This window comes from Pseudomonas cichorii, assembly GCF_003700275.1.
Lineage (GTDB): Bacteria > Pseudomonadota > Gammaproteobacteria > Pseudomonadales > Pseudomonadaceae > Aquipseudomonas > Aquipseudomonas cichorii_B.
Genome location: NZ_RBRE01000033.1, coordinates 1 through 57671, shown reverse-complemented (window position 1 = coordinate 57671; position 57671 = coordinate 1). Strand labels below are relative to the sequence as shown.

Here is a 57671-nt window from a genome sequence, read left to right as displayed (position 1 = left end):
ATATCTATCCCAATTTTTACTCATTTTTATTAATCACTGATCGGGCATAGGGTGTCCCTGCGTCATCGGGCCACATACGCAGTTACAAAAAGTCAGTAACTACACTGCGTCATGCGGCCTTGCGCCGACCGGCCGTGCCGGTTCGATAGTCCTTATGGTCGAGGAAATGCCAGTGATAACAAAAATCCTGATCGCCAACCGTGGAGAGATCGCCGTTCGGATCGTGCGTGCATGCGCCGAGATGGGCATCCGCTCGGTAGCGATCTTTTCGGACGCCGACCGTCATGCATTGCATGTCAAACGTGCCGACGAAGCCTATAGCATTGGCGCTGAACCTCTAGCCGGTTACCTGAACCCGCGCAAGCTGGTGAACCTGGCGGTGGAAACCGGATGCGATGCATTGCATCCCGGTTACGGCTTCCTCTCGGAAAACGCCGAGCTGGCGGAAATCTGTGCCGAGCGCGGCGTGAAATTCATCGGCCCGTCTGCCGAGGTCATCCGCCGCATGGGCGACAAGACCGAAGCGCGGCGCAGCATGATCAAGGCCGGCGTACCGGTCACGCCGGGCACCGAAGGCAACGTTGCGGACATTCATGAGGCGTTGCTGGAAGGCGACCGCATCGGGTACCCGGTGATGCTCAAGGCGACTTCCGGTGGTGGTGGGCGTGGCATTCGCCGCTGCAACAGTCGCGAAGAGCTGGAGCAGGCGTTTCCGCGAGTGATTTCCGAAGCCACCAAGGCGTTCGGTTCGGCAGAAGTCTTCCTGGAAAAGTGCATCGTCAATCCCAAGCACATCGAGGCGCAGATTCTCGGCGACAGCTTTGGCAATGTGGTGCATCTGTTCGAGCGTGACTGTTCCATCCAGCGCCGCAACCAGAAGCTGATCGAAATCGCCCCCAGCCCGCAACTGACGCCTGAGCAGCGCGCCTATATCGGCGACCTGTCGGTGCGTGCCGCCAAGGCGGTGGGTTACGAGAATGCCGGGACTGTGGAGTTCCTGCTCGCCGATGGCGAGGTGTACTTCATGGAGATGAATACCCGGGTGCAGGTGGAGCACACCATCACCGAAGAAATCACCGGCATCGATATCGTTCGCGAGCAGATCCGCATCGCGTCCGGCCTTGCGCTGTCGATCAAGCAGGAAGACATCATTCACCGCGGTTTCGCCCTGCAATTCCGGATCAATGCCGAGGATCCGAAGAACAACTTCCTGCCCAGTTTCGGCAAGATCACCCGTTATTACGCGCCCGGCGGGCCTGGGGTGCGCACCGATACGGCGATTTACACCGGCTACACGATCCCGCCGTACTACGACTCGATGTGCCTGAAACTGATTGTCTGGGCGCTGACCTGGGAAGAGGCGATGGACCGCGGCCTGCGTGCGCTGGATGACATGCGGCTGCAGGGCGTGAAGACCACGGCTGCCTATTATCAGGAAATCCTGCGCAACCCCGAGTTCCGCAGTGGCCGGTTCAATACCAGCTTCGTTGAAAGCCATCCTGAACTGACCAACTACTCGATCAAGCGCAAACCTGAAGAGCTGGCCCTGGCCATCGCTGCCGCCATCGCTGCCCACGCGGGCTTATGAAAGTTTCAGCGGCAAGCTGCAAGCGCAAAGCTACAAGTAAAAGCAGACTCGCTTTTTACTTGCCGCTTGTAGCTTGAAGCTTGCTGCTATGAGGAGATAAAAAATGCCGAAGAAGATCTTTGTCACCGACACAATCCTGCGTGATGCACATCAGTCGCTTCTGGCCACTCGCATGCGTACCGAAGACATGCTGCCGATCTGCGACAAGCTCGACAAGGTTGGCTACTGGTCGCTGGAAATGTGGGGCGGCGCGACCTTCGATGCCTGCGTGCGTTTTCTCAAGGAAGACCCGTGGGAGCGCCTGCGCCAGTTGCGTGCGGCCTTGCCCAATACCCGCCTGCAAATGCTGCTGCGTGGCCAGAACCTGCTGGGTTATCGCCATTACAGTGATGACGTGGTGCAGGCCTTCGTCGCCAAGGCGGCGGAAAACGGGATCGACGTCTTCCGTATCTTCGATGCCATGAACGATGTGCGTAACCTGCGCGTCGCCATCGAAGCGGTGAAAAAGGCTGGCAAACATGCTCAGGGCACCATTGCCTACACCACCAGCCCGGTACACACCATCGACGCATTCGTGGAGCAGGCCCGGCAGATGGAAGCCATGGGTTGCGACTCGGTGGCGATCAAGGACATGGCTGGCTTGCTGACGCCTTACGCCACTGGCGAACTGGTCAAGGCCCTGAAGGCCGAGCAGTCGCTGCCGGTGTTTATCCATTCCCATGACACCGCCGGCCTGGCGGCCATGTGTCAGCTCAAGGCGGTCGAAAACGGTGCCGATCATATCGACACGGCAATCTCCAGCTTCGCCTGGGGCACCAGCCATCCTGGGACCGAATCCATGGTCGCGGCGCTCAAGGGCAGCGAGTTCGACACTGGCCTGGATCTGGAGCTGTTGCAGGAAATCGGCCTGTACTTCTATGCCGTGCGCAAGAAGTACCACCAGTTCGAGAGCGAATTCACCGCCGTGGACACCCGCGTGCAGGTCAATCAGGTGCCGGGCGGGATGATTTCCAACCTGGCCAACCAGCTCAAGGAGCAGGGCGCACTCAGCCGCATGAGCGAAGTGCTGGCCGAGATCCCGCGGGTGCGCAAGGACCTGGGTTATCCACCGCTGGTGACCCCGACTTCACAGATCGTCGGCACTCAGGCGTTCTTCAACGTCCTGGCCGGCGAGCGTTACAAGACCATCACCAATGAAGTGAAGCTGTACCTGCAAGGCGGCTATGGCAAGGCGCCGGGTGATGTGGATGAAAAGCTGCGTCGCCAGGCCATCGGCAACGAGGAACTGATCGATGTGCGCCCGGCTGATCTGCTCAAGCCGGAAATGACCAAGCTGCGGGCTGACGTCGGCGACCTCGCGCAATCCGAAGAAGACGTGCTGACCTTCGCCATGTTCCCGGACATCGGGCGCAAGTTCCTTGAGGAGCGTGCGGCGGGCACCCTGAAACCTGAAGAACTGTTGCCGATCCCGGAAGCGGGCAGCGTCAGCCGGGCGAGCGGAGAAGGGGTGCCGACCGAGTTCGTGATCGACGTGCACGGCGAAACCTATCGGGTGGATATCACCGGTGTCGGGGTCAAGGCCGAGGGCAAGCGTCACTTCTATCTGTCCATCGATGGCATGCCGGAAGAAGTGGTGTTCGAGCCGCTCAACGAGTTCGTCGGCGGCGGCGCCAGCAAACGCCAGCAAGCCCATGCACCAGGTCATGTCAGCACCACCATGCCTGGCAACATCGTCGATGTGCTGGTCAAGGAAGGCGATACGGTCAAGGCCGGTCAGGCTGTGCTGATTACCGAAGCGATGAAGATGGAAACCGAAGTCCAGGCGTCCATCGCCGGCAAGGTGGTCGCCATTCATGTTGCCAAGGGCGACCGGGTCAACCCGGGCGAGATTCTGGTCGAGATCGAATAAATATTCGGCCCCGGTAGGAGCGAACTCATTCGCGAGGGGCCGGTTCATCCAGTGAAAGATGTAGCGTCTTGAGCGCCGTCTTCCCGGATAAATCCGGTGCCACCGGTTTCTGGTCTGCTGAACGATTTTCCTCGGGGGAGCACATGTGGCTCCCCTTTTTTATGGCTGGCAGATCAGCCGCGAAACGCCTCCAGTGTCTTCAGCTGTTGCCCGTCCCGGAAGTTATCCACAGCCAGCCAGCTCTCGAAAGCCTTTTGCAGTGCTGGCCATTCACTGTCCAGAATGGAATACCACGCGGTGTCCCGGTTCACGCCCTTGACCACCATATGCTGGCGGAAGACGCCTTCCTGGCTGAAACCAAAGCGATCTGCAGCGCGCCTGGAGCGGGCATTGTTGGCGTTGCACTTCCATTCCAGTCGACGGTTGCCCAGGGCAAAGGCCTCCCGCGCCAGCAAATAGATCGCCTCGGTGCCTTTGGGTGTGCGTTGCATGGCCGCGCCGAAGGTCACATGGCCTATCTCGATCCGGCCGTGGGCGGCGACGATGGACATCAGGCTGATCACACCTTGAGTCGCGCCGGTAGCCTGATCGACCACGCTGTAGAACCATGGATCGGTGTCTGCTGCATGCCGCGCCAGCCAGGCATCGAAATCCTGCCGCTCGCTGAAAGGGCCGTAAGGCAGGTAATCCCATAGTTTCCGATCGGCATCCGGCCCTTGAAGAACTAGCCACAGATCATTGCCGTGGCGAGCCGGGTCGAGTTTTTCCAGGCGGATGAAACGGCCATCCAGAGTCTTGTCGCCGGGAAGTGTTGCATGTTGCCAGTGCAGCGAGGTGTCGGACATGAGCAGACTTCCAGCCTCAAAGGGCCTTGCGAAATTGAATGTAGCCGCCGCGCTCGGCGATACGCTCATAGAGCTGAATGGCCGTTGCATTGGTTTCGTGGGTCAGCCAGTGCACCTTGTCACAATCGTCGGCCCTGGCAGTAGCGTAGACATGCTCGATCAGTTGCCTGCCAATGCCGCTGCCGCGCTGTTCGGCAGTCACGATCAGGTCCTGCAGGTAACAGGCGTTCCTGATACTCCAGTTGGAGCGATGGTAGATGAAATGCACCATGCCCACCGCCTTGCCATCCTGCCAGGCCAATGCCGCATGGGTAGGCTCGCTCGGGTCGAGGATGCGCTGCCAGGTCACCTCGCTGACGCCTTCGGCCAGTGCGGTCTTGTAGAACCGCAGGTAGGCCTGCCACAACGGCAGCCATGCGCCGTGATCGTCGGCAGTCACGGGACGGATTTGAACAGTGGTCATGGGGTTCTCCTTCAGCTCATCAAGCGAGCGATTGCCTGGTCTTGCGGATCATGGCTGGCAGCCAGGCCCTCGCGTACGCCTGCAATATCCTCGGCGCTGCGGTTCTGGCTGAGTTTGCGTTTGCCCTGCAGTCTTCCGATGGGCAGGGCGAAACCGACAATCGCGCCCAGCATCTTTTCGATGTAATCGGCCGGTGCGTCGCTCACGGACCACGGCCGGGCACGGCGTGATTCATGTTTGTCGGTCAGGCTGGCCACCAGTTGCAGCAGGCGCTGGGGATCGGTGAACACCTGCGCCTGGCCATAAGCGTGAACCGCCTGGTAATTCCAGGTCGGTACGACTTTCTCGTGCTCGGCCTTGCTCGGGTAGAAGGACGGGCTCACATAGGCATCGCCGCCGGGAAAGATCACCATGGCTTCGGTCTGGTTGGCGAGTTCGCGCCATTGCGGGTTGGCCTTGGCCAGATGCCCGTAAAGCGTGCCTTCAGTGCCCTGGTCCCGACGTAGCAGCAGCGGCAGATGAGAGGCCTGCAAGCCGTGTTCACCTTGGGTGACGAGAATCGCCAGACGGCTCTGTTCGATCCATTCATGCAACTCCTGAGTGTCGGTCTCGCTGAAAGCTTTGGGTGTGTACATGGCAATTCCCTTGGTGAATGGGTAAATCCTAGGCAAGCTAATGGTTCCTTGTAAGAGCCATTACCGAGAGATTTCAGAGGACCAATTTCATGCACTCAGGCTCACCCGCTTTTCCGCTGGACCTGGCCGGTATCGTTCTGGATCGACGTCGAGGTTTGAGTCGGCAGCTTTATCAGGCCTTGCGTCAGCGGATTCTCGAAGGCGGGCTGGGCAGCGGCACACGTTTGCCAGCGAGTCGTGACCTGGCCGAGTCCTTGTCGATTTCCCGCAACAGCGTAATGCGCGCCTACGACCAGCTTTATGCCGAAGGCTTTATCGAGGGGCGCATAGGTGATGGGACTTATGTCGCCCAGTTACCCGATCAGTTGCCGGATAAAACAGTGAAGCTTGAAAATCCGTCGGCCAGAAAATTATCCACTGAACTATCCACAGGCTTATCAACAAGGTTACGCACAGGTTTATCCACATTTCCTGCTGAAAATGTTCTAAATGCGACAAATCAAGTTATCCACAGCACGGCGCTGGATCTCGTTCAAAAGCACCACTTGAATACCCCGCTCAAGGGCGCGCCCTGCGCATTTCGGGTGGGGGTTCCGGCTTTCGATCTTTTCCCTTTTGCCATATGGGGCAAGCTGCATGCGGCTTTTTGGCGCAAGCCGGATCTTGCCCGGCTAGGGTATGGCGAGGCAGCGGGAGAGTGGCGACTTAGAGAGCTGATTGCCTTGTACCTGCGTTCTTCTCGCGGGTTGCACTGCTCGGCTGAACAAATAGTGATCACCAGTGGCGCACAGCAGGCAATAAGCCTTTGTGCACAGTTGCTGCTTGAGGCCGGAGACGGGGTAGCAGTGGAAAATCCGGGCTATCGTGCGGCGGGCCATGCCTTTGCCGTTGCGGGTGCGCGCTTGCAGGGTATTGCTGTGGATGAAGACGGCATGCGCTGTGCGGAGCTTGAGCAGGCTGGCTGCAAACTGGCCTATGTCACGCCATCGCATCAATATCCCACCGGTGTGGTCATGAGCCTGGCTCGCCGCCTGGAATTACTGGCCTGGGCGCAAAACAGCCAGGGCTGGATTATCGAAGACGATTATGACGGTGAGTACCGGTACAGCGGCGCGCCATTGGCACCTTTGGCGGCGTTGGACAGGGATGGCCGGGTTTTATATATCGGGACGTTCAGCAAAGTGGTTTTCCCGGCGTTACGCCTGGGTTATCTGGTCTTGCCGCAAAGTCTGGTCAAGCCGTTCAGCCAGCGCCGCGGTGTGGACATGCGTCACTCCGAAGCCAGCACCCAGGCGGTGATGGCGCAATTCATTGCCGATGGACACTTTCAGCGGCATGTCCGGCGCATGCGCCGGGCGGCCTTGAGTCGTCGCAATGCCCTGCTGGCAGGCTGGCCTGAGAGTGTTCCGGGCTGCAGCGCGATGCCCCGAGTCGTTGCCGGCCTGCATGTCACCGTGCGCGTCGACAGCCTGGCGCGTGAGCGTGAGTTGATCGAAAAAGCCGCCGGTGTCGATGTCGAAATCAGTCCGTTGAGTCATTTCTGGCTGCCGGAATCCGCCGAGCCTGTGGATAACCGTGCCGGCCTGGTGCTGGGTTTTGCCGGCGTGCCGGAAGCCGCGATTGCCGAAGCGCTGGACCGGTTGCGCAAGGTCTGGTGAGTTGGCCCCGCACGGGCAAACGGGGGACATCGGCAGGAGAGAATTCATGCTCGAAAAGCCTGATCCGATCCCACCTCAATACACCCCGAAACGAACCATCTGCCGCAAACGTATTCAAACCCCAGGCAGTAGGTCGGGAATTTTGCAGTCCGACATTCTTATCGGTGAGGTGATTCTTGCGGCAGGCGATCATTCAGAAGTGCCAGTTTCTGAGCAAGACAATTGGTTATGTGGGGTGGTCGCTTTTCTGGCTGCTGATCTGGGACGTTATTGTTACGGTCGACTTCATGTTGTACCTGGAGCGCAAGATCACGCTGCCCTCCATGCCGTTGACTCTGCTGGGCTCGTCCCTGGTGGTGTTGATCAGCTTTCGTAACTCCAGCGCCTATAACCGCTGGTGGGAAGCCCGAACCTTGTGGGGGGCAATGGTCAACAGCTCGCGCAGCTTCGCCCGGCAGGCATTGACGCTGATCGATGACGAGAACGGCATCAACCCGGCCAAGGCGGTGTTGCTGCGTCGCCATGTGGCCTACGTGAAAGCCCTGACGGCGCATTTGAAGGGTGATGTCACTCAGGCAGATATCCAGGCCTTGATTCCCCGGGCAGAGTTCGAGCGCCGCCAGGACACCAATAATTTTCCCAACGACCTGCTCAATGCCAGCGCTGCGCTGATCGCCAAGGAATACAAGGCTGGCCGTCTGGACAGCATTCGCCTGGCCCGTCTCGAATCGACCATGGTGGATATTTCCAACTGCCAGGGCGGCATGGAGCGGATTGCCAATACGCCGCTGCCTTATCCTTATGTGGCATTCCCGCGGTTGTTCATCACCCTGTTCTGTCTGATCGTGCCCATCGGTCTGGTGGAAACCCTGGGCTGGTTCACGCCACTGGCGTCGACCGTGGTGGGCTTCATGCTGTTGGCCATCGAGAAGATCGGTACCGATCTGCAGAGCCCGTTTCGTGCCAGCGAACACGAGATTCAGATGACCGCACTGTGCGAGAACATCGAGCGCAACCTGGATTCGATGCTCAGAGACGCAGAGGTGGAAAGCAAGGGTTAGGCAATCAGGAATAAGCAGGTGCCCGGTCATGAAAAACTGACAGGGCGTTCTGTCAGTTCTATCAGGTCACAGGTGCACCGCTCCGGCATAGGCTAGCGATAACTCTTTCCGGGAGTATCGCCATGAAGCGCTTGAGACTCGGTGTGCTGTCCATCCTGATACTGATGGCGCAAGCCGCCAGTGCCGATGATCTTCGTGGCAATACGCCTCAAGGCACGCGCACCGACGGCAATGATGAAATCGTGTTGCAGGGGTTTCACTGGAACTCCAGCCGTTCGAGCCCCGACAGTTGGTACAGCGTACTGAAAAGCATGGCACCACAGATTCAGGCCGATGGCTTTACCTCGGTGTGGATGCCCGTGCCATGGCGCGACATCTCGCGCTGGAGCGATCCGGGCACTGGCGCTTCGGGTGGTGGCGAAGGGTATTTCTGGCAGGACTTCGACAAGAACAGCGCTTATGGCAGCGATGCGCAATTGCGTCAGGCTGTCGATGCGTTGAGCGCGGGCAACATCAAGGTCATTTATGACGTGGTGCCCAACCATATGGATCGACAGCATGTCGGGCCAGCGCTCAAGGAGCCGCTCGGCGACAAGGCAAACTGGCGCGACGGTTGCGCACAGTGTGACGATGGCGATCCGTTCATGGGCGGTGAAGCCGACCTCAACACCCAGAGCGCGGTGGTCTACAACCTCTTCAAGAATGAGTTTCTGAACCTGCGCGACCATTATTCCGCCGACGGCCTGCGTTTCGATTTTGTGAAAGGCTACAGCGCGACAACTGTGGATAACTGGATGAAGGCGTTCGGCGACCAGCATTTCTGTGTGGGCGAACTCTGGAAAGCGCCGAACGAATATCCCGCCAATGACTGGCGACATAACGCCACCTGGCAGGACGGTCTGAAAGTCTGGTCCGATCAGTCGCATTGCACAGTCTTCGACTTCGCCCTCAAGGAGCGCATGCAAAACGCCGGGCTGGCCGAATGGCGTTATGGGCTCAATGGCAATCCCGATCCGGCATGGCGTGCGGCGGCAGTCACTTTTGTCGATAACCATGACACCGGTTATTCGCCGGGAGCCAACGGTGGCCAGCATCACTGGTCGCTGCCAGAGCCTCTGCGCGATCAGGCCTATGCCTACATTCTCAGCAGTCCCGGCACGCCGACGGTCTATTGGCCGGACATGTATGACTGGCCGCGCGGGCAGTTGCTGCGCCAGTTGATCCAGATCCGTCGCAGTGCCGGGATCAAGGCCGACTCCCCGATCAGCTTTCTGGATAATTATTCCGGTCTGGTTGCCGAAGTCACCGGCTCGCAACAGATGCTGCTGGTGGCGCTGGGTTCCAACCTGAAAAGCGAGAGCGTGCCGGGCAGTTTCAGCCAGGCACTGGTGGCGGGCGACAATGGGGCGATACGCATCTGGCGCGCCAAAGGGGTCGATGTGCAGTTTCGCTGTGCCAAGGGCGAGACCCAGGTAGGCGATGCTGTGTATGTGTGGGATCAGGCTTTGAGCTGGGCGAGTGGAACCCGGCGCGAGCGGTGCGCCTGAGCGATCTGAGTCAGTATCCCGACTGGCAGGGCCAGATCCGGCTTGCCGAAAATACCCGTTATGAATGGAAATGCATCGTGCGCAGCGAGAGTGAGCCGAGCAAGGTCATCAAATGGCAGGAGGGGGCGAATACGGGGGTTGTTGCGCAGGAGAAAGCGAGTAGTACTGCAAGCTTCTAGGGGTTGTCGAAGCGTCAGGACCGACCGGGGTCGATCCTGATTCTTCATGTGCGGGGAACGGCTTAACGCAGCTCGCCACACAGATCCAGCTCAACCAGACGCCGGACTTCTGCAGTTTCCAGACCGGCACCGAGCAGCGCGTGCAACTTGCCGAACGCTGCTTCACGGGTCATGCCGCCGCCGGACAATACGCCCACGCTACGCAGGCGACTGCCTGCTTCGTAGACATCCAGCTCGACACCACCTTCATGGCATTGCGTGATCGCGACCACGCAAGTGCCCTGTTGTTGTGCACGCTCCAGACTGGCCAGAAACGCCGGGTTATCGCTCGGGCCGGTGCCGCTGCCGTAGCATTCCAGCACCAGACCTTTGATGCCGCTGGCGATCAGGCCGTCGACCTGTGCTGCACCGATACCGGGGAACAGGGGCAAGGCCGCGACATTTGCCAGGGCCCTGGGCTGGCGATAATCCAGCGCCTCGGGCAATGACGACGCAGCCTGACCACCCCGCGAACGTTGCAGCGGGGCGAACGGATGACGACCGAAGCTGCGGATTTTCGCGCAGCGGGTCGGCGCCAGCAGTTCGCCGTGGAAATACAGATGAACCCCCGATGCCAGCCCCGAGCCCAGTGCGAGCAAGGCGCCGTTGACGTTTTCCCAGGCATCGCTGTCGGGTACGCCGGCTGGCAACATGGAGCCGGTGAAGACCACCGGTGCATCGAGCCCCAGCAACTGGAAGCTCATTGCGGCCGCGCTGTAGGCGAGGGTGTCGGTGCCGTGCAAGACCAGCACCGAGTCGCAGCCATCCACATCAACGGCTTCGATCACCGCTTCACGCAGACGCAACCAGTAATCGGGCGTCATGTTGGCGCTGTCGATCAGGGGTGACATCTCGCGAAACCGCCATTGCGGCACCACCAGTTCAGGCAGGTCGGCCAGTTGCCCGGCCATTCTTGCCTCGAAACCGGAGGCTGGAGCCAGGCCATTGGCGCTGGCTTGCATGCCGATGGTGCCGCCGGTGTAGAGAACCATGACTCGCTGAGCGGGTTGATGGGCATCATGAGTCATGGTTCTCTCCTGCGGCGTTGCGATGGTTAGTTGGCTTGTGAAGCGGGCTTGCCGGCTGCGTCTGCATTGACCTCAGACTGTTGAGTCGGGTTGGCAGGCCAGGCATTGCGGTCCAGATCCAGATCCGGGAACTTGCTGGAATCGAAGACCGGAGTCTTGATGCCGGCCTTACGCTGTGCATCGTAGTCACGCAGGATGCGCATGGCGACCTTGAACAGCATGGCCAGGGCGATCAGGTTGACGAAGGCCAGCAGGGTCATGGCAATGTCGGCGAAGGCGAACACGGTCTTGAGGTCAACCACGGCACCCCAGAAGATCAGGGCCAGAACCACGATACGGAAGCCGACGATGGCCTGGATCTTCTCGCCTACCAGGAAGCGCAGGCTGTTTTCGCCCAGGTAGTAGTTGTAGAGGATCGAGGTGAACACGAACAGTGCCAGGGCAACGCTGATGAAGACCCGGCCCCAGTCGCCGACAACGGCTGCGAGGGAGTTCTGGGCCAGCACGATACCGTTGCCGCTGTAGCCGACGTCATAGATACCGGACAGCAGGATCAGCAAGGCAGTACAGGTGCAGATCAGGAACGTGTCGAGGAATACGCTGAATGCCTGGACCACGCCTTGTGCAACCGGGTGATCGACCTGTGCAACGGCAGCCACGTTCGGGGCGCTGCCCAGACCGGCTTCGTTGGCGAATACGCCGCGTTTCACACCCATCACGATTGCGCTGCCGATCAGACCGCCAAACACGGGATCAAGGCCGAATGCACTCTTGACGATGGTGACCAGCATGCCAGGAACATGTTCGATCTGAATGGCGATGACGTAGATGGTGACCGCGATGTAGGCCAGGGTCTTGACCGGTACCAGCAGGTCGGAAATGGCTGCGATACGCTTGATGCCGCCGATGAACGCCAGGCCCAGCAGTACGACCAGGCAGATGCCGGTGGTCATCTGGTCTACGCCGAAGGCGCTGTTGAGCGAGTCGGTCACGGCATGGGATTGCAGGCCGTTGAAGGACAGGCCGAAGGTCATGATCAGCAATACCGCCATGACCATGCCCAACCAGCGTTTGCCGAGGCCATGCTGGATGTAGAACGATGGACCGCCGCGGAACTGGCCTTCGGAGTCCTTGCGTTTGTAGAGCTGAGCGAGGGAACACTCGATGAAGCTGCTGGACATACCGACCAGTGCAGTTACCCACATCCAGAACACGGCACCTGGACCGCCCAGTGTCACGGCAAGGCCGACACCTGCGATGTTGCCTGCTCCGACGCGGCCTGCAAGGCTGAGCATCAAGGCCTGAAACGAACTCAGTTGACCTGCACTGCTGCGCAAGCTGTCGCGAAAAACCGCGAACATGTGGAAGAAGTGCCGAAACTGAACGAAACGGGAGCGGATCGTGAAGTAACTACCAAGGCCAACGATAAGGACGATGAGGACCTTACCCGAGAGGAAGTCGTTAATCATTTCCAACATTTTTGTTATTCCTCGCTACTTTTGAGGGGGCGCACTATACCGGTGCAAAGTTTTTACGTCTGTAGCCGCTTTCTTGTGTAACTGAATTTTCATGTGCGGTGCGAAACGACTGCTTTTGCCAGGCTCTGCAAAAGCTGGGTATTCAGGTGCCGAATGTCCTTTTGTCGGCTGGGGTCAAACAGGCAAAAAAAAGGGTCTGGAGAATCACTCCCAGACCCCCAAAAGGTGAGGGGTGTCTAAGCCCTCAACCTGGTGAGCGTGTTGCGTAAAGCATTTTCGGTCAGGCCTTCAACGGCGCCAGGCGCGGAGCAATCATGTTCTCCGGGCGCAGGATGTCGTCGAGCATCGCGTCATCGAGCAAGCCTTCTTCGCGAACCAGTTCCAGAACACCGCGGCCACTTTCCAGGGCGATGCGGGCGATACGGGTCGAGTTTTCGTAGCCGATGTAAGGGTTCAGTGCGGTGACCAGGCCAATCGAGTGCTCGACCAGTTCACGGCAACGCTGTTCATTGGCGGTGATGCCGACGATGCAATGCTCGCGCAGCATGTCCATGGCGCGTTGCAGCAGGCGGATCGAGTCGAAGATCTTGTAGGCGATCAGCGGCTCCATGACGTTGAGCTGCAACTGGCCACCTTCGGCTGCCATGGTCAGTGCCAGGTCGTTGCCGATGATTTCAAAGGCGACCTGGTTGACGGCTTCCGGAATCACCGGGTTGACCTTGCCGGGCATGATCGAGCTGCCTGGCTGACGCGCTGGCAGGTTGATTTCGTTGATGCCGGTGCGTGGACCGCTGGACAGCAGGCGCAGGTCGTTGCAGATCTTCGACAGTTTGACGGCGGTACGCTTGAGCATGCCGGAGAACAGGACGAAGGCACCCATGTCGGACGTCGCTTCGATCAGGTCGGCGGCTGGAACCAGCGGGTGGCCGCTGATGACTGCAAGGCGTTCGACAGCCAGCTTCTGGTAGCCAGGGTCGGCGTTGATGCCGGTACCGATCGCGGTACCACCCAGGTTCACTTCGGTCAGCAGTTCCGGAGCCAGAGTGCGCAGGCGGTTCAGGTCTTCGGTCAGCGTGGTGGCGAAGGCGCGGAATTCCTGGCCCAGGGTCATCGGCACGGCGTCCTGCAACTGGGTACGACCCATTTTCAGAACGTGGCTGAATTCTTCACCTTTGGCCGCGAACGCCTGGATCAGGCTTGCAAGGCTGGCGAGCATGGCGTCATGACCGAGCAGCAGACCCAGACGGATTGCCGTCGGGTAGGCATCGTTGGTCGATTGAGCCATGTTCACATCGTTGTTCGGGTGCAGGTGCTTGTATTCGCCTTTCTCGAAGCCCATGGCTTCAAGTGCGATGTTGGCGATTACTTCGTTGGCATTCATGTTGGTTGAAGTGCCAGCGCCACCCTGAATCATGTCGACCACGAACTGATCGTGGAAGTCGCCGCGGATCAGGCGTGCACAGGCTTCGCTGATCGCTGCGTACTTGGCATCGTTGAGGTGCCCGAGGGTGTGGTTTGCATCAGCTGCGGCCTGCTTGACCATGGCCAGGCCAACGACCAGTTTCGGATAGTGCGAAAGCGGTACGCCGGAGAGGTGAAAGTTATTCACTGCTCGCAGGGTCTGAATACCGTAGTAGGCGTGAGCAGGTACTTCGAGAACACCAAGCAGGTCTTTTTCGATGCGCAGTGATGCAGGCGAGGACATGATAGAGATCGTCTCAAATAAGGCACAAAAATGCCGGAACGCCGCGAATGTTGGGGTTTGAGCTTGAAATTGACCAATGCTGTTAAACGCTGCCCTATGCAATAACGGCATAATGTGAATGTGACGTGGGTTTCTCTTTGTGCGTAAACGAGACAAAATGTCGCACTTGTATTTGTTTTTGTCGCAGAGGCGACGTTATCTGGCAAATTGCGCCACGAATGAATCGGCTCGCACGGGCTGCAATCGAATGATCCTGTCCTGTTTAAGGGGGGCATGCGGTTCTGCCCGAACGGGATTTGTGGCCGCCAATGTTGCAGTCTTCACTGTGGGAGAGGCTTGCCCGCGACGGGGCAAGACGGATTTACATAGTCTGTAGAGGTCCGGGAGGGACTTGATGAATCTGGAAAGCAAATGGCTGGAAGACTTCAGTGCCCTGGCCGCCACCCGCAGCTTTTCCCAGGCGGCCGAGCGCCGCTTCGTCACCCAGCCGGCATTCAGTCGGCGTATCCGCAGTCTGGAATCGGCCCTTGGCCTGACGCTGGTCAACCGTTCGCGCACGCCGGTCGAGCTGACGGCTGCCGGCCAACTGTTTCTGGTGACCGCGCGTACGGTCGTCGAGCAACTGGGCGAAGTGGTGCGCCATCTGCATCATCTTGAAGGCGGGCAGGGTGAAGTCATACAGGTCGCGGCAGCGCACTCCCTGGCGCTCGGTTTCTTTCCGCGCTGGATCGCCCAGTTACGCAATGAAGGCTTGAACATTGCGACCCGGCTGGTGGCGACCAACGTCGGCGATGCGGTGCATGCCCTGCGTGAAGGTGGTTGCGACCTGATGCTGGCGTTCTATGATCCGGATGCGGCCTTGCAGATGGATGCGGAAATCTTCCCATCGCTGCATCTGGGGCAAACCGAAATGCTGCCGGTCTGCGCCGCAGATGCCAATGGTCAGCCATTGTTCGATATGGAAGGCGAAAACAGCGTGCCGTTGCTGGCCTACAGTGCCGGTGCTTTTCTGGGGCGTTCGGTGAACCTGTTGCTGCGTCAGCGCAACCTGCGTTTCACCACTGTTTATGAAACGGCCATGGCCGACAGCCTGAAAGGCATGGCACTCGAAGGCCTGGGCATTGCCTGGGTACCGCATCTGAGCGTGCGCGCCGAACTGGAGCGTGGCGAACTGGTGGTGTGCGGCGGCCCGCACTGGCATGTCCCGCTGGAAATTCGTCTGTATCGCTGCGCATTGGTGCGCAAGGCCAATGTGCGGTTGTTGTGGCGCAAACTTGAAGGCGGCGCGGCCCAGTAATCAGTCGCGCCGAAGTCCGGTTCAAGGGTAGTTGTCCAGGTGACGGGTAATGACCTGTTTGTTCTTGTCACTATAGATATAACAGTTGGCCCGGATGGGTTCCCGACTGGGCGTTATATTGGTTTCACACCACCAGCCATTTCTGAACAGAATCTCTGAGTGTTCATGATCGCCACCCAGCATATGGCCTATTTCGTGAGCGGCGGCCGTATAAGTCTGTATGGAGGCTACCGCTGTGTAATACCCGATGCTGGTATAGCCATAGGTGTCTGCGTTGATCTTGTGCCGTGTCAACAGCAGGTATTTGCTTGTCTGGTTTCTCGGCAGGTTCTTTTCCTCCATGTAACGGTCGACAAACCTTGTCCATTCCTCATGGCCCTTGTTCAGATCAAGGGTCTTGTAGCTGAAGCCTTTCAGGGTCGGGTGGTTCTCGATGATTTCGAGATAGACCCGGCGACCGGTAAAGCTTTCAAGGTCTTTTATCATCCATGAAAAGTAGTCGGCGCGGATGTTGGTTCGCTCGGCGGCGGGAATGTCTTCGTGCATGAAGATATAAAAGAACAGCGGGCGTTTTTCCTTGGCCTCGCTGTTGGAAAGCGGGAGTAAAACGCACAGCAGTGATACCAGGAAAGTAGCGCAAAGGGTTTTCAAATCGTTTTTCATATACATCAGTCCATGGGTTGTTACTGCGACTGCACATCCTGTGGTCGCTGGTTCAGGGTTACGGTTATTGAGCTGTCTTTATGAGGCTCAATGATCTAATAGAAAAACCTGATGGGTTGTTAGTTGGTTATTACTTCAGGCGAAGTCGGGTCTGGAGATATGGCCCGTAGGATTTTCTCCGGCAGATCTGTCGCTAGACGGGACGTTTTGCGCGCTCCCGACAGGCTCTGCATACAGATGGTCGTCAGGGGGGCTGTCATCCTTGCGCTTTGAGGTATACTGCGCGGCCTTTGGCCGGTTGAATCGGCCATTATTCCTACAACAAGCCACGCCGGCCCTCCCGCGTGGCTTGTTGTTTTTTGACGCGCCTGCGGGCGCCCGATGAGAGGCACGACGATGAGCGCACTGGTTGGCGTGATCATGGGCTCCAAGTCCGATTGGTCCACCCTTAGCCACACCGCCGATATGCTGGAAAAGCTCGGCATTCCTTATGAAGTCAAGGTGGTGTCTGCCCACCGGACGCCGGATCTGCTTTTCCAGTACGCTGAAGAGGCTGAAGGCCGGGGTATCGAAGTCATCATCGCCGGTGCCGGCGGTGCGGCTCACCTGCCAGGCATGTGCGCGGCCAAGACGCACCTGCCGGTACTGGGCGTCCCGGTGCAGTCCTCGATGCTGTCGGGCGTCGACTCCCTGCTGTCCATCGTGCAGATGCCAGCGGGTATTCCGGTTGCCACGCTGGCCATCGGCAAGGCGGGCGCGATCAACGCCGCGCTGTTGTCCGCCAGTATCCTGGGCGCCAAACACCCTCAATTCCATGCAGTGCTGAAGAAATTTCGCACTGAGCAGACAGACAGCGTGCTGGACAATCCAGACCCGCGCCACGCCTGAGGTTTTTCCATGAAGATCGGTGTAATCGGTGGCGGCCAGCTGGGCCGCATGTTGGCTCTGGCAGGTACGCCGCTGGGTATGAACTTTGCCTTTCTCGACCCTGCACCGGATGCCTGTGCTGCCGCGCTGGGCGAGCACTTGCGAGCCGATTACGGCGATCTGGATCACCTGCGTCAGCTGGCCGATGAAGTCGATCTGGTGACGTTCGAGTTTGAAAGCGTACCGGCCGAAACCGTGGCGTTCCTGTCGCAGTTCGTCCCGGTCTATCCGAGCGCCGAGGCATTGCGCATCGCTCGTGATCGCTGGTTCGAGAAAAGCATGTTCAAGGACCTGGACATTCCGACGCCCGCGTTCGCGGATATCCAGTCGCAAGCTGACCTGGACGCTGCTGTCGCCAGCATCGGCCTGCCTGCCGTGCTGAAAACCCGCACCCTGGGTTACGACGGCAAGGGCCAGAAAGTCCTGCGCAGTGCTGCCGACGTCGTCGGTACCTTTGCCGAGCTGGGCGGCGTGCCTTGCCTGCTGGAAGGCTTCGTGCCGTTCACCGGCGAGGTTTCGTTGATCGCCGTGCGTGCCCGCGATGGTGAAACCCGTTTCTATCCGCTGGTGCACAACACCCACGAAAACGGCATCCTGCGCATTTCCATCGCCAGCACCGATCACCCGTTGCAGGCACTGGCCGAAGATTACGTCGGTCGGGTCCTCAAGCAGCTCGATTATGTCGGCGTACTGGCCTTCGAGTTCTTTGAAGTCGATGGCGGCCTGAAAGCCAATGAAATCGCTCCGCGAGTGCACAACTCCGGCCACTGGACCACCGAAGGCGCCGAATGCAGCCAGTTCGAGAACCACCTGCGGGCGGTTGCGGGCTTGCCATTGGGTTCCACGGCCAAGGTCGGTGAGAGCGCGATGCTCAACTTCATCGGTGAAGTACCGGCTGTGGAAAAGGTCATCGCCATCGATGACTGCCATCTGCATCACTACGGCAAGGCCTTCAAGGTCGGGCGCAAGGTCGGTCACGCCAACGTGCGCAGCGCCGATCGTGCAACGCTGGACCGCCAAGTCAAGCTGGTCGAAGCGCTGATCAAACGCTGAATGAAACAGCGTCTTTGCGGTTGATGCCGCGAAGACGCCATTCTGCCGATTTCCGGCTCGCTCCCTGAAGTTTCAAGGTGTCCGGAACCAATCCTCCCCCTGTGTTCTCAGATAGCAGTAAGCCAACGCTGCAATCAGGCTTTGGCGCGTCCAATAAACACAGAGGGAAATGACATGGGCATTATCGGAACCATCTTCATCGGCTTGATCGTTGGCCTGCTGGCACGTTTTCTCAAGCCGGGCGATGACAGCATGGGCTGGATCATGACCATTCTGCTGGGTATCGGCGGTTCTCTCGCCGCGACCTATGGCGGTCAGGCGCTGGGTATCTATCAGGCGGGCGAGGGCGCTGGCTTCCTCGGAGCATTGGTCGGTGCGATTATCCTGCTGTTCATCTACGGCATGATTAAAAAGAAGAGCTGATCTTTCATCTGGCCCTCTGCTTTAGCGGTTCGCAGAGGGCTAGAATGCGCGGCGTCCTTCCTACATTTGCCGAGCTTGATGATGCGTCGTTTTCTGTTGATGACCCTGTTACTGGTATCCGGGCTTGTGCATGCCGAGATTCCCGAGACCGACTGGCTTGAACTCATGCCCAAGTCGGACCAGAAAGCGCTCGAAGCCATGCCCGAGATCGATCACAACTCTCCCGAAGCCATGGGCACCTTCGACAGCAAGGGTGGCTTGAAGCAGAGCAAAGGCCTGCCTGCCGTGATGTATTCGGCCAAGACGGTCGCTGCAATGGACGGCAAGACCATCCGCCTTGGCGGTTATCCGGTTCCGCTGGAAACCGACGCCAAAGGCCACAGCACTTTATTCTTCCTTGTGCCTTATCCGGGCGCCTGTATTCACGTCCCGCCACCGCCGCCCAATCAACTGGTGCTGGTTCGTTACCCCAAAGGCCTGAAACTGGATGATATCTACACACCCTTGTGGGTAGTGGGTACGCTGAAGGTCGAGAAGATCAGTAACGATCTGGCCGATGCGGCCTATGCAATGGAGGCCTCAAAAGTCCGAGTGGTTGTCGACTCGGACCTTTGAGAGTTGGCGCGTTTTGGGGGCGGCGCTGCTTAAAGCGCTTCGCTCCAGATACTGATCCCCAGAACATGCATGTCCTGCGGGGCCAGGGTCACGATATCGTCCAGCACGTTGGCGGTTTCGACACAGACCATGCGCTGCCAGCCATCGTCGGCCATGTCCGGGAGTTTGCTGGTCTTTTCGATCCACGGGTTCCACAGCACTGCTGATTGCGAACCGCTGGTCTGGATATGAATCCGCCGTTGCCACTGTGGATCGACAATGCTCAGCAGCGGTGGGGTGTCCTGATAGATGCGGTCGGTTTCGCCGCTGAATGTCAGGTTGCCGCTCTGCTGGCGTGGTTCCCAGTTTTCCAGGGTTTCGATATAGCGCAGGCCATCGAGCCCTTCGATATTGATCTGGCGTACATCGCTGACCGCGAAGTAGGTGTGCAGCGCCTGACTGAAGCTGACCGCTTCGCTCCCGCAGTTATAGCTGACCAGACTGACATTCAGGGCATGGTCCAGGCGGATGCTGAGTTTCAGGGCAACGTTGTGCGGCCAGCCGGGCAAGTGGCCTTCGGCCTGGGGCAGGACAAATTCCACCAGCAGCGCATCGCCATCTTCACCAATTCCCAGCAGTTCCCAGTCGAGGGTACGCACTTCGCCGTGGGCGTTGGCGGGCTCGTCGCTCTGGCGCATCGCCTGTACGCTTTGCGGGTTGCGCTGCAGATTGCCAAACCATGGCCAGCAAACCGGAATACCGGCACGAATCGGCTTGCCTTGCTTGAATTGCGCACTGTCGTTCAGCCAGATCAACGGTTCCTGCCCGGCGATCTGGTAGCTGAGGATGTGCGCACCCTGCTGGGCAACCAGCAGTTCTGCGTCACCATGACGGATACGCCAGCAATTCAGCTCGTCGTACTTAACGGATTCAACCTGGGGTGTTGGCATGCGAAGTTCTCACTCAAGGACCGTGACAGAAATAGACTGCTCTAGGATCGATGAGTTTACCTAACCGGCCAATCTTTGCCCGAGCGACAATTTACCGTCGTGCCGGAACCGAGCGCGTCCGGCCGCTTGCGTCGATGGCCACGAAGACGAAAACCGCTTCGGTCACCTTGCGCCATTCGCTGCTCAGCGGGTCGTCGCTCCAGACTTCGACCATCATCTTGATCGAGGTACGGCCCACTTCCAGGGTCCGGGTATAGAAGGAAAGCTGTTCGCCAACCGCTACCGGAACCAGGAACGCCATGCGGTCAATCGCAACGGTCGCGACGCGGCCACCGGCGATCTTGCTGGCCATGGCAGTGCCTGCCAGGTCCATCTGGGAAACCAGCCAGCCGCCGAAAATATCGCCGAAACCATTGGTTTCACGGGGAAGGGCGGTGATTTGCAAGGCAAGGTCGCCTTGTGGGGTTGGATCTTCTTGTTCGAGCTCAATCATGCCTGGGGTGCCTCTGACCCATGACTCTCATTGTTTTTTACTGCGGTTGACAGGTGCCATTCAAAACTACCCAGGTGAACATATTGTGTTCGACCGGCGTCTGGCCCTTAAAGGGAAACTCTGCGAAAGCCGCTTGCTACAGCGGTTTTTGCACAGATTCCGATTGTGCTCGACGATCCGCGAGTATATCGGGCGTTGCCTCATACGACGACCATTGGACTTTCTTTTTACCGGCCGCTGCTTCTTGCTAGGTGTTTTTTGAAACAATTTGCTATCTTGCCTGACCTCTACAGGTGACAAGACTGCCTGTACACGCAATTTTGGTGCCTATCTGCACAATTGCCCCGGACAATCGCTTCTGCACGCCACCCCGCCGCAGCCAGCGTAGCTGTCGTTCGCTCATTCAAAGAAACGCCCAAAGAGAAGCCTTGTCATGTCATCCGTACCTTTAGATTCTTCACAGTCGGCGCGGCCTTTGACCCGCAGCGATTACAAGACCTTGTCGCTTTCAGCCCTGGGTGGGGCGCTGGAGTTCTACGACTTCATCATTTTCGTGTTCTTCGCGGCGGTGGTCGGCAAGCTGTTCTTCCCGGCGGACATGCCCGAATGGCTGCGCATGATGCAGACTTTCGGTATTTTTGCTGCCGGTTATCTGGCCAGGCCGCTGGGCGGCATCATCATGGCGCACTTCGGTGACCTGCTGGGCCGCAAGAAGATGTTCACCCTGAGCATTTTCATGATGGCCGTGCCGACCCTGATCATGGGTCTGCTGCCCACCTATGCGCAGATCGGCATGTGGGCTCCGATCCTGCTGTTGCTGATGCGCGTCATTCAAGGCGCAGCCATCGGCGGTGAAGTGCCGGGCGCCTGGGTATTTGTGTCCGAGCACGTTCCGGCCCGCTATATCGGTTATGCCTGCGGCACGCTGACGGCCGGTCTGACGGCGGGCATTCTGATCGGCTCGCTGGTCGCGACCGTGATCAACAGCCTGTACACCCCGGTTGAAGTGTCGGATTACGCCTGGCGGATTCCCTTCCTGCTGGGCGGTGTGTTCGGCCTGATGTCGGTTTACCTGCGTCGCCTGCTGCACGAAACCCCGGTATTCGCCGAGCTGCAACAGCGCAAGGCGCTGGCCGAAGAGCTGCCGCTCAAGGGCGTATTGCGTGATCACCGCGGTGCCGTGGTGCTGTCGATGCTGCTGACCTGGCTGCTGTCGGCCGGAATCATCGTCGTGATCCTGATGACTCCAACCCTGCTGCAAACCAAGTACGGCTTCCCGGCGGCGACCGCCTTGCAGGCCAACAGCCTGGCTATCGTTCTCCTGAGCTTTGGCTGCATTGTCGCTGGCGCACTGTCGGACCGGATCGGCGCAGGGCTGGTCCTGTTGCTGGGCTGCGCTGGTCTGTTGGCGAGTTCCTGGACCTTCTATCACGTGCTGGCCGACCATCCGGACTGGCTGTTCCCGCTGTATGCCGTGACCGGGTTGTTTGTCGGCACCATCGGCGCGGTGCCGTACGTGATGGTCAAGGCATTCCCGCCAGTGGTGCGTTTCTCGGGCCTGTCGTTCTCGTATAACGTGGCCTATGCGATTTTCGGTGGCCTGACGCCGATGGTCGTGACCTTCATGCTCAAGAGCAGCCCGATGGCACCGGCCTGGTATGTGGCGGCGCTGAGCGGCGTGGGTATGGCGCTGGGTATCTATTTGATCGCCAGAAAGCGCTGATCGCTTCTTCTTGAAGCATCCTCTCTGTATGAGGCATCGATAAAGGCTGTCATCCCGCAAGGGAGGCGGCCTTTTCATCTTATTGTCACAATCAATTCATAGAGTATTCATACGGCCCACCAATGACGGCAGGTCACGGATCTTCTCTATACCCTGCAGGAGCGCAAGGCATGACATTCAAGAGCTTGATGACCGCACTGACATTCGTTGCCGCCGGCGTTGCGGCAGCCAATTCCTTTGCTGCTGTTGACCCTTCGATCAAGCCTTACGTCAAGACCACAGGTGTATCCGGAAACCTGTCCAGTGTCGGCTCCGATACTCTGGCGAACCTGATGACCTTGTGGGCCGAGGCCTACAAGAAAGAATACCCGAGCGTGAATATCCAGATTCAGGCTGCCGGTTCGTCGACTGCGCCGCCTGCCCTGACTGAAGGCACTGCCAACCTCGGGCCGATGAGCCGCAAGATGAAAGATGGCGAGCTCTCGGCGTTCGAGCAGAAGCACGGCTACAAGCCGACCGCGATTCCGGTCGCCGTGGATGCCCTGGCGGTCTTCGTGCACAAGGACAACCCGGTCAAGGGCCTGACCATGCAGCAAGTGGACGCGATCTTCTCCGTGACCCGGCTGTGTGGCGCCAAGGCCGATGCCAGGACCTGGGGCGATGTCGGTGTGACCGGCGATCTGGCGAGCAAGCCGATCCAGCTGTTTGGCCGTAACTCGGTATCCGGCACTTATGGCTATTTCAAGGAAGAAGCGCTGTGCAAAGGTGACTTCAAGGCCAACGTCAACGAGCAGCCGGGTTCGGCTTCGGTGGTCAGCGCCATCAGCAGTTCGTTGAACGGTATCGGTTACTCGGGTATCGGCTACAAGACTTCCAGCGTCAAGACCGTGCCTCTGGCCAAGAAGGAAGGCGCGGAGTTTGTCGAGGACAATGAAGCCAATGCCTTGAACGGCACTTATCCGCTGTCGCGCTTCCTCTATGTCTATGTGAACAAGGCCCCGAACAAGCCGCTGGCCCCTCTGGAAGCCGAGTTTCTGAAGCTGGTGCTGTCGCGCCAGGGTCAGGAAGTGGTGATGAAGGACGGTTACATTCCACTGCCGTCGCGGGTGGTGGAAAAGGCTCTGGCCGATCTGGGCCTGCAAGGTAATTCGGGTGTTGCTTCCAAATAACTGCAACACGAACCAGGGCTGAAGGACTGGCCTTTACATCAATTGAACAGTCCGCTGCCGGTTTTCCTGGGTGGCGGGCTTTTTTACGTCACCTTACTGTAATGTTTTTGTCATACAAGGCCGTTACGGTGTGCGCGCATGAATGATTTGGCTAGATCGAGAATGAATCAGAGTTCACCTCCAGAGCGCATTGACTTCAATACGCCCGAGATGCTGCGCAAACGCCGTCTTCGTGCCTTCAAGGATCGTCTGACCCGTTGGTACGTCGCCATCGGCGGCCTTGCCGTGCTTGCAGCGATCACCCTGATCTTCTTTTACCTCGCCTATGTAGTCGCGCCTCTCTTCCAGGGCGCGAAACTGAGCGTCAAGACGCCCCTGAGCGCCAGCTGGATGCAGGACGCCGGCAAGCCGCTGATGATCTCCATCGAAGAACAGAACCAGATCGGCATGCGGATTTCCGACAAGGGTGAAGTGATCTTCTTCGACATCAAGGCCGGCAACGAGCTGCAGCGCCTGCAATTGCCGCTGCCCGCTGGTGTGAGCGTGGCATCCATCGGCAAGGATCAACCCGGCGCACCACTGGTTGCCCTTGGTTTGTCCAATGGCCAGGTGCTGATTTTCAGGCACGCCTACCAGACCACTTACCCGGACAACCAGAAGACCATCACCCCGAGTCTCGCCTGGCCTTACGGCGAAACACCGCTGGTGCTGGATGATCAGGGCCGCGCCGTGGAGTACGTCACGGTCAGCGCCAATGGCGACAACCTGAAAGTCGCAGGCTCTACAGGCACGCAATTGCATGTGCTGGCGCTTGAGCAGACCGAAAACCTGATGACCGGCGAGATGACCCGCGAGCAGAGCCGCATCGAGCTGCCGCAGTTGTCCGCTGCCGTCAAAGCCATTTATATCGATCCACGCCAGCAATGGCTGTATGTAATCAACGGCCGCGCTCAAGCCGATGTGTTCAGCCTGCGCGACCGGACCCTCAACGGGCGTTACAAGCTGCTGGAAGACGGCAACGCAGAAATCACCGCCAGCACCCAGTTGGTCGGCGGTATTTCGTTGATCATCGGTAACTCGAAGGGCGGCATGAGCCAGTGGTTCATGGCCCGTGATACCGATGGCGAGCAACGCCTCATGCGCGTTCGCGATTTCCGCATGAGCAGCGCGCCGATCGTGCAGATCAAGACCGAGCAGCGCCGCAAGGGCTTCATCGCTCTGGATGCCTCGGGCAAGCTCGGCGTGTTCCACAGCACGGCACACCGTACCCTGTTGGTCGAACAGGTGGTGGACGGGCCGGGAATCGTGGCGTTGTCCCCACGGGCCAATCAGGTGCTGGTCGAAAGTTCGGGCAAGCTGTTGCCCATCGCGCTGGATAACCCGCACCCGGAAGTGTCCTGGAGTTCGTTGTGGGGCAAGGTCTGGTACGAGAACTACGATGAGCCCAAGTACGTCTGGCAGTCCACAGCCTCGAACAGCGACTTCGAGCCCAAGCTGAGCCTCGCACCGCTGACCTACGGCACGCTCAAGGCCGCGTTCTACGCCATGATTCTGGCTGCGCCGCTGGCCATTGCTGCGGCGATCTACACCGCCTACTTCATGGCTCCGGGCATGCGCCGCAAGGTCAAGCCGGTCATTGAACTGATGGAAGCGATGCCGACGGTCATCCTCGGCTTCTTCGCCGGTCTGTTCCTGGCGCCGTACCTGGAAGGTCATTTGCCCGGCATCTTCAGCCTGCTGCTGTTGACGCCCATCGGGATCCTGCTGGCGGGCTTCCTGTGGACCCGCCTGCCCGAGTCGATCCGGCTGCGCGTGCCCGATGGCTGGGAAAGCGCGATTCTGCTGCCGGTCGTGCTGCTGGTGGGCTGGTTCTCCCTGAGCATGAGCCCGCATCTGGAAAACTGGTTTTTCGATGGCGACATGCGCACATGGATCAGCAATGACCTGGGCATCACTTACGATCAGCGCAATGCGCTGGTGGTGGGCATCGCCATGGGCTTTGCGGTGATTCCCAATATCTATTCGATTGCCGAGGATGCCGTATTCAGTGTGCCGCGCAGCCTGACCCTCGGCTCGCTGGCGCTCGGCGCGACGCCGTGGCAGACCCTGACTCGCGTAGTGATCCTGACCGCCAGCCCCGGCATCTTTTCGGCGCTGATGATCGGCATGGGACGCGCCGTGGGTGAAACCATGATTGTGCTGATGGCCACCGGCAACACGCCGATCATGGACATGAATATGTTCGAGGGCATGCGCACCCTTGCGGCCAACGTGGCCGTGGAAATGCCGGAATCCGAAGTGGGGGGCAGCCATTACCGGGTGCTGTTCCTGGCGGCGCTGGTGCTGCTGGTGTTCACCTTTGTCATGAACACCCTGGCAGAGCTGATTCGTCAGCGTCTGCGCAAGAAATACTCGTCGCTGTAAGGAAGGCAGAACTTAGTGAAACGGGACTCTCTCAAGAGCTGGTTCAAAAGCGGCGCCCCTGGCGTCTGGCTGAGTGCGGGCGCTGTTTCCATCGCGGTCATCATGACCATCGGGCTGCTGGCGGTGATTGCCGTGCGTGGCCTCGGACACTTCTGGCCTGCGGATCTGGTATCTGCGCAATACGACGTACCCGGTCAGGCGCGTCATGTGCTGATCGGTGAGCTGGTCGAGCAGGAGCAGGTCCCGCGTGCACGCCTGAAAGGTGCGGGTTTGCCGGTGCCGGATAGCGGGCCTGAGTTCATGACCCGCGAGCTGTTCAAGGTCGGCAACCGTGACGTCAATCCCAGCGATTTCACCTGGGTGGTCGGCGAATGGCTGACCGAGCGGAGCCGACCTGCAGAGCTGATGACCCTGGAGCGCCGCGAGTGGGGCAATTTCTATGGCTATCTGGTCAACGTCAAGGAAAACGGCACCGTTGTGGCCCAAGGCGAAGCGGCCTGGCCGACGCTGCAGGAGCGCATCAAGCGGGTCGAGAAGCTGGCCGACGAGCTTTACAGCCTGGAAAAGAAGGATATCGGCGCCATCAACTACGGTATCGAGCGTCTGCGCCTGCAGGCTCGCAAGCTGGAACTGGAAGGCCGCCTCGATGCGACAGCGCAGGCAGACATGGCGGTCGAGCGGGCTGAACTGGATGCCCGCTATAAAGAGATCGAAGGGCGTCTTGGCAGCCTGCATCAGGCTTTCGACCGCGACAGCCTGACCGCCCGCGATGCCAACGGCAAGGAAGTCGAAATCAGCCTGGGCAAGGTGGTGCATGCCTATCAGCCCAATGCCATGGGCACCTTCACCAAGCTCGGTTTCTACGGCAAGAAACTCTGGGAGTTCCTCAGTGAGGACCCGCGTGAGGCCAACACCGAAGGCGGCATTTTCCCGGCCATTTTCGGCACGGTGATGATGACCCTGATCATGGCGGTGATCGTGACCCCGTTCGGCGTACTGGCGGCGGTCTATCTGCGTGAATACGCACGGCAAGGCACGGTCACGCGGCTGATCCGGATTGCCGTGAACAATCTGGCCGGGGTTCCGGCCATCGTCTACGGCGTGTTTGGCCTGGGCTTTTTTGTCTATGTGCTGGGCGGCTCTCTGGACCACCTGTTCTTTCCCGAAGCGCTGCCGGCACCCACTTTCGGAACGCCGGGCCTGCTCTGGGCTTCTTTGACTCTGGCACTGCTGGCGGTGCCGGTCGTGATCGTTGCCACCGAAGAAGGGCTGGCGCGTATTCCCCTGAGCCTGCGCGAAGGTTCGCTGGCGCTGGGCGCGACCAAGGCCGAAACCCTGTGGAAAATCGTTTTGCCCATGGCCAGCCCGGCAATGATGACCGGCCTGATCCTGGCCGTGGCCCGTGCCGCAGGCGAGGTGGCGCCATTGATGCTGGTGGGTGTGGTCAAGCTGGCGCCTTCGTTGCCGCTGGACGGTAACTATCCTTATCTGCACCTTGACCAGAAGATCATGCATCTGGGGTTCCATATTTATGACGTCGGCTTCCAGAGCCCGAATGTCGAAGCCGCACGCCCACTGGTGTATGCCACCGCGTTGCTGCTGGTGCTGGTGATCGCCTTGCTCAACCTGTCGGCGGTCGCCATCCGTAACCATTTGCGCGAGAAGTACAAGGCGCTCGACAACTGATCCTAAAGTGCTGCCCGCAACGACAAGGGCAGTTCGATGATGCGAGAAGCTCGCACAGGAGCAATCCATGCAACACGAAGGCTCAACCCACGGCGTCAACCTGTCGGCCCTGGGGCGCAACAAGTCAGGGCTGCATCTGGCCGATGAAACCGTGGCGATCGAAGTTCCGGGCCTGAACCTGTTCTACGGCGATAAACAGGCGCTGTTCGACGTCAGCCTGAATATCCCCAAACAGAAGGTGACTTCGTTCATCGGTCCGTCCGGTTGTGGCAAGTCGACGCTGCTGCGCACCTTCAACCGGATGAACGATCTGGTCGATGGTTGCCGCGTGGAAGGCGCCATCAACCTCTATGGGCATAACATCTACAGCAAGGGCGAAGAGGTTGCAGAGCTGCGCCGTCGCGTCGGCATGGTGTTCCAGAAGCCCAACCCGTTCCCCAAGACGATCTACGAGAACGTGGTCTACGGACTGCGCATTCAAGGGATCAACAAGAAGCGCGTGCTCGATGAGGCTGTCGAGTGGGCACTCAAAGGTGCAGCCTTGTGGGATGAGGTCAAGGATCGACTGCATGAGTCGGCCCTTGGTCTGTCCGGTGGTCAGCAGCAGCGTCTGGTGATTGCCCGCACTATCGCCGTGGAGCCGGAAGTCCTGCTGCTCGACGAACCCTGTTCGGCGCTCGACCCGATTTCGACGCTGAAAGTTGAAGAGCTGATCTACGAACTGAAATCCAAATACACCATTGTGATCGTTACCCACAACATGCAACAGGCGGCCCGTGTGTCGGATTACACCGCTTTCATGCACATGGGCAAACTCGTCGAGTTCGGTGATACGGATACATTGTTCACCAATCCGACCAAAAAACAGACAGAAGACTACATCACCGGTCGTTACGGCTAGGACGTGCTCCGTCAGCCCTGAACCACCGCTGCGTTTTCGCAATTAACCGGACGTTCCAAGGACACCCAGCATGATCCACAAAGACAGCCACACTCATCACATCTCACAACAGTTCAACGCCGAGCTCGAAGAGGTTCGCAGCCATTTGCTCGAAATGGGCGGTCTGGTCGAGAAGCAGGTCAACGATGCCGTTACTGCCCTGATCGAAGCCGACTCAGGCCTGGCCCAGCGGGTTCGTGAAGTCGATGACCGGATCAACCAGATGGAGCGCAATATCGACGAGGAATGCCTGCGCATTCTTGCCCGTCGCCAGCCTGCGGCTTCTGACCTGCGCCTGATCATCAGCATCTCCAAGTCGGTCATCGATCTGGAGCGTATTGGTGACGAAGCCACCAAGATCGCGCGTCGTGCCATCCAGTTGTGCGAAGAAGGCGAGTCGCCGCGTGGTTATGTCGAAGTGCGTCATATCGGCGACCAGGTACGTAACATGGTGCGCGATGCACTGGACTCGTTCGCCCGCTTCGACGCCGAGCTGGCCTTGTCCGTCGCCCAGTACGACAAAGTCATCGACCGCGAATACAAGACGGCCTTGCGTGAGCTGGCGACCTACATGATGGAAGATCCGCGCTCGATCTCCCGCGTACTGAACGTGATCTGGGTGCTGCGTTCGCTGGAACGTATCGGTGACCATGCTCGTAACATTTCCGAGCTGGTGATTTATCTGGTGCGTGGCACCGACGTGCGCCACATGGGGCTCAAGCGCATGAAAGAAGAAGTGCAGGGCATCGTGAGCGAAACCCCTAATGTTCCGGGTAAGACTGACGATAAGTAAGATTGCCTGCGAAAAAAACGCCCAGCACGCGCTGGGCGTTTTTCGTTCAGGGGATTAAGATTTGTAACAGCCCACGAACAAACGTGCTGGCGCAGTCATTCAATATGGCAGTTGGCTATCGGTCAACGCTATGCTTGCCGAAACAAAGGGCGTGTTGGCATACCGCAGTTCACCTTCAAGGTGAATACGCCCGCAGGAGCGTCGATGAGTAAAGTCAGTGTATTAGTGGTGGATGACGCGACTTTCATCCGCGACTTGGTAAAAAAAGGGCTGCGCAATTATTTTCCGGGTATTCATACCGAGGATGCAGTCAATGGGCGTAAAGCCCAGGCGTTACTGGTTCGTGAGACTTTCGATCTGATTCTCTGCGACTGGGAAATGCCGGAAATGTCGGGCCTGGAGCTGTTGGCCTGGTGCCGTGAGCAAGACAATTACCTCAAGACCGTTCCGTTCATCATGGTCACCAGCCGTGGCGACAAGGAAAACGTCGTCCAGGCCATTCAGGCGGGCGTCACCGATTTCGTCGGCAAGCCGTTCACCAATGAACAACTGCTGACCAAGGTCAAGAAAGCCCTGGCCAAGGTCGGCAAGCTTGATCAGGTCATGTCCGGTGCACCGGCGCGCATGCATTCTCCTCTCAATGACTCCTTGAGCGCATTGACCGGCGGCAAGGCTGAAGTGGTTCGTCCCGCGTCGGCTGCTGCTCCGGTATCGGGGGGCCTTGCCAAGCCTCCGCCGGTGGTTGCCAAGTCTGCCGAGCCGGCCGGACGTGGTCAGGGCCAGTTGCGCCTGCCCAACGGCAACCAGCCGTGCGTGATCAAGGCCTTGAGCCTGAAGGAAGCCTTGTTGCTGGTTCGTCGTACCGACGCGCTGCCACAGGTTCTCGACAGCGCCGTGCTGGACCTGGAGCAGGGCGAGAGCAATGAAGTTGCGCGCTTGAACGGTTACCTGCATGCCGTCGTGGCTTTTGAGCAGAAACCTGACAGCGAATGGCTGCAAGTGACTTTCCGCTTCGTTGACCAGGATGCTCAGAAAATGGATTACCTGTCGCGCCTGATCGCTCGCGGCACGGCCCAGAAGCACTTCGTCCCAGGCGCCTGACGCCTCATCCCGCTTCTTCGCGAATGAATTCGTTCCTATACCCGTAGGACCGGATTCATCCGGGAAGAGGTTTCAGATATTTCTCGCGCTATGAATACGGGTTTTCCGGTTCCGTAGGCCTGTCTTTGCCTGTTCAGTCTGTCTCGCCGCATGACAAATGCCCACGAGACTACTGGAAGAGCCGCAATGACTCCCACCGTACTTCAACCGTTGAATATCCAAAGTATCAAGACCAGCCGCCTGTTTCTCAATATCGAGCTGGCCCTGGGCGTTGCCCAATACCCCGTCTCTCCCGAGCGCTACTCAGGCACTGCACAGGTTTCATCCGCCGAGCATTTTGCAATCGTCAGGCTGGTGCTCCACCACCTGCTTGGTGCAGACACCACTCTCTCGGACATCAATCCTGTTCGCCCGGATGCGGACCAGGAACGCAAGCTGTTCCTCATCTACCAGAGCGAAAAAGCCTGGAAGCTGTACGCCGATGCAATGGGCACGCCTGTGTCCGAAGTCACGCCCTGGCTGGTGCATCAGTTCTTTGCACGCATGGCCTGGCTGGAGGGGCCGTTAACCGCCGTTCCGGCAGACTTGCGTCCGTGGATGATGCAGTTCAAGCGTGGTGCCCGCCTGATGCCGATCGGCGAGTGGATCGCACGGAGTTCCGCAGCTTCGCTGTACAACGGCATGGCTGTTGCCAGGGACGAGCAGTCGCGACCGGTGCTGAGTGTGGTGTGTGACGCCATATCGACGCTGTTGCCGCCCGGCGAATACCGCGATAAAGCCTTGTGGAGCGCCCTCGAAGAAAAGTTTTCCGCCATCGAGACATGGTGGTTGCTGGAGTTCTATCTCAAGGCGATGCCGGAGAGCGTGCAGGGTTTGCAGCTCGATTTCCTGACGCCGACCTCGGTCGCCAGTCGCGCCGGGTTTTATCGCAAGGTAGCGGTTCATGCGCTCAATCCCGAGGGCGCGCCATGGCTGGCGGACGCCATTTCCCGGGCCGCGCATGCGCCGGGCATGCGTTCGCTGTCATTGGCCAGTGAGCTTCGTTTCAGGCACGCAAGCCTGTCATTTGAGTCGGCCATGGCGCTGGCTGCGCTGCTGTTGAAGGCAGACCTGCAATCGAGTCCCGAATGGAATGATTCGCTGCCGACTTCTCTGGCGCTGAATGCGGACATCCCTCGCCTGGACACCTGGAGCACGCTGCGCAATGCCGACGAACTGTTCCAGGGGCTGGGCATCGACATATTGTGCAGGCCTGAAGGGGCTCTGCGCTGGCGGCCGTCGCAAACCTGGCATGCACTGAGCCAGACCGCCCGGTTCAGCTCCACCTTTGCCCCGCTGCTTGAACACATGAAGTGGTACTCAGGCCGCCAGGCTTCACCGCGGGTCACCCAGGCGCTGGCAGGTCGCGCCATCATCGATTACTTTCTGGGAGCAACGCCGGGTTTTGCTTTGCCACTGGAAAAGACGCTGCAGGGCGCATGGGTCTGTGAATACAGTCATGTACAACTGACTGCCAGGATTCGCGCCGACATCAAGGCCCGTCAGCCTGCTGTCTCGGCATGCACGCTGGAGATGCTGTATTACCTGCTGCTGCGCGAAGCGCTGCCCGAGCTGTTGGTGGAAGGCGTTCCCGATCATCTGCAATACGGACGCTCCCTGCAGAGCGTGGCCTTGATCCATGGCGTGGCTCTGCTTGCTGGCATGCGTGCGGGTCACGCCCTGGCTGCCGATTACGAAGAACTGATCGGCCTCAGCGCGCAATTGACCCAATCCAGTGATGCCAGTGTGCATGTCCTGTGGAGCCGAACGCTGGTCGTGCCGGCGCTGCGTTATGCCATTGCCCATGGCGTCATTGCCGGGGCATGTACCGACGATTTAGCGCAGGCAAGCGCCGCGCAGGTCAGCCAGGCCCTGGACTACCTCAAGGCACAACAGGCGCAGCATGCCGCGCAGTTGAATGAGCTGCTGGCAATCAAGCCTCCGGACCGAAGGCTTCTCGCCCGGCAAATGCTGATGGAAGCCGGCGTGGACCAAAGGCTCTGGGAGCTTTCCATCAAGCCTCACAGCTGGCCGATCCTGCAGGAGCACGGCTTTACCATTGCCGCTTCCTATTCCATCGATCGCTTGCTGGCTGTCGGCCGGCCTCAGGCCAGCGTGCTGGAACTGGTGATGATGGGCGAGGCGTATATCGCCGCCAAGCCGAGCATTCCCGAAGCTTACGCCAGCGCTTTCGAGGCCTTTCATCGTTCGTTGATCGACGCTGAAGCCCGGGTCATGGGCCGCTTGCTGTCCGAGATGCAGGTTGCAGATCGCAACGTGCTGCTGAGTTCGACCTGCGAAGTGAGCCGGATGGCGTTTGGTCAGGAGGAAGGTAGCCACGGACTCTTCATTCGCTGCCAGCCCGGCGATCATCGTGCTGACTTTCACGATCACAGTGCTGGCGAAGAGTGGTTCTATGAGTTGATCCCGGCGGGCGGGATCGTGCGCAAAGTCACCCAGCGCTTTCAGTACAAGGTCGAGCCCGATACCGGTTTCAGCGGCAATATCGTGGAAACGGTCGAGAAAAGGCGGCTTAATGCCGAAAAGGCCGCCAAGGCATTGATCACGCCGTTATTGCCCTGCGACAGCGATGCCTATCTGAAAGGGACCGCCTCGCGCTCTTCGACGGTTTATTACCGGCCACGGCAAGGAACCCTGATTCCCGCTGCCGACCTGATTTATCTCGCTGGCACCGGGGAGCAGGTCTGGCGTGAAACCTTTGTACGCATCGCTGCCGATCATTTGTTCGCCAGTTTCCTGCAGAAAAGCCGGGTCGAGCATGAGCATATGACCCCGTGGGAGCAGATCTGGGCCAGTGAGCGTGAATACGCGGATATCGCTGCGCGTCTGGTCATTCCCTTCTATGGCTGCATCACGGACCTGGCCCATGGCGAGCATTCTGTCGGCGTCATAGCCGGCTGCGCGCTGGACGTGGCTTTTGCGCTGATCCCGGCTGGACAATTCGTCGGTTCGACGGCGCGTATCGTCCTCAAGGCCGGTGAAATGAGTGTGCTGTCGCTGTTCAGCCTTACCGGCAAGGCGGTAGGCCGATTGATCATTGGTCTGGCAGAGCAGAGTGCGCTGTTTGCCGTGCGGGATATGGGCAAGCTGGTGCTCAAGATCAGTCAACCGGGTTGGGCCAGGCTACTGGAACAGGTGCCTGCGCTGAAAAAACTCTTCGCTTCCCGGGCCTTGCTGGAAAGCGGCATCAGCTTCGACAAGGGCATGTACCGGGTTGCGCAGCAGGACTGGCATCCCCGGCTTGAGGCGCTGGACAAGTGTGCGCTTGTCGATGGCAGGCCTGGCGTTCTGGTGCGCAATGTCGGTACGCCGCAGAAGGTGGATTTCAGGTTGCTCGACCCTGAAGCCGATGCGGTATTCGGCAAAGCGCTGACACCGGTGTCCCAGCTTGAGCCGCTGGAGTTTTCCACGTTGTCTGCCGCAGACGGGATTAGCCCCGGGCACTATCCGGCCCTGTTGCCACTGACAGCGAAAGCCGATGGCTTGCTTGAGTTCAGGATTTCCCGGCAGTGCGATGTGCAGGTCATTGCAAGGCGAGAGGGCGTGTTCGATATCCTGGTCGATGGCCAGGTCTACCAACTGGATGCCGGTGCGGCGGATGCGGCAATGCGCAGGCTGGCAACCAACAGGCTTTCTTCCCGCGCTGTCTGGCTGGAGGAAACCACGCTATGCAGGACCGGCCGCAATCTGGTTCCGGTCCCCTGCACGACGGCCGTGAAGCTGACCACGCGGATGCCGGAACCGGTGCGTGAAGGATCCACCTCTCCCAAGCGAACCGGTAAATATCCCAGCCATGCCATGGACGCCCGTGAGTTCACACTGGCCAGGTTGTCTGCCAGCGCCGCAGATACCGCGCAAACTGTCGATGTCTTCGTCAATGAAGGAAAGTTCTGCAAATGGGCCGAGTCACCTGAAGCGATTGCCTCGACCTCGACTCAGGCGCCGACAGGCAAAATGGTCGTGCCTCTTGCGCAGGAGGAAAGAGAGCTTTTCTCGCTACCTGAAGCGCCGGTCTACCTGCCTGAACTGGATGGAGCGCTGTCAACTGACGGCATATTCGGCGTACCGGACAATTATCCTCTCGAAGATGCCCGCTTCATTTATGCGCATGCCCCGGTTATCGACCTCAAGGCTGTGGCCCAGGGAGTCAACGATGCCCGGACCCTGCGCGGCATCCGGATGCATCTGGCCGATACCGACTGGATTTTCGTCGAGCCCGACACCGGGGTGTTCTACAAGGCCCGAACGCCCGTCGACGGTCGCCGCGAGTTGAAGTTTGCGCGGGTCAGCAACGCCGAAGAGATCAATGAATACATTCGCCTGTCGGAACAGTATCGACTGGTCCGGGAGCATCCGGATGCCGTCACCGATCAGGAAAATATCGCACGCCTGCTGTTCGATCTGCTCGATGAGTCCGAACGGGCTGCGTGGAATGTTTCATGGCGCAGCCAGATCACTACGTATGACGCTTATGCCCGTTGGTGCCTGGACAAGGGGAGTAATAATGAGCTGCTGGAATTCGCCAGCAACATTCTCGCGGGTGAAGAAATCCAGAAGCGATTCGTGGAGCTTGCCCGCCAGAGTATTCCCGACTTCAGAAAAGTGGCCCAGCGAAGCATCCCCGAGCAGCAGCATATCGTCGAAGTCCTCAACCGGCTGTTGCCGGTACCGGGCTCACGGGCCAGATGGGAAGCCTTGAGCCTGGAGAGCATCACCACGCCAAGGGCGGTCAGGAATATTCTGCGTCAGGTCAAGGGCGCCAATCTTTCCTTTGCGCAGGTCTATACCGAGTCCGGCGAGCGGGTGGTGTATTACGCCTTGTCCGGTGGCGAGAAAGCGAAAGCGCTCAACTTGCAGCTCGATACGACTGAAACCACCGAGCATGTCCTGGATGGAATCATCTTTCGCGATGCACGCGCCCGAATGGCCGGTCGCCTGCCTGATCCGCGGTTTACCAGCCTGCCGGTGGTCAGGGATGCCAGTCGTTTGGTGATCCGCGAGTTCAACCGTCACCTCGATTCGGAGCGGTTGATCGCCACGGTGCTGAAAGAGGACATGGCGTCGGTACGGCTGAGCCATATCAGGTTTTTTACCGTGCTGGACACCTGTCGATCCTGTGGTGGATTTGTCTTGCCGCGTCTGAAACTGGATTTCCCCGGGGCTGAGTTTTCCGTGACCTACATGAAGGACTACACCCTGTCGTAGTCTGTACGCACATTTATTGACGCTTTGCTTATGACCGATTGATAGCGCAATGTCCTTTTCTGAGGGCAACGCTGCTAGGCTTGGCTCTTGTCGACCATGAACCTGAATCCTGCCGATGCTTGAACGCCTGCTGATCCTGACCGCCCTGAGCCTGGCTGCGCCAATGGCCGCAGCGGTCACCATCTATAAAACCACCGATGCCGAGGGTGTGGTGTCGTTTTCGGATCGCCCGTCAGCAGGCGCGTCGGTAGTGGTGTTCCGCGACCGGATGGTCGAGCACTTCGAGAAGCAGGTGCATTTGAGCGTCAAGAAGGAAGGCGGCGTGCACAGCCTGTATGTGCGCAATGACCTGTATGCGCCCGTCGAAGTCGAACTCAAGCTTTCCGGGCTGAGCAACGTGCTGGGGGTGACGGGATCGTCGTCGACCATTCGGCGCACGGTGCCTGCGCGCAGCAACGAACGCATGATCGTGCTGAGCCCCCGGCAAGCGGGCAAGGCCATGAACTACGCCTCGATACTGACCTCCACGCTGGGTGACTCGAAGCGCACGACGCTGGCTTACAAATACCCGTTGCCCTGGATCGGCGGCCCGTTTCGCCTGACTCAGGGGCCTGGCGGCAAATACAGCCATTACGGTGCCAAGGGACGTTATGCGATGGACATCGCCATGCCCGAAGGCACGCCGATCATCGCAGCGCGGTCGGGCACCGTGGTCAAGGTCGAGAACAATCAGACCGGCAGAGGCTCGAACCCGTCAGGCAATTTCGTGCGCATCCTGCACGATGACGGCACCATGGGCGTCTATCTGCACCTGATGCGCGGTTCGGTGAGTGTCAGGGAAGGGCAGCAGGTGCATACCGGGAGTCCGCTGGCGCGTTCCGGCAATACCGGCAACAGCACCGGCCCGCATCTGCATTTCGTCATTCAGCGCAATACCGGACAGGCGCTGGAATCCATTCCCTATGAATTCGCCACGCCAATCCAGAACCTGCCCAACTTTGCGGTGGGCGGGAATTAGCTCGCCTGTTCCTGTTCAGGCAAAAATGAGCCCGCTCAATCGATCTTCAATACCTTGGCCAGGACGATCTTCGGTCCTTTCATCTTCTTGATGATGATGCGCAGGCCTTCGACTTCCATCTGCTCTTCTTCTTCCGGCACCCGTTTCAGGGTTTCGTAGATCAGGCCGGCCAGGGTTTCGGCTTCGATGTGGTCCAGGTCGATACCCAGCAGGCGTTCGACCTTGAACAGCGGGGTATCGCCGCGTACCAGCAGTTTGCCCGGCTGATAGGCCAGAATGCCGCGCTCGACCTTGCGGTGTTCGTCCTGAATGTCGCCGACCAGCACTTCCAGCACGTCTTCCATGGTCAGATAGCCGATGGCCTTGCCGTCAGCTTCTTCGACCAACGCGAAGTGCGCGCCGCCCTTGCGGAACTGTTCCAGTAGCTGCGACAGCGGCATATGCCGTGAAACGCGCTCCAGTGGGCGGATCAGCTCTGCGAGGTTGAAGGATTCCGGGATATGGTCCAGCGCTGCCAGTTCCAGCAACAGGTCCTTGATGTGCAGCAGGCCGACGAACTCGGCGCGCTCGGCATCATAGACCGGATAGCGGCTGAACTTGTGGCGACGGAACAGGGCCAGGATTTCCTTGAGCGGTGCATTGCAATCCAGAGAAACCAGGTCTTCCCGGGAGTTGGCCCAGTCGACGACTTCCAGCTCACCCATTTCCACCGCCGAAGCCAGTACGCGCATGCCCTGGTCGCTGGGGTCCTGGCCACGGCTGGAGTGCAGGATCAGTTTCAGTTCGTCGCGGCTGTAGCTGTGTTCATGGTGCGGGCCGGGTTCACCCTGGCCGGCAATGCGCAGGATGGCGTTGGCGCTGGCATTGAGCAGGTAGATGGCCGGGTACATCAGCCAGTAGAACAGGTACAGCGGAACTGCGGTCCACAGCGACAGCAGCTCCGGCTTGCGGATTGCCCAGGATTTGGGTGCCAGCTCGCCGATCACGATATGCAGGTAGGAAATGATGAAGAACGCGGTGAAGAACGACACGCCCTTGATCACTTCCGGCGAGTCCACGCCCATTGCGCTCAGCAGCGGCTCCAGCAAGTGAGCGAAGGCCGGCTCACCGACCCAGCCCAGGCCGAGGGAGGCGAGGGTGATACCCAGCTGACAGGCTGAAAGGTAGGCATCCAGCTGGCCGTGAACGGTGCGCAGGATATGCCCGCTCCAGCCGTTTTTCTTGGCGATGGCTTCAACGCGGGTCGAGCGCAGTTTGACCATGGCGAACTCTGCGGCAACGAAGAAGCCGTTGAGCAGGACCAGGAACAGTGCAAAAAGAATCATGCCGAAATCGGCGAAGAGTGAAGCCGTGGTGAAACTAGCGGAAGGGTCCATGGTGGGGTTTTGCGGAGTCCGTTGTATTCAGAAAAAGGTAATGCGGCACGGAAAATGGCGCCATGAACGAGGCAATGTAGCGGCTCGCAGCCAGCTTGCCTAGTAGTCTGCGTCGTCATCTCCGGGTTTTGACATTTGAATGGCTGCGAAATGACAGGTAAACACGCTGCCCTTGCCCGGTACGCTGTTGATTTCCAGCGTGCCGCGATGGCGCAGCAGCACGTGTTTCACGATTGCCAGGCCCAGGCCGGTGCCGCCGGTATTCGAGGCGCGACTGGTGTCGACGCGATAGAAGCGTTCGGTCAGGCGCGGCAGGTGCTTGGTCTCGATACCGATGCCCGAATCCTGCACGCTCAGGTGCGCACCCCGCTCATCGTTCCACCAGCGAATACGGATGTTGCCTTCGGCCGGGGTGTATTTCACCGCGTTGAAAATCAGGTTGGAAAACGCGCTGCGCAACTCGGTTTCGCTGCCTTTGAGCTGCATGTCGCTTTCGATATCGAGGCTGATCTGGTGGTTCTTGGCTGCTGACAGAGCCTTGGCATCGGCCTTGATGGTCTTGAGCAGCGTCACCACGGCCACCGGATGGTTGTCCGACGGGTAATCGGTCGCTTCAAGCTTGGCCAGCAGCAGCAAATCGTTGAGCAGCGTCTGCATGCGGCCGCCTTGCTGGTGCATCTGCTGCAAGGCGCGAACCCAGCGCGGATTCACCTCTTCGACGTTATCGAGCAGGGTTTCCAGGTAGCCGAAGATCACCGTCAGCGGCGTGCGCAACTCATGGGAGACGTTGGCGACGAAGTCCTTGCGCATCTGTTCCAGCTGATGGATGCGGGTGACATCGCGCACCAGCATCAGGTGTTCGTTGTTGCCGTAACGGGTTATCAGCAACTGGATGCGCAGGTGATCATTGGTGGGCGAAGGGATTTCCAGCGGTTCGCTGTAGTTGCCCAGCGCGAAGTATTCCTTGAAGCGTGGATGGCGTACCAGGTTGGTGACCGGCTGGCCGCTGTCCTGTGGCGTCTTGAGACCCAGCAGGGTTTCGGCGGCGCGGTTCCACCATTCCAGGTTGCCTTCGCTGTCGAGCATGATGACTGCGTCGCGCAGGGCGGCGGTGGATTCCTGGACACGGTCGATGACCGCCTGCAGACGTCCGCGCACGCGCTGATCGCGGCGTTGCAGGTGATAGATGCTGTCGAAGACTTCGCCCCACAGTCCATAACCATCGGGCGGCGGTTCGTCAGTCGAATGATTGCTCAGCCATTCATGCAGGCGCAGCAGTTGCTTGAGGGTCCAGGCCAGGTAAAGCCCCAGACCGATGGCCAGGCTCCAGCCGTATTCGCCGCTGATCAGGCCGACCACCAGGCAGGCGGTGACCAGCAGCAACATGTGGCGTATCAGCGTGCCGTGCCAGTTTCGGTTCAATTAAAGGTACATCCTTGACGGGTACACATTGGCCAATGCCCTGTGTCTCTACGAAAGCGGTTCTCAGCTTTTGGTAGAAAAGCGGTAACCGGTGCCGCGCACGGTTTGTACCAGATTCTCGTAAGCATCGCCCAGGGCTTTGCGCAGGCGCCGGATGTGGACGTCGACGGTACGCTCTTCGACATAGACGTTGCCTCCCCAGACTTGATCCAGCAGTTGACCGCGGGTGTAGGCGCGCTCCTGATGGGTCATGAAGAATTGCAGCAGACGGTATTCGGTAGGGCCCATTTCCGCGGGCTTGCCATCGATGGTGACGCGGTGGCTGATCGGGTCGAGCAGCAGGCCGCCCACTTCAATCGGTGCTTCGCCATCGCTCGGGCCGGCGCGGCGCAGTACCGCCTTCAGGCGCGCAACCAGTTCGCGGGGCGAGAAAGGCTTGGTGATGTAGTCGTCGGCGCCAACTTCCAGGCCCTGGATCTTGTTGTCCTCTTCACCCTTGGCGGTGAGCATGATGATCGGGATATCCCCGGTCAGCTCGTCACGCTTGAGGCGCCGCGCCAGTTCGATACCGGAGGTGCCGGGCAGCATCCAGTCCAGCAGGATGAGATCCGGTTTGCGGTCGACGATGATTGCATGGGCCTGTTGCGAGTTTTCCGCTTCCATGCAGTCATAGCCGGCCATTTCCAATGCAACGGCGATCATTTCGCGAATGGGGGCTTCGTCGTCAACGATCAGGATGCTCCTGCCAGCCATGCTTGAAACCTCTTGTCATTTAACTGTCTTGGGGCGCATTAGATAACGGAAATATTGCAGTCGTGTGACAGGTTGGAATGAGGCTAGCACGTGGCTGGCCGTCAGCGCAGTGCATAGTCCGCGACAATCCCGAGGAAGATCGCCAGCCCTGCCCAATGGTTATGCAGAAATGCCTTGAAACAGGCATCCCGGTCACGCAGGCGAGTGCTGCGGAACTCCCAGGCAAAACAGCCCGCTGCCACCAGCAGGCCTGCATAGAAGCAGGCGCCCAGCTCGAAGCGTGTGCCAGCCAGTATCAGGCAGCCCAACGCCAGCCCCTGAAGGGTCAGGATGATGACGCGGTCGGCATCGCCGAACAGCACGGCTGTGGATTTCACACCGATTTTCAGATCGTCGTCGCGGTCGACCATGGCGTAGTAGGTGTCATAAGCCACGGTCCACAGCAGGTTGGCGATGTACAGCAGCCACGCAGCGGCAGGCAGTGCGCCGGTTTCGGCGGTGAAGGCCATCGGCATGCCCCATGAAAACGCGGCGCCCAGCACCACTTGCGGGTAATAGGTATAGCGCTTCATGAACGGGTAGCAGGCTGCCAGCGCCAGGCCGCCGAACGACAGCCAGATGGTCGTCGGGTTGGTCAGCAGGACCAGCAGGAAGCTCAAGGTCACCAGAATGGCGAACAGCGCCAGCGCTTCACGTGAACTGACCTTGCCACTGACCAGCGGCCGCTGCTCGGTACGTTTTACATGACCGTCGACCTTGCGATCCGCGAAGTCATTGATGACGCAGCCGGCGGCACGCATCAGGAACACGCCGGTGACGAAAATCAGCACATTGGCCAGCGAAGGCGCGCCTTCACCGGCAATCCACAAGGCCCAGAGCGTGGGCCACAACAGCAGGTAAACGCCGATGGGCCTGTCGATGCGGGTCAGTTGAATGAAGTCCCAGGCACGAGGGTTCAGGCGATTGAGGGATTTGAGCAGCGACAGGTACATCAGGGGTGTTCCTTGTGCTTGAGCGCGTTCCAGAGAGTGGGCAGAAAAACCTCGGCAACCAGCACGCTCAGCGCGCCCCGGCTGAAGCGCGAGCGACGGGCCCACAGGCCGCTTGTCGCATCCGCCGTGGGCAACCAGGCTTCGGGATAGCGACAGACCTGCAGCGGGCCGCGTTCAAAGGCCTTGTCACTGAAGAGTAATTCACCCAGCGAGCGGGTCCCCAGTTCATCCAGGTTCAAGCCACCTTCCAGCAAGGCGCTGCGGGCGGCGACACTGCGCGCGAAGACCCACTTCTCGCCGTGGCCCCGCAAATACACTTCGCGTACCCAGCCCAGGCTGGCTTCGGGCAGTTCCAGCGCCGTGCATTCGTCGGCGCGCAAGGGCTGCCAGCCTTCGAGCAAGGGCGTGACGCTGAAGGTGTCTGCCGACAGGCAGGTCAGGCGGCGGGTCAGGGAGTCCTGATTGAACAGCCAGTCCAGAGTCAGCGGTTCCGGGGCCTCGACCAGTTGTTCGCGTTCGAGCCAGATAGGGGTAGGCAATGCTGGGTTTTGCTGGGTCACGGTAAGCCATTATCGGCAGTCATCGAGAGGCGCGAGCTTAGCATGATTGGCGTGCCTGACCGACGCCCGGCAATGCGCCCGGTAGCACAAACGGGCTTGCATCTGCGTGCCATGGCCAGTACAACCCTCGCGGGGATCTGACTCGTTGTGCAATGAGCCAGGCCCTCTAGAGCCTGTGTAGCCTGGACCGGTGGCAATCGACTGCTGCGCCAGTATTTAGCCTGATAATCGAAGGAAGCGAACCATGAAGAAATGGCAATGTATCGTCTGCGGCCTGATCTATAACGAAGCCGATGGCTGGCCCGATGACGGTATTGTGCCCGGCACTCGCTGGGAAGATGTGCCAGAGGACTGGCTGTGCCCGGATTGTGGTGTCGGCAAGATCGACTTTGAAATGATTGAAATCGCTTGATCCCGGCATTCAAGGAGAAGTAATGAGCGCACCTGTCGTCATCATCGGTACCGGTCTTGCGGGTTACAACCTCGCCCGCGAGTTTCGCAAACTGGACGGCGAAACGCCGCTGTTGCTGATTACGGCCGATGATGGCCGTTCCTATTCAAAGCCCATGCTGTCCACCGGCTTTGGCAAGAACAAGCAAGCCGATGAGCTGAGCATGGCGCAACCGGGCGCGATGGCCGAGCAGCTCAACGCGCAGGTACGCACGCATACGCGCATCAGCGGTATCGATCCCGGCCACAAGCGGCTATGGATCGGCGAAGAGGCGGTGCATTACCGCGATCTGGTGCTGGCCTGGGGCGCAGAAACCATTCGCGTGCCGGTCGAGGGCGATGCCCAGGACGTGATCTTCCCGATCAACGATCTTGAGGATTACGCCCGTTTCCGCGCCGCGGCAGCAGGCAAGCAGCGGGTGCTGATTCTGGGCGCAGGCCTGATCGGCTGTGAGTTTGCCAACGATCTGATTCTGGGCGGTTATGAGGTCGATCTGGTTGCGCCTTGCGAACAGGTGATGCCGACCCTGTTGCCTGCCGCCGCAGCGACTGCCGTGCAGGCCGGGCTTGAAGGTATTGGCGCGCGCTTCCATCTGGGCCCGGTGCTTACCCGCTTGCAGCGCAATGGCGAGGCGCTTGAAGCGCACCTGTCCGACGGCAAGGTGATCGCCTGCGATCTGGTGGTTTCGGCCATCGGTCTGCGTCCACGGATCGATCTGGCCGCTGCCGCCGGTCTGCTGACCGGGCGCGGCGTCGTGGTTGATCGTCACCTGCAGACTACCCACGCCAATATCCATGCCCTGGGTGACTGCGCTGAAGTCGATGGCCTCAACCTGCTGTACGTCATGCCCTTGATGAGTTGTGCCCGTGCCCTGGCTCAGACACTGGCCGGTACGCCGACTGCCGTCCGCTATGGCCCGATGCCGATCACGGTCAAGACGCCGGTCTGCCCTCTGGTGGTTTCTCCGCCACCGCGCGGTACGCAGGGAACCTGGAGTGTCGAAGGGCAGGGCACCGATATAAAAGCCTTGTGTCATGACGCCGAAGGCCAGTTGCTGGGCTATGCGCTGACGGGCGCTGCGGTGATGGAAAAACTGGCCCTGAACAAGACGTTACCTGCATTGTTGGCCTGAATATTCGGCGTTTTGTCGGATAGATAGCTTTTTTCGCCCTATAAACGTTACGCATGTACTGGCGCGGGCTGCATCGGCATGCCATTCTCGTTCTGGTCTGCCGCTACGTAGAGCCGTCGCGGCACCTTGTCGCTGCTTTTCCAGGCAGTACGGGACATAAAAACAAAAAACCGTAAAGAGGCTTCATACATGCGTAAACCAGATATTGCAGCCGCCATCGCTGAAAAGGCGGACCTCACCAAAGAGCAGGCCAACCGCGTCCTCAACGCCATCCTTGAAGAAATTACCGGCGCCCTGCACCGCAAGGACAGCGTGACCCTGGTTGGCTTCGGCACCTTCCTGCAACGCCATCGTGGTGCCCGCACCGGCAAGAATCCGCAAACAGGAGAGCCGGTAAAAATCAAAGCCAGCAACACTGTTGCCTTCAAGCCTGGCAAGGCTCTCAAAGACAGCGTCAATCCATAACACTCGCTGCGCGCCTTGGCGGGAGGCGCGCAGTCACCGAAACGGGCACATCCATTGAATGGAGTGCCCGTTTTCTTTTGCGCCCGAATCAGTAATGTTGCCGTATGAGTGGGTATTTATTCGCAATCTCTGCATTTGAGGTGAAGTAAGAACTTTCCTACCCTAGAGTGTTATTTGCCTTCCTGCTGCTCGGAATCTCCTGACTTTTTCCAGTGGTTCATTTCCTTAAAGTGCCGCCCCTGCTGCACCTCATTAAAAATGACCTCTGGAATGCAAGAATGAAAAAAGTATGGATGACTGCTGTCGTTGCAACCCTGATCGCCACCACCAGTGGTTGCGTGAGTTACAACGTGAGCCAGCCGGCTGCACCGCTCGAAGGTGTCGTCAAAACGGATCTCAAGGCTGACGTCAAAGTGGGCGGTGCCATCAGCGGCGAATCCTCGACCAATATTCTGTTCAACTTTCTGAGCTTCGGCGGCGACAACAAATTCGCCGATGGTGTTGCCTACGGCGGTGCCAGCAGCGGCGGCGGTCTGGGCCTGGCCCTGCCTGATCCGGTGTCCACCACCAAGGCTGCGGCGGCCTACAAGGCAGTCAAATCGTCTGGCGCCGATCTGATCGTCGCTCCACGCTATGAGGTCAATGTGCAGGATTACTTCATCTTCAAGAAGGTGAATGTGAAGGTCACCGGCAACAAAGGCAGCATCAACAGCATTCGCTGATCCGGGGCGGAAAAATGCTGCTCTCGGTGTAGAGCAGCATTTAGCGCTTCATGGTCCTATCTTCGTCGAAAAAACACGATTGTCCTACAGGATTGCCCGCAATAACCCGCTACACTGCCTCATCAATCGCTCTGACCGGGCCGACTTTTCCCTGAGGCAATGTGTATGAAGTTTCGTTTCCTGCTCTGGATGCTGGGCCTCCTGATGGCTCGGGCCAGCCGTACCAATCCTGAATTCCAGCAGCAGCTTGCCGGCAAGGACCTGACCTTTCAGTTGCAGACTGCCGATGGCAAGGTGGCTCGCCATTTCATCGTCAATGGCCAGCGCATCCGCAGTGCCGGTGGCGTGGTTGCCGAACCGGCATTTGCCATATCCTTTCGCGACGCTGCCTTCGGTTTTGCCACGATGCAGGCCAAAAACAAGCAATTGGCGTTCATGAAGGGAGTCCAGGACAAGGACATCCAGATCAAGGGCAACCCGGCCCTGGTGATGTGGTTTCAGGGCCTGACCAAATACCTGAAGCCCAGAAAGAACAAGGCCGCCTGACTCAAGGCAATTGCAGCCCGCCCGAAGCCTTGTGCAGTTCCCGCAAATGCTCACCCATCTGTTTGAGATTGGCTTCGTTGGCCGCGATCTCGCTGGCGCGCTCGGGCTCCAGCAGGGCGCGCACTTCCTTGTCGAGATCGCCAGTCAGGCGTTTCAACTGTTTCTGGCGCTGACTGCTTTCGCTTTCCAGCCGTTGCCACTCGCTGGCTTGTGGCAAGCCATAGCCGCTGGTGCCGAGCAATTCGGCCGGGCGACTGAGATAGCCGCTGTTATCGAGAATTTCCTGTAGCGTCTTCGAGGCCTGGGAAACGCTGCCGTCCTTCTGCTCCCTGGCGCCGAGATAGCGTTGCTTCACTTCGTCCTGGGCCAGCAGTAATTGCCGGCGCAGACTGGCCTGTTCCAGCAACAGCATGGCGGCGCTGGTGCGCAGGTCGGCCTTCTCGAACCACTGGCTGCGTTCTTTGGCCGACAACAGCAGCCAGTCTTCGACAGTGGTCTGCTTGATCGGCAGGTGTTTCTTCAAGACCTCGAACATCGCCTGATAGCGATCGCGATAAGAGTCGAAGCGATACCCGAGCCGCAGCGCCTCCTTGGGATCATCCAGCACACTGGTATCGGCCAGGCCCCGGCCCTTGAGCACTTCCAGCAAACCGTTCGGCAGAATGCTGTCCAGGCCGACAAGCTTGGGATTGTGGGTGCCGCTGCGCAACAGTTTGAGGTTTTCCACGGCGCAGTTGTTCGACAGGAAGTAATAGTTGCCGTCGTAACTCCAGTGCATTTCCGCCGCATGCTGGACCAGCCCTTCGATCTCCGGGCGCGACAGCTTGATCGGTACGGAGGCGAGGCTGCGCAGTTCGGTCTTGGTGTATTCGTCGATGACCTGAGCTAATGGCAATACGAACAGGCGCGATGGATAGGCGCCCATCAGGCCATCCCAGCTGGACAACTGCACATCGCCGACGAATGCCCGGTAAGACAGGACCAGATGCTGATCCAGATCCAGTCGGCAATCCGGCCCGCGTGGCCGCCCCGGCTTGCAGATCACCAGGCGCAACATGCTGTGGCCCCAGCGGCTTACCCAGTTCTGATTAGCTTCGGCCAGCAGGTAATCGACGGCATAGACCCGCTCGGGGTCGAGCTTGCCCAAGGGTTCGCGGCCGAAATCGTTGCCCGCGTTCAGATACGGAAAGAACGACGAACACTGGTCTTTCTGTGCTGGAGCCCAGCCGAAGTGTTGTTTGTAGTAGGCGTACAGCGCCGGACGACGACAGGCATAGGCCGGGTCGAGCAGGAAATACTCCATGTTCACGGCGACGAATTCGAGCGGGCTGGTGGTTTCGTAGATGTCCGGGCTACGCACGACCTGGCCGTTGTGGTCCTCGCGCTCGCCGCGTCGACCGACATATTGCTGCCAGCCTGCAAGATCCAGCAGGCGCGGATCATCGCTCAGGGTAAAGCGCCGCTCGGTTTCGCCACGGCAGCTATCGGGCAGGCCAATGTTGCCGAGTGAACTGTGCTGGCGCGAGCAGCGGAAGATCAGTGAGCGATCTTGCGCAGACCACAGCCGGGCACGGTCATAGACGTGCGTCAGTTCATGCAGGACGGTGGCGAGCATTTCCCGGCGCACGGTGCCGTGCGGGCGTCCGGTCTGGGTGGTGGCTGCCGAGCCGTCGGTCAGTGGCGCCAGCAACCGGGTATTCAGATAAAGCTGATAAGGCCCGGCAGCCTGGCCATAGGCATTGTCGGGCATATCGCCGGACCAGCGCACTTCGACACGCCGGTCCAGCTTCTCGATGAGGCCGGGCGGCAGGGCGCGCATGGCTTCATCGAGCAGGGTCTGGCTCGCATGTTGTTGGGCAGTGGTCAGGCCGTCGGTCTGCAGCTCAAGCTTCAGGTTGGCAAGAGCATGAGGTGTGACCAGCGACAATGCGCCGGCAAGCAGCCAGGCGCCAAGGCGTCTCACAGGGCTAGAATGGCTTCGGCCAGGGTGCGGTCGCTGGCATTGCGGGCTTCCGGCAGGCGGTCGCGCAGGGTATCGAAGGCAGCGTCGAGTTGAGCGCCATGAATATCACCGTCGCTGGCGACGTAGCTGGCAGCATCGTCCTTGGCCTGGATCACGACCTTGGAGTCACGGATCGAGGTGGTGGTATCCGAAGTGAAGTCGATGGAGCGACCAAAAGCGCGAACGATGATATTGCTCGTGGCCACGACGGTCTGGGCCTGGGCAATATCTGCCATTACGAGCAGGCCAAGGGTAGCGGCAATCAGCGGGGTACGCATGTAACGTCTCCAGTTACGCAAAGAGGTCGAAAGTGACTATTGGACGAGGATTGTTTCCGCCAGTTCAAGGTCGCTGGCATGAAGTTTTGACCGGGTATTTCGCAGTGTGCGCAACGCCGATTCCAGCCTGGCACCGCGAATCTCGCCGTCAGTGGCAACGAACGCCGCCGCATCATCCTGAGCGGCCATTATCAGCTTTCTATCGAAAGGAGCCGTGGTGACCTGACTGGTCACGTATCCGGTAACGACCATGCTCTGTGTGGTCGTATCGAATGCCTGGACCGGGGCGACCCAGGCAAGACTGGCGATTGGAGCAGCAAACAGAAGAGGTAGTAAACGCATAGTTTTCAATGGCTGGCAAAACGAGGGTGAAGGCTAGCGCAATGACTGGCACAGAGCTACCCCGGACGAGCCGGGGGCTTGCTTCAGATCGCCAGAATGGCCTGGGCCAGTTGGGTATCGGTCGCGCTCAGGTTCGGGTATTGCTGGCGAATGTGCTGAAACGCGCCTTCCAGTTGCGCGCCGCGGATTTCGCCGGCGCTGGCCACGAAGCTGGCGGCTTCATCACGGGCTGCACGTACGATCTTGTCGTCACGCAGTGAAGAAGAGGCGTCGGAGGTCGCTTCGCTGGAGGCCGCAACTGCGCCGACGATAGCGTCGGTGGTGACAATGAAGCTGGTAGCGTTTGCGCTGGCGGCCGCTGTCAGCAGAGTGGCTGCAGCGAGGAGGCGGAGCAGGGTCATGATGAGTTTCCAGAAGTGTGACTGAGTGGTCGCTAGCCTATCGCAGCCATGCTGAGCTTGTCATTGCGGCTGGCTCTTCGCAGGCCGGTCGTTGAGCGGAATTGATGTAACTGTACATGTCTTTTTCAATAAACTTAAAACTGTACCTGTTGGCTGGGTTCCAGACCGTTCCAGGAATATTTCCGGCCCGGAACGACAAGGCCCGTCTCAGTTGCCTGAGACGGGCCTTGTGTTAAGCAATTCGGGGTGCTGGCGAGAGACCTTGCGGGTCTGGACCAGCGGGCGCTTCAGTTAGCGCCAGAACGGCTTGCTCAGCTCTTCGTAACGCTGTGCTTCGCTGATACCTGCGTCGGCGAGAAGACGTGCATCCAGGCGAGCCAGTTGGTGGCGGCTGGAGAGGCGACGCTGCCAGAGCATCAGGTTTGCGAATACGCGCAGAGGCCATGCAGCTTGAGCGGTGTTGACGGTGCTTTCGTTGAACAGGTCGGAACTGACTGTACGTTCCATGATGTGACTTCCTTCCGCTTGTGGCGGGTTTAGAGAGTGGCTTGACTGGTGCCTATCTTCCTCTCACTCGGCCAGTATCTACAGACACAGTTCATTTGTATTGTGATGGTTCAGTTAACTGTTTATAGGCACTGTTTTGTTCGTTAATGGGGCAACTGTACCGGTCGGCACTGGATTGGTGCGTTTTGTGGTTGGTCGTGGTGAGTTTTGCGGTTTAAAGCCTGTTTTTAACCAGTACAGAAGTACAGTTTCTTTTGCTGGTCATGAAAGCTGTTGGAAAGTGAGCAAAGAAATGCCTTGCTCACTTTCAACTGTGTGACTCAGGCCGGCAACATGCGACCGGTCTCTTCGAGGTTGATGTGCCAACTCAGTGCCTCGCGCAGGATATGCGGAGTATGGCCGCCGACCTCGCAGGCCGCTGCGAAGTACTGGTTCAGAGCATTGCGGTAGGCTGGATGCACGCAGTTGTCGATGATGATCCGGGCGCGTTCGCGTGGCGCCAGGCCGCGCAGATCCGCCAGCCCCTGTTCGGTCACCAGGATGTCGACATCGTGCTCGGTATGATCGACATGGCTGACCATTGGCACCACGCTGGAAATCGAGCCACCCTTGGCGATCGACTTGGTGACAAAGATGGCCAGGTGGGCATTGCGCGAGAAGTCACCCGAGCCACCGATGCCGTTCATCATCCGCGTGCCACAGACATGGGTCGAGTTCACGTTGCCGTACAGATCGAACTCCAGTGCGGTGTTGATGCCAATGATACCCAGGCGGCGAATGACTTCCGGATGGTTGGAGATTTCCTGTGGACGCAGCACCAGTCGCGATTTGTAGCGGTTGAAGTCAGAGAACACCTGCTCGTGCTTGGCGGCCGACAGGGTCATGGAACTGCCGGAGGCGAAACTCAGTTTGCCGGCATCGAACAGATCGAAGGTCGAGTCCTGCAGGACTTCGGAATACATGGTCATGTCATGGAACGGCGAGTCCAGCAGACCATGCATCACCGCATTGGCGATGGTGCCGATCCCCGCTTGCAGCGGCATCAACTGATTGGTCAGCCGCTCTTCACGTACTTCCTTCTTGAAGAACTCCACCAGATGGTTGGCGATGGCCTGGGTTTCGGCATCCGGTGGCAGCACGGTGGACGGCGAGTCGGCCTGTTCGCTGATGACGATACCGACGATTTTCGCCGGGTCGATCTTTACCGCGCTGCCACCGATACGCGAGTCGGCTTCCAGCACCGGGATCGGCAGGCGGGTCGGGCGATAGCTGGGAATATAGATGTCGTGCAGGCCTTCCAGCTCCAGCGGCTGGGACAGGTTGATCTCCACGATGACTTGCCTGGCGAGGATCGCGAAGCTGGCCGAGTTGCCGACCGAGGTGCTCAGCACCAGATGACCTTCTTCGGTAATCGCCACGCATTCGATGACCGCCAGGTCGACGGCCTTGATCTGCCGGTTGCGCAACTGCTCCACTGTATCGGACAGATGCTGATCGATGAACATGACCGTGCCGTCGTTGATCGCCTTGCGCAGTGTACTGTCGACCTGAAAAGGCATGCGGCGCGACAGTACGCCGGCTTCGGTCAATTGCTTGTCAAGGTCGTTGCCCAGGCTGGCGCCGGTCATCAGGCTGATCTTGAGCGGCGACACTCTGGCGCGTTCGGCCAATGCATGGGGAACGGCCTTGGCTTCACCGGCACGGGTAAAACCACTCATGCCGACGGTCATGCCGTCTTCAATCAAGGCAGCGGCATCTGCTGCACTCATTACCTTGCTCATCAATGAAGGCAGGCGGATACGGTCACGGTACATGGGTTCTTGTCTCGAAGGTGGAAGCGAGGGCTCAAGTCTAGACATTCAAAAGTTTTCCGTCCCGCTACCAAGGTCGCATTGGAGGGCTCTAATCAGGGCCTTTCAAAGCAAAACACTGTTGCGCGAAATGTAAAAAAGCCCCGGGCACATTGCGCACCGAGGCTTTCCCAGACTGTGTGAGTTGCGTGGAGGCTAAGCGTTTTCCACAGCCTTAACCATGTCCTCGATCACCTTTTTGGCATCTCCGAACACCATCATGGTTTTATCCATATAGAAGAGTTCGTTGTCCAGACCGGCATAGCCGCTGGCCATAGAGCGCTTGTTGACGATGATCGTCCTGGCCTTGAAGGCTTCGAGGATCGGCATTCCGGCAATCGGTGACTTGGGGTCGTTGCGTGCGGCCGGGTTGACCACGTCGTTGGCGCCGAGAATCAGCACCACATCGGCCTGACCGAACTCGGAGTTGATGTCTTCCATCTCGAACACCTGATCGTAAGGCACTTCTGCCTCGGCCAGCAGCACGTTCATATGCCCCGGCATCCGTCCGGCAACCGGGTGGATGGCGTATTTCACGGTAACGCCGTGATGGGTCAGCTTTTCCGTAAGCTCCTTCAGCGCATGCTGCGCCCGTGCTACTGCCAAACCATAGCCCGGCACGATGATCACGCTGTCGGCGTTGGTCAGCAGGAAAGTGGCGTCGTCTGCCGAACCGGATTTGACCGGGCGGGCTTCCTGGGTGCCTTTCGAGCCGCTGGTATCCGTTGCGCCGCCGAAGCCACCGCCGATCACGTTGAAGAACGAGCGGTTCATGGCCTTGCACATGATGTAGGACAGAATCGCGCCCGAAGAGCCGACCAGCGAGCCGGCAATGATCAGCATTGAGTTGTTCAGCGAAAAACCGATGCCTGCCGCAGCCCAGCCGGAATAGCTGTTGAGCATCGACACCACTACCGGCATGTCCGCGCCGCCAATCGGGATGATCAGCAGTACGCCGATGACGAAGGCCAGCGCCAGCATGATCGCGAAGGCGGTCAGGTTGCCGGTGAACATGAAGGTCAGGCCAAAGAACAGCGTGGCCAGCCCGAGAATCAGGTTCAGCTTGTGCTGTCCGGCAAACTGTACCGGTGCGCCCTGGAACAGACGGAATTTGTACTTTCCCGACAGCTTGCCGAAGGCGATCACCGATCCGGAGAAGGTGATTGCACCGATGGCGGCCCCGAGGAACAATTCCAGGCGGTTGCCTGCCGGGATTGCATCGCCCATGTTGCGCACGATGCCCAGAGATTGCGGCTCTACCACGGCGGCAATCGCGATGAACACTGCGGCCAGGCCGATCATGCTGTGCATGAAGGCGACCAGCTCCGGCATTTTGGTCATCTCGACACGCTTGGCCATGATCGACCCCGCCGTGCCGCCGACCAGCAGGCCGACCACGATATAGCCAATGCCCGCACTGGTGCCTTCAACCGTTGAAAGCGCGGCCAGCTTGAAGACCAGGCCCACGGTGGTAATCACAGCCAGACCCATGCCCAGCATGCCGAACAGGTTGCCGCGCCGGGAAGTCGTGGGGTGCGACAAGCCTTTGAGTGCCTGGATGAAACATACCGAAGCGATCAGATAAAGCAGGGTGACCAGATTCATGCTCATTACTTCTGCACCTCGTCTTTTGCCTTGGGTGCTTTCTTCTTGAACATTTCCAGCATGCGCCGGGTGACCAGAAAGCCACCGAACACATTCACCGCTGCCAGAGCGACCGCCAGGGTGCCCATGATCTTGCCCAGCGGTGTCACTGTCAGCGCTGCGGCGAGCATGGCGCCGACGATCACGATGGCGGAAATGGCGTTGGTTACGGCCATCAGCGGAGTGTGCAGGGCAGGGGTAACGTTCCAGACCACGTGATAACCGACATAGATCGCCAGTACAAAAATGATCAGGTTATAGATACCAGGGGAGATCAACTCTTCCATTGTTCTTGTCCTCAGCCGTTCTTGCGAATGACTTGGCCGTCGCGGCACATCAGGCACGCGGCGACGATGTCGTCTTCGAGATTGATCTGCAACTGACCGTCCTTGTCGAACAGCAGCTTGATGAAGTCCAGCAGGTTGCGGGCGTACAGCGCCGAGGCGTCGGCAGCGACCAGCGCGGGCAGGTTGGTGTGGCCGACGAGGGTCACGCCATGCTCGACCACGACCTGATCGGCCACGGTCAGCGGGCAATTGCCGCCTTGCGCGGCTGCCAGGTCGATGACCACCGAGCCGGGCTTCATCTGTGCCACGGTTTCGGCGCTGAGCAATACCGGTGCCTTGCGGCCGGGAATCAATGCGGTGGTGATCACAATGTCCGACAGCCTGGCGCGCTCATGAACGGCGACAGCCTGACGCTGCATCCAGCTTGCAGGCATGGGGCGTGCATAGCCGCCCACACCTTCGGCGCATTCGCGCTCTTCATCGGTTTCGTAGGGCACGTCGATGAACTTGGCGCCCAGCGATTCGATCTGCTCCTTGACTGCAGGGCGCACGTCGGAAGCTTCCACGACTGCGCCCAGGCGTTTGGCAGTGGCAATGGCCTGCAACCCGGCAACACCGGCGCCGAGTACCAGCACCCGCGCTGCCTTCACGGTTCCGGCCGCGGTCATCAGCATCGGCATGAAGCGCGGATAGTGATGGGCCGCCAGCAGCACCGACTTGTAACCGGCGATATTGGCCTGCGAAGACAGGACGTCGAGGCTCTGCGCGCGGGATGTGCGCGGCGCGGCTTCGAGGGCGAAAGCGGTAATGCCGCGTTCGGCCAGTTGGGCAATGGTTTCGTTACTGAAAGGGTTGAGCATTCCGATGACGATCGTGCCGCTCTTGATCAGAGCCAGCTCGCTGTCGTTGGGGGCGGTGACCTTGAGGATCAACTCTGCTGCGAAGGCCTCGCTTGTCCCGCCGATGGTGGCACCCGCGGCTTCATAGGCGCTGTCCGGCACACTGGCACGAATGCCGGCTCCGCTTTGCACAGTCACTCTATGGCCTTGGCTGATCAGCTTTTTGATGGTTTCCGGGGTTGCAGCGACCCGCGTTTCACCCGTATGGGTTTCAAGAGGAACACCAATATGCACGTCAAATCTCCTGCGTGATCTCTTTTATCAATGGGCCCGCGCACTACGGCTGGTGCGTCCGGGGTAGCCGATCAGCATGCCCCCGAGGCCTTATAACCAAGGGTGGCGGAGCATTCTGCAATTGAAGTTCAGGCGCTTCAATACATTCTGTAACGAGACTATAAATTAACTACAAGTCACCATGTGACCTATTGTCGCAACAAATTGCCGATAGCCTTTATTTACAAGGCCTGTAGCGGATTCCATCCATAAAGTGTGGAAAAGAGGATTTTTTCGTGGGTTTAGCCATCAGCCTGCAAAATCAGTCAAAGCCCCCGTATAGAAAGCGCTTTGACCCTTTTTCTGGTTGCGAACGATGGTTGTCTAATGGCGACAAAAAATTATATCTGTAGGGTTTTTATAGCCTTCACTACTTAAAGCCTCAAGGCTTCAATCCCTTTCTGGCGGCAGCCTGTAGCCCTGTGCCTGGTCGATGAGCCAGTCGCGGAATGCCCGCAAGGACGCTGATTCGATTTTTCGCTCTGGAATCATCAGGTGATAGGCCTTGATGCTGGAGAGTGCATGGGTGTTGGCGATGATCAGGCGCTTTTCCCGTAACTCGCGCTGAATCAGGAAAGGCGGAATCAGGGCAATCCCCATCTCGTGCATGGCGGCCTGCGCAAGCATGGAGAATAGCTCGTATCGAGGGCCTGTCAGGTCACGGGCGACATTCAGGTCTTGCGCGTTGAACCATTGGCGCCAGGCGTAGGGGCGCGTGGTCTGTTGCAGCAGTGGCATCTCGGCGATGCGCCTGGCATCCAGGGTGTCCCGGCCCTGCATGAGAGCCGGGCTGCATACCGGCATGGGATTCTCGCCCATCAGCCGATGCGCCTCGGTGCCGGGCCAGTCGGCATCACCAAAGTAGATCGCGGCATCGAAATTCGTATCGGCGAACAGAAAGGGGCGAGTGCGGTTGGTGAGGTTGACCGTGACTTCCGGGTGCTGCTGTTGAAAGTCCTTGAGGCGCGGCAATAGCCATTGCGTGCCGAAGGTCGGGACGACTGCCAGTTCAATCACGTTGGCGCCTTGCTGGCCCATGATCGAAAGCGTATCGCGTTCCACGGCATCCAGTTGGGCGGCCACGCGGCGGCTGTAGGAAAGGCCTGCCTCGGTCAGCTTCACACCGCGTCTCGAGCGTCGGAACAGTTCCACTCCGAGAAATTCTTCCAGGCTGCCGATCTGGCGGCAAATGGCGCTCTGGGTCAGCGAAAGTTCGTGCGCTGCCTTGGTAAAGCTTTCGTGGCGAGCCGCCGACTCGAAACTGATCAGTGCGGCGGTACTGGGGATTTTGCGCCGCATATACGCTGGCCTCACTCGTTATCGGGATAAGTTGCGATTTTGTGGGTTACGGAGTGAGAAATTAGCACAGGTTGTTGAGTAATCGTCGTTTGCCGCCTTTCCTAGGCGGGTCTAGGATCACTCCACGACATTGGCGAAAAAACGCGAGGAGTGAGTCATGGGCGACAAAGCAAGCTTCAACTGGATCGATCCACTGCTGCTGGATCAACAGCTCACTGACGAAGAGCGCATGGTCCGCCACAGCGCCGAACAGTTCGCCCAAAGCAAGCTTGCTCCAAGGGTTCTCGAAGCCTTTCGCCATGAGCGGACCGATCCCGCCATTTTTCGTGAGATGGGTGAAGTGGGATTGCTGGGGGCGACCATTCCTGAAGAGTTTGGCGGCAGCGGCCTGAATTACGTGTGCTACGGATTGATTGCCCGGGAAGTGGAGCGTGTCGATTCGGGTTATCGCTCAATGATGAGTGTGCAGTCTTCTCTGGTCATGGTGCCGATCAATGAGTTCGGTACCCAGGCGCAAAAGCAGAAGTACCTGCCGAAGCTGGCATCCGGCGAGTGGATTGGCTGTTTCGGCCTGACCGAGCCTGATCATGGCTCTGATCCGGGCGCGATGATTACCCGGGCTCGCAAGGTCGACGGCGGGTATCGTTTGACCGGCAACAAGATGTGGATCACCAACAGCCCTATCGCCGATGTGTTCGTGGTCTGGGGCAAGGATGACGAGGGCGATATTCGCGGCTTCGTGCTGGAGAAAGGCTGGGCCGGGCTGAGTGCGCCGGCGATTCACGGCAAGGTCGGCCTGCGCGCATCGATTACCGGTGAGATCGTGATGGACAACGTCTTTGTCCCCGAAGAGAACATCTTCCCGGATGTGCGTGGCCTCAAGGGCCCTTTTACCTGTCTGAACTCGGCACGCTATGGCATCTCCTGGGGCGCGCTGGGCGCGGCGGAGTTCTGCTGGCACACCGCTCGACAATACACTCTGGATCGTCAGCAGTTCGGACGTCCTCTGGCGGCCAATCAGTTGATCCAGAAAAAGCTGGCCGACATGCAGACTGAAATCACTCTGGCCCTGCAGGGCTGCCTGCGCCTGGGGCGAATGAAGGACGAAGGCAGTGCCGCAGTGGAAATCACCTCGATCATGAAGCGCAATTCTTGCGGCAAGTCGCTGGATATCGCCCGCATGGCCCGCGACATGCTGGGCGGCAATGGCATCTCCGACGAGTTCGGTATTGCCCGTCACCTGGTCAACCTGGAAGTCGTGAATACCTATGAAGGTACCCATGATGTGCATGCGTTGATTCTCGGACGTGCGCAGACCGGTCTTCAGGCCTTCTATTAAGGAGTCTGCCATGGGCGCGCTTTCGCATATTCGGGTGCTGGATCTGTCGCGGGTTCTTGCCGGGCCGTGGGCCGGGCAGATCCTTGCCGATCTTGGTGCGGACGTAATAAAGGTCGAGCGTCCTGGGTGTGGCGACGATACGCGCGCATGGGGGCCGCCATTTCTGAAGGATCCGCTGGGCGAGAATACTTCCGAAGCAGCCTATTACCTGTCCGCTAACCGCAACAAGCAATCGGTGACCATCGACTTCACCCGCCCTGAAGGGCAGAAACTGGTGCGTGAGCTGGCTGCGCGTTCCGATATCGTGATCGAGAACTTCAAGGTCGGAGGACTGGCGGCTTATGGGCTGGACTATGAAACGCTCAAGGCCATCAATCCGGGTTTGATCTACTGCTCGATTACGGGCTTTGGGCAAAGCGGGCCATACGCCAGGCGAGCGGGTTACGATTTCATGATTCAGGGGCTTGGCGGCCTGATGAGTCTTACCGGACGTCCTGAAGGCGAGGAGGGTGCCGGGCCGGTGAAGGTAGGTGTGGCCTTGACGGATATTCTGACCGGGCTTTATTCGACCAGCGCCATACTGGCGGCCTTGGCGCATCGCGATCAGAGCGGCGTAGGGCAGTACATCGATATGGCTTTGCTGGATGTGCAGGTGGCATGTCTGGCGAATCAGGCGATGAACTACCTGACGACGGGTATTGCTCCGCGTCGACTGGGTAATGCGCATCCGAATATCGTGCCTTATCAGGACTTCCCTACAGCTGATGGCGACTTCATCCTTACGGTTGGTAACGACAGCCAGTTCAGGAAGTTTGCCGAGGTGGCCGGGCAGCCGCAGTGGGCGGATGATCCGCGCTTCCTGACCAACAAGCTGCGAGTGACCCATCGGGCCGAGCTGATTCCGCTGATTCGCCAGGTGACGGTGTTCAAGACAACAGCGCAGTGGGTCGAGACGCTTGAGGCGGCAGGTGTGCCGTGCGGGCCGATCAATGATCTGGCTCAGGTGCTTGCAGATCCGCAGGTCCAGGCTCGCGGGCTGGCTATCGAGTTGCCGCATGCTCTGGGCGGTAGTGTCGCGCAGGTGGCCAGTCCGATTCGGTTGTCTGCAACCCCTGTCGAATACCGGCGCGCACCGCCCTTGCTGGGTGAGCATACCCAGGAAGTCTTGCAGGGCATTCTGGGGCTCAGTGCCGACGAGGTTGTGGCGCTGCGTGAGGCTGGCGTGCTTTAGCCTATATAGGTGCCTTGCTTATATAGAAGAAGGCGGAGCTCCTTCTATATAGAAGAGAGGCCTGTAACAGCTGATTTCAAGAAAATTGAAATTAACGGTTGACGGGCGATTTAATCTCTCTATAATTCGCCCCACTTCCGGCGCAGACGGAACTGAAAAAGCCTTGTAGATCAATAGTTTACAAGTGTTTAGTCAGGTCGGTCAGCGAAGAAGGGCTTCGGTCACAGTTGGATCGACAGCGGTAAG

The 57671-nt window shown here is 59.1% G+C and carries 51 protein-coding genes; 27 read left to right on the top strand and 24 right to left on the bottom strand.

The genetic code is table 11. The annotated features are described in order from the left end of the window. The first annotated feature begins 172 nt into the window (after positions 1–172). Positions 173–1588, top strand: a complete 1416-nt coding sequence (locus ALQ04_RS07505; protein ID WP_122315204.1) for an acetyl-CoA carboxylase biotin carboxylase subunit — start codon at positions 173–175, stop codon at positions 1586–1588. A 103-nt stretch (positions 1589–1691) separates the two neighbouring features. Next, complete coding sequence (gene oadA, locus ALQ04_RS07500) at positions 1692–3497, top strand: sodium-extruding oxaloacetate decarboxylase subunit alpha (RefSeq protein ID WP_122315127.1); 1806 nt, start codon at positions 1692–1694, stop codon at positions 3495–3497. Between the two features lie 173 nt (positions 3498–3670). Here the strand turns inward: oadA and ALQ04_RS07495 are convergent, their stop codons facing one another. The 3 genes from ALQ04_RS07495 to ALQ04_RS07485 are packed head-to-tail and all read right to left on the bottom strand — an operon-like array spanning position 3671 to position 5440. Further along, positions 3671–4342 (bottom strand): GNAT family N-acetyltransferase, encoded by a 672-nt coding sequence (locus tag ALQ04_RS07495; protein WP_122315126.1) that lies wholly within the window; start codon positions 4340–4342, stop codon positions 3671–3673. Positions 4343–4358: 16 nt separating this feature from the next. After that, entirely contained in the window at positions 4359–4805 is a 447-nt protein-coding gene (locus ALQ04_RS07490) for a GNAT family N-acetyltransferase (protein ID WP_122315125.1), read from the bottom strand. A gap of 11 nt (positions 4806–4816) precedes the next feature. Beyond that, positions 4817–5440 carry an FMN-binding negative transcriptional regulator gene (locus ALQ04_RS07485; protein WP_122315124.1) on the bottom strand — a complete coding sequence of 208 codons (624 nt, stop codon included), beginning with the start codon at positions 5438–5440 and terminating at the stop codon, positions 4817–4819. Positions 5441–5529: 89 nt separating this feature from the next. Between ALQ04_RS07485 and ALQ04_RS07480 the strand changes: the two genes are divergently transcribed. The 4 genes from ALQ04_RS07480 (at position 5530) to ALQ04_RS27190 (ending at position 9885) form a co-directional block, all read left to right on the top strand. Next, positions 5530–7098, top strand: coding sequence for a PLP-dependent aminotransferase family protein (locus ALQ04_RS07480; RefSeq protein ID WP_122315123.1), 1569 nt, complete (start codon positions 5530–5532; stop codon positions 7096–7098). Positions 7099–7274: 176 nt separating this feature from the next. Further along, positions 7275–8159: a bestrophin family protein gene (locus tag ALQ04_RS07475; protein WP_122315122.1), complete on the top strand. Its 885-nt coding sequence runs from the start codon at positions 7275–7277 to the stop codon at positions 8157–8159. Between the two features lie 122 nt (positions 8160–8281). Next, on the top strand, positions 8282–9706 hold the full coding sequence (locus tag ALQ04_RS07470; protein ID WP_259644961.1) for a glucan 1,4-alpha-maltotetraohydrolase domain-containing protein: 1425 nt from the start codon (positions 8282–8284) through the stop codon (positions 9704–9706). Continuing rightward, positions 9652–9885 carry a carbohydrate-binding module family 20 domain-containing protein gene (locus ALQ04_RS27190; RefSeq protein ID WP_310886502.1) on the top strand — a complete coding sequence of 78 codons (234 nt, stop codon included), beginning with the start codon at positions 9652–9654 and terminating at the stop codon, positions 9883–9885. Before ALQ04_RS07470 ends, ALQ04_RS27190 begins: the two co-directional genes overlap by 55 nt. Before the next feature lie 62 nt (positions 9886–9947). Here ALQ04_RS27190 and ALQ04_RS07465 read toward each other — a convergent pair whose 3' ends face one another. The 3 genes from ALQ04_RS07465 to aspA all read right to left on the bottom strand — a co-directional run bounded on the left by ALQ04_RS07465 (position 9948) and on the right by aspA (position 14135). Beyond that, positions 9948–10952 (bottom strand): asparaginase, encoded by a 1005-nt coding sequence (locus tag ALQ04_RS07465; protein WP_122315121.1) that lies wholly within the window; start codon positions 10950–10952, stop codon positions 9948–9950. Between the two features lie 26 nt (positions 10953–10978). Then, positions 10979–12430: a sodium:alanine symporter family protein gene (locus tag ALQ04_RS07460; RefSeq protein ID WP_122315120.1), complete on the bottom strand. Its 1452-nt coding sequence runs from the start codon at positions 12428–12430 to the stop codon at positions 10979–10981. Between the two features lie 280 nt (positions 12431–12710). Then, positions 12711–14135, bottom strand: coding sequence for an aspartate ammonia-lyase (gene aspA / locus ALQ04_RS07455; RefSeq protein ID WP_122315119.1), 1425 nt, complete (start codon positions 14133–14135; stop codon positions 12711–12713). 394 nt (positions 14136–14529) lie between these two features. On the opposite strand from aspA, the gene ALQ04_RS07450 reads away from it, so the two are divergent. Beyond that, positions 14530–15432: a LysR substrate-binding domain-containing protein gene (locus ALQ04_RS07450; protein WP_122315118.1), complete on the top strand. Its 903-nt coding sequence runs from the start codon at positions 14530–14532 to the stop codon at positions 15430–15432. Positions 15433–15453: 21 nt separating this feature from the next. Here the strand turns inward: ALQ04_RS07450 and ALQ04_RS07445 are convergent, their stop codons facing one another. Then, a complete protein-coding gene (locus ALQ04_RS07445) occupies positions 15454–16095 on the bottom strand; it encodes a hypothetical protein (RefSeq protein ID WP_147466572.1) in 642 nt (213 codons plus the stop codon). Between the two features lie 396 nt (positions 16096–16491). Here ALQ04_RS07445 and purE point away from each other — a divergent pair, with 396 nt between their 5' ends. The 4 genes from purE (at position 16492) to ALQ04_RS07425 (ending at position 19113) form a co-directional block, all read left to right on the top strand. Beyond that, positions 16492–16983: a 5-(carboxyamino)imidazole ribonucleotide mutase gene (gene purE, locus ALQ04_RS07440; RefSeq protein WP_025262557.1), complete on the top strand. Its 492-nt coding sequence runs from the start codon at positions 16492–16494 to the stop codon at positions 16981–16983. Between the two features lie 9 nt (positions 16984–16992). Continuing rightward, positions 16993–18075 (top strand): 5-(carboxyamino)imidazole ribonucleotide synthase, encoded by a 1083-nt coding sequence (locus ALQ04_RS07435; protein ID WP_122315116.1) that lies wholly within the window; start codon positions 16993–16995, stop codon positions 18073–18075. Between the two features lie 174 nt (positions 18076–18249). Beyond that, positions 18250–18498 carry a GlsB/YeaQ/YmgE family stress response membrane protein gene (locus ALQ04_RS07430; RefSeq protein ID WP_117167855.1) on the top strand — a complete coding sequence of 83 codons (249 nt, stop codon included), beginning with the start codon at positions 18250–18252 and terminating at the stop codon, positions 18496–18498. 81 nt (positions 18499–18579) lie between these two features. After that, positions 18580–19113 (top strand): DUF3299 domain-containing protein, encoded by a 534-nt coding sequence (locus tag ALQ04_RS07425; RefSeq protein WP_122315203.1) that lies wholly within the window; start codon positions 18580–18582, stop codon positions 19111–19113. A gap of 29 nt (positions 19114–19142) precedes the next feature. Here ALQ04_RS07425 and ALQ04_RS07420 read toward each other — a convergent pair whose 3' ends face one another. Together ALQ04_RS07420 and ALQ04_RS07415 are read right to left on the bottom strand one after the other, a co-directional pair. Then, positions 19143–20042: a D-hexose-6-phosphate mutarotase gene (locus tag ALQ04_RS07420; RefSeq protein ID WP_122315115.1), complete on the bottom strand. Its 900-nt coding sequence runs from the start codon at positions 20040–20042 to the stop codon at positions 19143–19145. A gap of 91 nt (positions 20043–20133) precedes the next feature. Continuing rightward, the gene (locus ALQ04_RS07415; RefSeq protein ID WP_122315114.1) at positions 20134–20535 is read right to left on the bottom strand and encodes an acyl-CoA thioesterase; all 402 of its coding nucleotides are present in this window, start codon (positions 20533–20535) and stop codon (positions 20134–20136) included. A 433-nt stretch (positions 20536–20968) separates the two neighbouring features. Here ALQ04_RS07415 and ALQ04_RS07410 point away from each other — a divergent pair, with 433 nt between their 5' ends. The 9 genes from ALQ04_RS07410 to ALQ04_RS07370 all read left to right on the top strand — a co-directional run bounded on the left by ALQ04_RS07410 (position 20969) and on the right by ALQ04_RS07370 (position 36654). Next, positions 20969–22258: an MFS transporter gene (locus ALQ04_RS07410; RefSeq protein WP_122315113.1), complete on the top strand. Its 1290-nt coding sequence runs from the start codon at positions 20969–20971 to the stop codon at positions 22256–22258. A 170-nt stretch (positions 22259–22428) separates the two neighbouring features. Further along, positions 22429–23427 (top strand): phosphate ABC transporter substrate-binding protein PstS family protein, encoded by a 999-nt coding sequence (locus ALQ04_RS07405; RefSeq protein WP_122315112.1) that lies wholly within the window; start codon positions 22429–22431, stop codon positions 23425–23427. Between the two features lie 390 nt (positions 23428–23817). After that, positions 23818–25851 carry an ABC transporter permease subunit gene (locus tag ALQ04_RS07400; RefSeq protein WP_183142132.1) on the top strand — a complete coding sequence of 678 codons (2034 nt, stop codon included), beginning with the start codon at positions 23818–23820 and terminating at the stop codon, positions 25849–25851. Positions 25852–25866: 15 nt separating this feature from the next. Next, positions 25867–27537 carry a phosphate ABC transporter permease PstA gene (pstA, locus tag ALQ04_RS07395; protein ID WP_122315110.1) on the top strand — a complete coding sequence of 557 codons (1671 nt, stop codon included), beginning with the start codon at positions 25867–25869 and terminating at the stop codon, positions 27535–27537. 67 nt (positions 27538–27604) lie between these two features. Continuing rightward, entirely contained in the window at positions 27605–28438 is an 834-nt protein-coding gene (pstB, locus tag ALQ04_RS07390) for a phosphate ABC transporter ATP-binding protein PstB (RefSeq protein WP_122315109.1), read from the top strand. Positions 28439–28508: 70 nt separating this feature from the next. After that, positions 28509–29270, top strand: a complete 762-nt coding sequence (gene phoU / locus ALQ04_RS07385) for a phosphate signaling complex protein PhoU (RefSeq protein ID WP_122315108.1) — start codon at positions 28509–28511, stop codon at positions 29268–29270. A gap of 204 nt (positions 29271–29474) precedes the next feature. After that, positions 29475–30371, top strand: a complete 897-nt coding sequence (locus ALQ04_RS07380; protein WP_122315107.1) for a response regulator — start codon at positions 29475–29477, stop codon at positions 30369–30371. Positions 30372–31052: 681 nt separating this feature from the next. After that, positions 31053–35636, top strand: coding sequence for a deaminase domain-containing protein (locus tag ALQ04_RS07375; protein ID WP_409077239.1), 4584 nt, complete (start codon positions 31053–31055; stop codon positions 35634–35636). A 115-nt stretch (positions 35637–35751) separates the two neighbouring features. Further along, the gene (locus ALQ04_RS07370) at positions 35752–36654 is read left to right on the top strand and encodes a M23 family metallopeptidase (protein ID WP_122315105.1); all 903 of its coding nucleotides are present in this window, start codon (positions 35752–35754) and stop codon (positions 36652–36654) included. Positions 36655–36689: 35 nt separating this feature from the next. Here the strand turns inward: ALQ04_RS07370 and ALQ04_RS07365 are convergent, their stop codons facing one another. From ALQ04_RS07365 to ALQ04_RS07345, 5 genes are all read right to left on the bottom strand, one after another. After that, positions 36690–38030: a hemolysin family protein gene (locus ALQ04_RS07365; RefSeq protein ID WP_122315104.1), complete on the bottom strand. Its 1341-nt coding sequence runs from the start codon at positions 38028–38030 to the stop codon at positions 36690–36692. Between the two features lie 99 nt (positions 38031–38129). Next, a complete protein-coding gene (gene phoR, locus ALQ04_RS07360; protein WP_259644965.1) occupies positions 38130–39416 on the bottom strand; it encodes a phosphate regulon sensor histidine kinase PhoR in 1287 nt (428 codons plus the stop codon). A gap of 99 nt (positions 39417–39515) precedes the next feature. Beyond that, a complete protein-coding gene (gene phoB, locus ALQ04_RS07355) occupies positions 39516–40205 on the bottom strand; it encodes a phosphate regulon transcriptional regulator PhoB (RefSeq protein WP_122315102.1) in 690 nt (229 codons plus the stop codon). A 101-nt stretch (positions 40206–40306) separates the two neighbouring features. Further along, entirely contained in the window at positions 40307–41197 is an 891-nt protein-coding gene (gene ubiA, locus ALQ04_RS07350) for a 4-hydroxybenzoate octaprenyltransferase (RefSeq protein ID WP_122315101.1), read from the bottom strand. Continuing rightward, positions 41197–41757, bottom strand: coding sequence for a chorismate lyase (locus tag ALQ04_RS07345; protein WP_122315100.1), 561 nt, complete (start codon positions 41755–41757; stop codon positions 41197–41199). Before ALQ04_RS07345 ends, ubiA begins: the two co-directional genes overlap by 1 nt. A gap of 244 nt (positions 41758–42001) precedes the next feature. On the opposite strand from ALQ04_RS07345, the gene ALQ04_RS07340 reads away from it, so the two are divergent. The 5 genes from ALQ04_RS07340 to ALQ04_RS07320 all read left to right on the top strand — a co-directional run bounded on the left by ALQ04_RS07340 (position 42002) and on the right by ALQ04_RS07320 (position 45073). Further along, on the top strand, positions 42002–42169 hold the full coding sequence (locus tag ALQ04_RS07340; RefSeq protein WP_122315099.1) for a rubredoxin: 168 nt from the start codon (positions 42002–42004) through the stop codon (positions 42167–42169). A 22-nt stretch (positions 42170–42191) separates the two neighbouring features. After that, positions 42192–43340, top strand: a complete 1149-nt coding sequence (locus ALQ04_RS07335) for an NAD(P)/FAD-dependent oxidoreductase (protein ID WP_122315098.1) — start codon at positions 42192–42194, stop codon at positions 43338–43340. A 189-nt stretch (positions 43341–43529) separates the two neighbouring features. Further along, positions 43530–43805 carry an HU family DNA-binding protein gene (locus ALQ04_RS07330; protein ID WP_122315097.1) on the top strand — a complete coding sequence of 92 codons (276 nt, stop codon included), beginning with the start codon at positions 43530–43532 and terminating at the stop codon, positions 43803–43805. A 278-nt stretch (positions 43806–44083) separates the two neighbouring features. Next, entirely contained in the window at positions 44084–44527 is a 444-nt protein-coding gene (locus ALQ04_RS07325) for a hypothetical protein (protein ID WP_122315096.1), read from the top strand. 165 nt (positions 44528–44692) lie between these two features. Then, positions 44693–45073: an SCP2 sterol-binding domain-containing protein gene (locus ALQ04_RS07320; protein ID WP_122315095.1), complete on the top strand. Its 381-nt coding sequence runs from the start codon at positions 44693–44695 to the stop codon at positions 45071–45073. Position 45074: 1 nt separating this feature from the next. Here the strand turns inward: ALQ04_RS07320 and ALQ04_RS07315 are convergent, their stop codons facing one another. The 10 genes from ALQ04_RS07315 to ALQ04_RS07270 form a co-directional block, all read right to left on the bottom strand. Beyond that, the gene (locus ALQ04_RS07315; protein WP_122315094.1) at positions 45075–47036 is read right to left on the bottom strand and encodes a DUF4105 domain-containing protein; all 1962 of its coding nucleotides are present in this window, start codon (positions 47034–47036) and stop codon (positions 45075–45077) included. Continuing rightward, positions 47033–47353, bottom strand: a complete 321-nt coding sequence (locus ALQ04_RS07310; protein WP_122315093.1) for a DUF2388 domain-containing protein — start codon at positions 47351–47353, stop codon at positions 47033–47035. Before ALQ04_RS07310 ends, ALQ04_RS07315 begins: the two co-directional genes overlap by 4 nt. Before the next feature lie 36 nt (positions 47354–47389). Beyond that, positions 47390–47695, bottom strand: coding sequence for a DUF2388 domain-containing protein (locus tag ALQ04_RS07305; protein WP_122315092.1), 306 nt, complete (start codon positions 47693–47695; stop codon positions 47390–47392). Between the two features lie 83 nt (positions 47696–47778). Next, positions 47779–48096 (bottom strand): DUF2388 domain-containing protein, encoded by a 318-nt coding sequence (locus ALQ04_RS07300; protein WP_122315091.1) that lies wholly within the window; start codon positions 48094–48096, stop codon positions 47779–47781. 291 nt (positions 48097–48387) lie between these two features. Continuing rightward, complete coding sequence (locus ALQ04_RS07295; protein WP_122315090.1) at positions 48388–48603, bottom strand: DUF1127 domain-containing protein; 216 nt, start codon at positions 48601–48603, stop codon at positions 48388–48390. A 320-nt stretch (positions 48604–48923) separates the two neighbouring features. Continuing rightward, entirely contained in the window at positions 48924–50417 is a 1494-nt protein-coding gene (locus tag ALQ04_RS07290) for an acetyl-CoA hydrolase/transferase family protein (RefSeq protein ID WP_122315089.1), read from the bottom strand. 192 nt (positions 50418–50609) lie between these two features. Beyond that, on the bottom strand, positions 50610–52064 hold the full coding sequence (locus tag ALQ04_RS07285; protein ID WP_122315088.1) for an NAD(P)(+) transhydrogenase (Re/Si-specific) subunit beta: 1455 nt from the start codon (positions 52062–52064) through the stop codon (positions 50610–50612). Continuing rightward, positions 52064–52384 carry an NAD(P) transhydrogenase subunit alpha gene (locus ALQ04_RS07280; RefSeq protein ID WP_122315087.1) on the bottom strand — a complete coding sequence of 107 codons (321 nt, stop codon included), beginning with the start codon at positions 52382–52384 and terminating at the stop codon, positions 52064–52066. The genes ALQ04_RS07285 and ALQ04_RS07280 overlap by 1 nt, the downstream gene beginning before the upstream one ends. 11 nt (positions 52385–52395) lie before the next feature. Beyond that, positions 52396–53517 carry a Re/Si-specific NAD(P)(+) transhydrogenase subunit alpha gene (locus ALQ04_RS07275; protein WP_122315086.1) on the bottom strand — a complete coding sequence of 374 codons (1122 nt, stop codon included), beginning with the start codon at positions 53515–53517 and terminating at the stop codon, positions 52396–52398. A 429-nt stretch (positions 53518–53946) separates the two neighbouring features. Further along, complete coding sequence (locus ALQ04_RS07270; protein WP_122315085.1) at positions 53947–54855, bottom strand: LysR family transcriptional regulator; 909 nt, start codon at positions 54853–54855, stop codon at positions 53947–53949. 157 nt (positions 54856–55012) lie between these two features. Here ALQ04_RS07270 and ALQ04_RS07265 point away from each other — a divergent pair, with 157 nt between their 5' ends. Beyond that, on the top strand, positions 55013–56194 hold the full coding sequence (locus tag ALQ04_RS07265) for an acyl-CoA dehydrogenase (RefSeq protein WP_122315084.1): 1182 nt from the start codon (positions 55013–55015) through the stop codon (positions 56192–56194). 10 nt (positions 56195–56204) lie between these two features. Continuing rightward, on the top strand, positions 56205–57425 hold the full coding sequence (locus ALQ04_RS07260) for a CaiB/BaiF CoA-transferase family protein (RefSeq protein WP_122315083.1): 1221 nt from the start codon (positions 56205–56207) through the stop codon (positions 57423–57425). Positions 57426–57671 lie beyond the last annotated feature (246 nt).

Coding starts and splice junctions, on each gene's coding strand:
- oadA (WP_122315127.1), top strand. CDS start 1,692: ATGCCGAAGAAGATCTTTGTCACCGACACAATCCTGCGTGATGCACAT.
- ALQ04_RS07495 (WP_122315126.1), bottom strand. CDS start 4,342: ATGTCCGACACCTCGCTGCACTGGCAACATGCAACACTTCCCGGCGAC.
- ALQ04_RS07490 (WP_122315125.1), bottom strand. CDS start 4,805: ATGACCACTGTTCAAATCCGTCCCGTGACTGCCGACGATCACGGCGCA.
- ALQ04_RS07485 (WP_122315124.1), bottom strand. CDS start 5,440: ATGTACACACCCAAAGCTTTCAGCGAGACCGACACTCAGGAGTTGCAT.
- ALQ04_RS07480 (WP_122315123.1), top strand. CDS start 5,530: ATGCACTCAGGCTCACCCGCTTTTCCGCTGGACCTGGCCGGTATCGTT.
- ALQ04_RS07470 (WP_259644961.1), top strand. CDS start 8,282: ATGAAGCGCTTGAGACTCGGTGTGCTGTCCATCCTGATACTGATGGCG.
- ALQ04_RS07465 (WP_122315121.1), bottom strand. CDS start 10,952: ATGACTCATGATGCCCATCAACCCGCTCAGCGAGTCATGGTTCTCTAC.
- ALQ04_RS07460 (WP_122315120.1), bottom strand. CDS start 12,430: ATGTTGGAAATGATTAACGACTTCCTCTCGGGTAAGGTCCTCATCGTC.
- aspA (WP_122315119.1), bottom strand. CDS start 14,135: ATGTCCTCGCCTGCATCACTGCGCATCGAAAAAGACCTGCTTGGTGTT.
- ALQ04_RS07450 (WP_122315118.1), top strand. CDS start 14,530: ATGAATCTGGAAAGCAAATGGCTGGAAGACTTCAGTGCCCTGGCCGCC.
- ALQ04_RS07445 (WP_147466572.1), bottom strand. CDS start 16,095: ATGAAAAACGATTTGAAAACCCTTTGCGCTACTTTCCTGGTATCACTG.
- purE (WP_025262557.1), top strand. CDS start 16,492: ATGAGCGCACTGGTTGGCGTGATCATGGGCTCCAAGTCCGATTGGTCC.
- ALQ04_RS07435 (WP_122315116.1), top strand. CDS start 16,993: ATGAAGATCGGTGTAATCGGTGGCGGCCAGCTGGGCCGCATGTTGGCT.
- ALQ04_RS07430 (WP_117167855.1), top strand. CDS start 18,250: ATGGGCATTATCGGAACCATCTTCATCGGCTTGATCGTTGGCCTGCTG.
- ALQ04_RS07425 (WP_122315203.1), top strand. CDS start 18,580: ATGCGTCGTTTTCTGTTGATGACCCTGTTACTGGTATCCGGGCTTGTG.
- ALQ04_RS07420 (WP_122315115.1), bottom strand. CDS start 20,042: ATGCCAACACCCCAGGTTGAATCCGTTAAGTACGACGAGCTGAATTGC.
- ALQ04_RS07415 (WP_122315114.1), bottom strand. CDS start 20,535: ATGATTGAGCTCGAACAAGAAGATCCAACCCCACAAGGCGACCTTGCC.
- ALQ04_RS07410 (WP_122315113.1), top strand. CDS start 20,969: ATGTCATCCGTACCTTTAGATTCTTCACAGTCGGCGCGGCCTTTGACC.
- ALQ04_RS07405 (WP_122315112.1), top strand. CDS start 22,429: ATGACATTCAAGAGCTTGATGACCGCACTGACATTCGTTGCCGCCGGC.
- ALQ04_RS07400 (WP_183142132.1), top strand. CDS start 23,818: ATGCAGGACGCCGGCAAGCCGCTGATGATCTCCATCGAAGAACAGAAC.
- pstB (WP_122315109.1), top strand. CDS start 27,605: ATGCAACACGAAGGCTCAACCCACGGCGTCAACCTGTCGGCCCTGGGG.
- phoU (WP_122315108.1), top strand. CDS start 28,509: ATGATCCACAAAGACAGCCACACTCATCACATCTCACAACAGTTCAAC.
- ALQ04_RS07380 (WP_122315107.1), top strand. CDS start 29,475: ATGAGTAAAGTCAGTGTATTAGTGGTGGATGACGCGACTTTCATCCGC.
- ALQ04_RS07375 (WP_409077239.1), top strand. CDS start 31,053: ATGGCTGTTGCCAGGGACGAGCAGTCGCGACCGGTGCTGAGTGTGGTG.
- ALQ04_RS07370 (WP_122315105.1), top strand. CDS start 35,752: ATGCTTGAACGCCTGCTGATCCTGACCGCCCTGAGCCTGGCTGCGCCA.
- ALQ04_RS07365 (WP_122315104.1), bottom strand. CDS start 38,030: ATGGACCCTTCCGCTAGTTTCACCACGGCTTCACTCTTCGCCGATTTC.
- phoR (WP_259644965.1), bottom strand. CDS start 39,416: ATGTTGCTGCTGGTCACCGCCTGCCTGGTGGTCGGCCTGATCAGCGGC.
- phoB (WP_122315102.1), bottom strand. CDS start 40,205: ATGGCTGGCAGGAGCATCCTGATCGTTGACGACGAAGCCCCCATTCGC.
- ubiA (WP_122315101.1), bottom strand. CDS start 41,197: ATGTACCTGTCGCTGCTCAAATCCCTCAATCGCCTGAACCCTCGTGCC.
- ALQ04_RS07340 (WP_122315099.1), top strand. CDS start 42,002: ATGAAGAAATGGCAATGTATCGTCTGCGGCCTGATCTATAACGAAGCC.
- ALQ04_RS07335 (WP_122315098.1), top strand. CDS start 42,192: ATGAGCGCACCTGTCGTCATCATCGGTACCGGTCTTGCGGGTTACAAC.
- ALQ04_RS07330 (WP_122315097.1), top strand. CDS start 43,530: ATGCGTAAACCAGATATTGCAGCCGCCATCGCTGAAAAGGCGGACCTC.
- ALQ04_RS07325 (WP_122315096.1), top strand. CDS start 44,084: ATGAAAAAAGTATGGATGACTGCTGTCGTTGCAACCCTGATCGCCACC.
- ALQ04_RS07320 (WP_122315095.1), top strand. CDS start 44,693: ATGAAGTTTCGTTTCCTGCTCTGGATGCTGGGCCTCCTGATGGCTCGG.
- ALQ04_RS07310 (WP_122315093.1), bottom strand. CDS start 47,353: ATGCGTACCCCGCTGATTGCCGCTACCCTTGGCCTGCTCGTAATGGCA.
- ALQ04_RS07305 (WP_122315092.1), bottom strand. CDS start 47,695: ATGCGTTTACTACCTCTTCTGTTTGCTGCTCCAATCGCCAGTCTTGCC.
- ALQ04_RS07300 (WP_122315091.1), bottom strand. CDS start 48,096: ATGACCCTGCTCCGCCTCCTCGCTGCAGCCACTCTGCTGACAGCGGCC.
- ALQ04_RS07295 (WP_122315090.1), bottom strand. CDS start 48,603: ATGGAACGTACAGTCAGTTCCGACCTGTTCAACGAAAGCACCGTCAAC.
- ALQ04_RS07290 (WP_122315089.1), bottom strand. CDS start 50,417: ATGTACCGTGACCGTATCCGCCTGCCTTCATTGATGAGCAAGGTAATG.
- ALQ04_RS07285 (WP_122315088.1), bottom strand. CDS start 52,064: ATGAGCATGAATCTGGTCACCCTGCTTTATCTGATCGCTTCGGTATGT.
- ALQ04_RS07280 (WP_122315087.1), bottom strand. CDS start 52,384: ATGGAAGAGTTGATCTCCCCTGGTATCTATAACCTGATCATTTTTGTA.
- ALQ04_RS07270 (WP_122315085.1), bottom strand. CDS start 54,855: ATGCGGCGCAAAATCCCCAGTACCGCCGCACTGATCAGTTTCGAGTCG.
- ALQ04_RS07265 (WP_122315084.1), top strand. CDS start 55,013: ATGGGCGACAAAGCAAGCTTCAACTGGATCGATCCACTGCTGCTGGAT.
- ALQ04_RS07260 (WP_122315083.1), top strand. CDS start 56,205: ATGGGCGCGCTTTCGCATATTCGGGTGCTGGATCTGTCGCGGGTTCTT.